The sequence below is a fragment of the Pseudomonas sp. AIG genome, from assembly GCF_977020205.1.
This window is the reverse complement of the sequence record NZ_CDROCK010000035.1, coordinates 1-57,371: the sequence shown is the minus strand read 5'-3', so window position 1 is coordinate 57,371 and position 57,371 is coordinate 1. Positions and strand designations below refer to the sequence as shown.

The 57,371-nt window shown below is 58.5% G+C and carries 47 protein-coding genes, 2 tRNA genes, 2 pseudogenes and 1 riboswitch; of the genes and pseudogenes, 28 read left to right on the top strand and 23 right to left on the bottom strand.

Annotated features, from left to right (window positions below):
• Positions 1-91: 91 nt before the first annotated feature.
• On the bottom strand, positions 92-1,705 hold the full coding sequence (locus tag ACWR1S_RS19730) for an inorganic phosphate transporter (protein ID WP_454564663.1): 1,614 nt from the start codon (positions 1,703-1,705) through the stop codon (positions 92-94).
• Between the two features lie 226 nt (positions 1,706-1,931).
• Entirely contained in the window at positions 1,932-2,954 is a 1,023-nt protein-coding gene (locus tag ACWR1S_RS19725; RefSeq protein WP_095121237.1) for a transporter, read from the bottom strand.
• A 277-nt stretch (positions 2,955-3,231) separates the two neighbouring features.
• On the opposite strand from ACWR1S_RS19725, the gene ACWR1S_RS19720 reads away from it, so the two are divergent.
• Positions 3,232-4,854: a methyl-accepting chemotaxis protein gene (locus tag ACWR1S_RS19720; RefSeq protein ID WP_454564662.1), complete on the top strand. Its 1,623-nt coding sequence runs from the start codon at positions 3,232-3,234 to the stop codon at positions 4,852-4,854.
• 109 nt (positions 4,855-4,963) lie between these two features.
• The gene (locus ACWR1S_RS19715) at positions 4,964-5,410 is read left to right on the top strand and encodes a hypothetical protein (RefSeq protein ID WP_454564661.1); all 447 of its coding nucleotides are present in this window, start codon (positions 4,964-4,966) and stop codon (positions 5,408-5,410) included.
• Positions 5,411-5,717: 307 nt separating this feature from the next.
• Here the strand turns inward: ACWR1S_RS19715 and ACWR1S_RS19710 are convergent, their stop codons facing one another.
• Together ACWR1S_RS19710 and ACWR1S_RS19705 are read right to left on the bottom strand one after the other, a co-directional pair.
• Positions 5,718-6,023 (bottom strand): PepSY domain-containing protein, encoded by a 306-nt coding sequence (locus ACWR1S_RS19710; RefSeq protein WP_007917758.1) that lies wholly within the window; start codon positions 6,021-6,023, stop codon positions 5,718-5,720.
• A 162-nt stretch (positions 6,024-6,185) separates the two neighbouring features.
• Positions 6,186-7,313 (bottom strand): glycerophosphodiester phosphodiesterase, encoded by a 1,128-nt coding sequence (locus ACWR1S_RS19705; protein ID WP_454564660.1) that lies wholly within the window; start codon positions 7,311-7,313, stop codon positions 6,186-6,188.
• A 221-nt stretch (positions 7,314-7,534) separates the two neighbouring features.
• Between ACWR1S_RS19705 and ACWR1S_RS19700 the strand changes: the two genes are divergently transcribed.
• Entirely contained in the window at positions 7,535-7,861 is a 327-nt protein-coding gene (locus ACWR1S_RS19700) for a DUF2025 family protein (protein ID WP_454564659.1), read from the top strand.
• A 125-nt stretch (positions 7,862-7,986) separates the two neighbouring features.
• Here the strand turns inward: ACWR1S_RS19700 and ACWR1S_RS19695 are convergent, their stop codons facing one another.
• The gene (locus ACWR1S_RS19695; protein ID WP_454564658.1) at positions 7,987-8,292 is read right to left on the bottom strand and encodes an antibiotic biosynthesis monooxygenase family protein; all 306 of its coding nucleotides are present in this window, start codon (positions 8,290-8,292) and stop codon (positions 7,987-7,989) included.
• A complete protein-coding gene (locus ACWR1S_RS19690) occupies positions 8,292-8,996 on the bottom strand; it encodes a CTP synthase C-terminal region-related (seleno)protein (RefSeq protein ID WP_454564657.1) in 705 nt (234 codons plus the stop codon). The genes ACWR1S_RS19695 and ACWR1S_RS19690 overlap by 1 nt, the downstream gene beginning before the upstream one ends.
• Positions 8,997-9,011: 15 nt before the next feature.
• On the opposite strand from ACWR1S_RS19690, the gene ACWR1S_RS19685 reads away from it, so the two are divergent.
• Positions 9,012-9,953, top strand: coding sequence for a LysR family transcriptional regulator (locus ACWR1S_RS19685; RefSeq protein WP_454564656.1), 942 nt, complete (start codon positions 9,012-9,014; stop codon positions 9,951-9,953).
• Here ACWR1S_RS19685 and ACWR1S_RS19680 read toward each other — a convergent pair whose 3' ends face one another.
• From ACWR1S_RS19680 to ACWR1S_RS19660, 5 genes and pseudogenes are all read right to left on the bottom strand, one after another.
• Positions 9,954-10,487, bottom strand: coding sequence for a DUF1003 domain-containing protein (locus ACWR1S_RS19680; protein ID WP_454564655.1), 534 nt, complete (start codon positions 10,485-10,487; stop codon positions 9,954-9,956).
• A 159-nt stretch (positions 10,488-10,646) separates the two neighbouring features.
• Positions 10,647-11,084 (bottom strand): annotated as a pseudogene (locus ACWR1S_RS19675) (methyl-accepting chemotaxis protein); the annotation flags it as partial.
• 108 nt (positions 11,085-11,192) lie between these two features.
• Positions 11,193-11,876, bottom strand: a pseudogene (locus ACWR1S_RS19670) (PAS domain-containing protein); the annotation flags it as partial.
• Positions 11,877-12,157: 281 nt separating this feature from the next.
• Positions 12,158-13,225, bottom strand: a complete 1,068-nt coding sequence (locus tag ACWR1S_RS19665; RefSeq protein ID WP_454564685.1) for a diguanylate cyclase — start codon at positions 13,223-13,225, stop codon at positions 12,158-12,160.
• 157 nt (positions 13,226-13,382) lie between these two features.
• Positions 13,383-13,991, bottom strand: a complete 609-nt coding sequence (locus tag ACWR1S_RS19660; RefSeq protein WP_454564654.1) for a TetR/AcrR family transcriptional regulator — start codon at positions 13,989-13,991, stop codon at positions 13,383-13,385.
• 215 nt (positions 13,992-14,206) lie between these two features.
• On the opposite strand from ACWR1S_RS19660, the gene ACWR1S_RS19655 reads away from it, so the two are divergent.
• Positions 14,207-15,262: an MBL fold metallo-hydrolase gene (locus ACWR1S_RS19655; RefSeq protein ID WP_454564653.1), complete on the top strand. Its 1,056-nt coding sequence runs from the start codon at positions 14,207-14,209 to the stop codon at positions 15,260-15,262.
• 11 nt (positions 15,263-15,273) lie between these two features.
• On the opposite strand, the gene ACWR1S_RS19650 is transcribed toward ACWR1S_RS19655, so the two are convergent.
• The 4 genes from ACWR1S_RS19650 to ACWR1S_RS19635 form a co-directional block, all read right to left on the bottom strand.
• The gene (locus ACWR1S_RS19650) at positions 15,274-15,594 is read right to left on the bottom strand and encodes a helix-turn-helix domain-containing protein (RefSeq protein WP_095048140.1); all 321 of its coding nucleotides are present in this window, start codon (positions 15,592-15,594) and stop codon (positions 15,274-15,276) included.
• Positions 15,581-15,949, bottom strand: coding sequence for a type II toxin-antitoxin system RelE/ParE family toxin (locus ACWR1S_RS19645; RefSeq protein WP_454564652.1), 369 nt, complete (start codon positions 15,947-15,949; stop codon positions 15,581-15,583). The genes ACWR1S_RS19650 and ACWR1S_RS19645 overlap by 14 nt, the downstream gene beginning before the upstream one ends.
• Before the next feature lie 42 nt (positions 15,950-15,991).
• Entirely contained in the window at positions 15,992-16,309 is a 318-nt protein-coding gene (locus tag ACWR1S_RS19640; RefSeq protein WP_454564651.1) for an XRE family transcriptional regulator, read from the bottom strand.
• Positions 16,310-16,402: 93 nt separating this feature from the next.
• Positions 16,403-17,170, bottom strand: a complete 768-nt coding sequence (locus tag ACWR1S_RS19635; protein WP_454564650.1) for an AraC family transcriptional regulator — start codon at positions 17,168-17,170, stop codon at positions 16,403-16,405.
• Positions 17,171-17,282: 112 nt separating this feature from the next.
• Between ACWR1S_RS19635 and ACWR1S_RS19630 the strand changes: the two genes are divergently transcribed.
• The 3 genes from ACWR1S_RS19630 (at position 17,283) to ACWR1S_RS19620 (ending at position 20,179) form a co-directional block, all read left to right on the top strand.
• Positions 17,283-18,098 carry a sulfite exporter TauE/SafE family protein gene (locus tag ACWR1S_RS19630; RefSeq protein WP_454564684.1) on the top strand — a complete coding sequence of 272 codons (816 nt, stop codon included), beginning with the start codon at positions 17,283-17,285 and terminating at the stop codon, positions 18,096-18,098.
• 77 nt (positions 18,099-18,175) lie between these two features.
• Positions 18,176-18,850 (top strand): DUF6933 domain-containing protein, encoded by a 675-nt coding sequence (locus ACWR1S_RS19625; protein ID WP_454564649.1) that lies wholly within the window; start codon positions 18,176-18,178, stop codon positions 18,848-18,850.
• 132 nt (positions 18,851-18,982) lie between these two features.
• Positions 18,983-20,179 carry a hypothetical protein gene (locus ACWR1S_RS19620; RefSeq protein WP_454564648.1) on the top strand — a complete coding sequence of 399 codons (1,197 nt, stop codon included), beginning with the start codon at positions 18,983-18,985 and terminating at the stop codon, positions 20,177-20,179.
• A gap of 3 nt (positions 20,180-20,182) precedes the next feature.
• On the opposite strand, the gene ACWR1S_RS19615 is transcribed toward ACWR1S_RS19620, so the two are convergent.
• The 6 genes from ACWR1S_RS19615 to ACWR1S_RS19590 all read right to left on the bottom strand — a co-directional run bounded on the left by ACWR1S_RS19615 (position 20,183) and on the right by ACWR1S_RS19590 (position 25,891).
• Positions 20,183-21,169, bottom strand: coding sequence for a hypothetical protein (locus ACWR1S_RS19615; RefSeq protein WP_454564647.1), 987 nt, complete (start codon positions 21,167-21,169; stop codon positions 20,183-20,185).
• A 250-nt stretch (positions 21,170-21,419) separates the two neighbouring features.
• The gene (locus ACWR1S_RS19610) at positions 21,420-22,133 is read right to left on the bottom strand and encodes an HNH endonuclease (protein WP_454564646.1); all 714 of its coding nucleotides are present in this window, start codon (positions 22,131-22,133) and stop codon (positions 21,420-21,422) included.
• A gap of 113 nt (positions 22,134-22,246) precedes the next feature.
• On the bottom strand, positions 22,247-22,780 hold the full coding sequence (locus ACWR1S_RS19605; RefSeq protein ID WP_454564645.1) for a BRO-N domain-containing protein: 534 nt from the start codon (positions 22,778-22,780) through the stop codon (positions 22,247-22,249).
• 308 nt (positions 22,781-23,088) lie between these two features.
• Positions 23,089-23,379: a hypothetical protein gene (locus tag ACWR1S_RS19600; protein WP_454564644.1), complete on the bottom strand. Its 291-nt coding sequence runs from the start codon at positions 23,377-23,379 to the stop codon at positions 23,089-23,091.
• A 437-nt stretch (positions 23,380-23,816) separates the two neighbouring features.
• Positions 23,817-25,067: a ribonucleotide-diphosphate reductase subunit beta gene (locus ACWR1S_RS19595; protein ID WP_008084848.1), complete on the bottom strand. Its 1,251-nt coding sequence runs from the start codon at positions 25,065-25,067 to the stop codon at positions 23,817-23,819.
• A gap of 563 nt (positions 25,068-25,630) precedes the next feature.
• Complete coding sequence (locus ACWR1S_RS19590) at positions 25,631-25,891, bottom strand: DUF2790 domain-containing protein (RefSeq protein ID WP_122589445.1); 261 nt, start codon at positions 25,889-25,891, stop codon at positions 25,631-25,633.
• A 371-nt stretch (positions 25,892-26,262) separates the two neighbouring features.
• Between ACWR1S_RS19590 and acs the strand changes: the two genes are divergently transcribed.
• The 7 genes from acs (at position 26,263) to argR (ending at position 34,354) form a co-directional block, all read left to right on the top strand.
• Positions 26,263-28,218, top strand: a complete 1,956-nt coding sequence (gene acs / locus ACWR1S_RS19585) for an acetate--CoA ligase (protein WP_454564643.1) — start codon at positions 26,263-26,265, stop codon at positions 28,216-28,218.
• Between the two features lie 742 nt (positions 28,219-28,960).
• Positions 28,961-29,734, top strand: a complete 774-nt coding sequence (locus ACWR1S_RS19580; protein ID WP_038366516.1) for an ABC transporter substrate-binding protein — start codon at positions 28,961-28,963, stop codon at positions 29,732-29,734.
• A 91-nt stretch (positions 29,735-29,825) separates the two neighbouring features.
• The gene (locus ACWR1S_RS19575) at positions 29,826-30,515 is read left to right on the top strand and encodes an ABC transporter permease (RefSeq protein ID WP_007912702.1); all 690 of its coding nucleotides are present in this window, start codon (positions 29,826-29,828) and stop codon (positions 30,513-30,515) included.
• Entirely contained in the window at positions 30,512-31,210 is a 699-nt protein-coding gene (locus tag ACWR1S_RS19570; protein ID WP_007912703.1) for an ABC transporter permease, read from the top strand. Before ACWR1S_RS19575 ends, ACWR1S_RS19570 begins: the two co-directional genes overlap by 4 nt.
• 1 nt (position 31,211) lies before the next feature.
• Complete coding sequence (locus tag ACWR1S_RS19565) at positions 31,212-32,324, top strand: M14 family metallopeptidase (RefSeq protein ID WP_454564642.1); 1,113 nt, start codon at positions 31,212-31,214, stop codon at positions 32,322-32,324.
• Between the two features lie 27 nt (positions 32,325-32,351).
• A complete protein-coding gene (locus ACWR1S_RS19560) occupies positions 32,352-33,116 on the top strand; it encodes an ABC transporter ATP-binding protein (RefSeq protein WP_003227281.1) in 765 nt (254 codons plus the stop codon).
• Positions 33,117-33,361: 245 nt separating this feature from the next.
• Complete coding sequence (gene argR, locus ACWR1S_RS19555) at positions 33,362-34,354, top strand: transcriptional regulator ArgR (RefSeq protein WP_454564641.1); 993 nt, start codon at positions 33,362-33,364, stop codon at positions 34,352-34,354.
• A 19-nt stretch (positions 34,355-34,373) separates the two neighbouring features.
• On the opposite strand, the gene ACWR1S_RS19550 is transcribed toward argR, so the two are convergent.
• Positions 34,374-42,179, bottom strand: a complete 7,806-nt coding sequence (locus ACWR1S_RS19550) for a dermonecrotic toxin domain-containing protein (protein ID WP_454564640.1) — start codon at positions 42,177-42,179, stop codon at positions 34,374-34,376.
• A gap of 304 nt (positions 42,180-42,483) precedes the next feature.
• Between ACWR1S_RS19550 and ACWR1S_RS19545 the strand changes: the two genes are divergently transcribed.
• The 7 genes from ACWR1S_RS19545 to astE all read left to right on the top strand — a co-directional run bounded on the left by ACWR1S_RS19545 (position 42,484) and on the right by astE (position 50,338).
• Positions 42,484-43,704, top strand: coding sequence for an aspartate aminotransferase family protein (locus ACWR1S_RS19545; protein WP_053122869.1), 1,221 nt, complete (start codon positions 42,484-42,486; stop codon positions 43,702-43,704).
• Between the two features lie 214 nt (positions 43,705-43,918).
• On the top strand, positions 43,919-44,938 hold the full coding sequence (gene aruF, locus ACWR1S_RS19540; RefSeq protein WP_007919353.1) for an arginine/ornithine succinyltransferase subunit alpha: 1,020 nt from the start codon (positions 43,919-43,921) through the stop codon (positions 44,936-44,938).
• Positions 44,939-44,989: 51 nt separating this feature from the next.
• Positions 44,990-46,015, top strand: coding sequence for an arginine N-succinyltransferase (astA, locus tag ACWR1S_RS19535; protein WP_454564639.1), 1,026 nt, complete (start codon positions 44,990-44,992; stop codon positions 46,013-46,015).
• A complete protein-coding gene (astD, locus tag ACWR1S_RS19530; RefSeq protein WP_454564683.1) occupies positions 46,012-47,481 on the top strand; it encodes a succinylglutamate-semialdehyde dehydrogenase in 1,470 nt (489 codons plus the stop codon). Before astA ends, astD begins: the two co-directional genes overlap by 4 nt.
• A gap of 139 nt (positions 47,482-47,620) precedes the next feature.
• Complete coding sequence (astB, locus tag ACWR1S_RS19525) at positions 47,621-48,967, top strand: N-succinylarginine dihydrolase (protein WP_141126188.1); 1,347 nt, start codon at positions 47,621-47,623, stop codon at positions 48,965-48,967.
• Between the two features lie 57 nt (positions 48,968-49,024).
• Positions 49,025-49,315 carry a hypothetical protein gene (locus ACWR1S_RS19520; RefSeq protein ID WP_007919345.1) on the top strand — a complete coding sequence of 97 codons (291 nt, stop codon included), beginning with the start codon at positions 49,025-49,027 and terminating at the stop codon, positions 49,313-49,315.
• 12 nt (positions 49,316-49,327) lie between these two features.
• Complete coding sequence (astE, locus tag ACWR1S_RS19515) at positions 49,328-50,338, top strand: succinylglutamate desuccinylase (RefSeq protein ID WP_454564638.1); 1,011 nt, start codon at positions 49,328-49,330, stop codon at positions 50,336-50,338.
• A gap of 116 nt (positions 50,339-50,454) precedes the next feature.
• On the opposite strand, the gene ACWR1S_RS19510 is transcribed toward astE, so the two are convergent.
• Positions 50,455-50,964 (bottom strand): 6,7-dimethyl-8-ribityllumazine synthase, encoded by a 510-nt coding sequence (locus ACWR1S_RS19510; RefSeq protein WP_007919335.1) that lies wholly within the window; start codon positions 50,962-50,964, stop codon positions 50,455-50,457.
• Positions 50,965-51,065: 101 nt separating this feature from the next.
• Positions 51,066-51,238: riboswitch (FMN riboswitch) on the bottom strand.
• 198 nt (positions 51,239-51,436) lie between these two features.
• Here ACWR1S_RS19510 and ltaE point away from each other — a divergent pair.
• From ltaE to ACWR1S_RS19480, 6 genes are all read left to right on the top strand, one after another.
• Entirely contained in the window at positions 51,437-52,441 is a 1,005-nt protein-coding gene (gene ltaE / locus ACWR1S_RS19505) for a low-specificity L-threonine aldolase (RefSeq protein WP_454564637.1), read from the top strand.
• A 146-nt stretch (positions 52,442-52,587) separates the two neighbouring features.
• A complete protein-coding gene (gene alaS / locus ACWR1S_RS19500; protein ID WP_454564636.1) occupies positions 52,588-55,206 on the top strand; it encodes an alanine--tRNA ligase in 2,619 nt (872 codons plus the stop codon).
• Positions 55,207-55,296: 90 nt separating this feature from the next.
• On the top strand, positions 55,297-56,538 hold the full coding sequence (locus ACWR1S_RS19495; protein WP_007919332.1) for an aspartate kinase: 1,242 nt from the start codon (positions 55,297-55,299) through the stop codon (positions 56,536-56,538).
• Between the two features lie 187 nt (positions 56,539-56,725).
• Positions 56,726-56,914: a carbon storage regulator CsrA gene (gene csrA / locus ACWR1S_RS19490; protein WP_002554426.1), complete on the top strand. Its 189-nt coding sequence runs from the start codon at positions 56,726-56,728 to the stop codon at positions 56,912-56,914.
• A gap of 62 nt (positions 56,915-56,976) precedes the next feature.
• Positions 56,977-57,067: transfer RNA gene (locus ACWR1S_RS19485), tRNA-Ser, on the top strand.
• 107 nt (positions 57,068-57,174) lie between these two features.
• Positions 57,175-57,251, top strand: a tRNA-Arg gene (locus ACWR1S_RS19480).
• The last annotated feature ends 120 nt before the right edge of the window (positions 57,252-57,371 follow it).

Sequence of the window (57,371 nt, the reverse complement as noted above, 5' to 3'; positions counted from 1 at the left end):
CTGCTCGCGATAGCGGTGTGTCAGTTTAATCAATGTTGACTGATACACCGCTATCGCGAGCAGGCTCACTCCTACAGGGGACTTTCTTCGGTCAGAAGATCTGGGTGAACAGCCAGTAAAGGCTGCCCGACAGCAGAATCGCGGCCGGCAGCGTCAGCACCCACGCCATCAACAGATTGCGGATGGTCCTCATCTGCAACCCACCACCATTGGCAACCATGGTCCCGGCCACACCCGAGGACAACACATGCGTCGTCGACACCGGCAAACCAAACATGTCCGCCGCGCCAATGGTCAGCATCGCCACGGTTTCCGCCGAGGCACCCTGGGCATACGTCAGATGGGTCTTGCCGATCTTCTCGCCGACCGTCACCACAATCCGCTTCCAGCCAACCATGGTGCCCAGACCCAGCGCAATGGCCACGGCGATCTTCACCCACAGCGGAATAAATCGCGTGGCGTTGTCGATCTGTTGCTTGAACAGTTGCAGTTTGCTGCTGGTGTCGGCGTCGAAATTGCCGACCTTGTTCTTGTCCATCAGGCGAATACTTTCGCTGGCCAGGTACATGTCGTTACGCACGTTACCCATGGCTTCGGCCGGGACTTTCGCCAGCGAACCGTAGCCTTTGACTTCTTCGCCAATGTGTCCGGTGAGGGCGGCGAGGGCGGGGATCAGTTGCGGCGTGGCGTCCTTGCTGCGCACGTAGTCGGAGAGCACTGCACGCGGATCGGCCGGCGTCGGCAGCGGTGCACTTTTCACCAGTGCTTGCTGGGTGACTTGCGCCACGGCGGCAAACTGCAGCGACTGTTCTTCCGGCATGGTGCGGTTGAGTGCGTAGGCCATCGGCAGCGTGCCGACCAGAATCAGCATGATCAGGCCCATGCCTTTCTGGCCGTCATTGGAACCGTGAGCGAAGGACACGCCGGTGCAAGTCAAAATCAGCAAACCGCGAATCCACCACGGCGGCGGCGTGTTGCCCTCCGGTGCCTTGTACAGCGAACGGTTTTTCACGAACGCGCGCAGCGCCAGCAGCAACAGCGCCGCACAGCCGAAGCCCACCAGTGGCGACAGCAGCAAGGCGTAACCGATCTTGGTCGCCTGTGCCCAGTCGACACCGCTGGTGCCGTCGCGGCCGTGCATCAAGGCATTGGCCACACCGACACCGATAATCGAACCGATCAGCGTGTGCGAAGACGACGCCGGCAAACACAGCCACCAGGTGCCGAGGTTCCACAGGATCGCCGCGATCAGCAGGGCGAAAATCATCGAGAAACCGGCAGACGAACCGACCTGCAGAATCAGCTCCACCGGCAGCAACGCGATGATGCCGAACGCCACCGCACCGCTCGAGAGCAGCACGCCGAGGAAGTTGAAGAAGCCCGACCAGACCACGGCCACATTCGGCGGCAGCGAATGGGTATAGATCACCGTTGCGACGGCGTTGGCGGTGTCATGGAAGCCGTTGACGAACTCGAAACCCAGCGCAATCAACAGCGCCACACCAAGCAACAGGAACGGCGTCCAGGTGGTCACCACCGTGCCGAGTTCGTGCATGTCGTGCATCAGGCTGTAGGCGGTGAAGAGCATCCCCATCGCCAACACGGCGAAAAAGATCACGTAGGTGAACGGGCCGGTTTTCTTGTCGAGGGCCGGCCTGCCGCTGGCGGCGGACGCGGGGCTGGCGGTCAGGGAGGGAGTAGCCATGGGAGGACAATCCTGAGCGAGGGAAGGAATGTCGCCCATGATCATTGCAGAATGTTACAGAGAGACTGCGCCATGTCAGTGTTTGGCGGATTAATCCCACCGTCGGTCTTCTGCTCGTTCCCACGCTCTGCGTGGGAACGCCGCCCGGGACGCTCCGCGTCCCTGTGACGCAGAGCGTCACTTGATGCATTCCCACGCAGAGCGTGGGAACGAGCGTGTGGAGAAGTCAATAATCCCCGCGCTTGCGAAACGCCCAACGCCCGGCAATCACGGTGAACGTCGCCACCAGCGCGACCAATATCCAGAACCCCTCCGGATCCTGCGACAACGGCACGCCACCCACATTCATCCCGAAAAAACCGGCAATGATATTGATCGGCAGCGCCAGCACCGTCACCACGGTCAGGGTGAACAGCGTGCGGTTGCTCTGTTCGTTGAGGTTGGCGGCGATCTCCTCCTGCAGCAGTTTGATCCGCTCACCGAGAGCCGTGAGGTCGTTGATGATCAGCGCAAACTCCTCGGTGGATTTGCGCAGCTCCTTGACGTCCTCCTTCTGCAACCACGGCGGCGGCCGGTTGAGCAGACGCAGCAACGAGCCCGGTTCCAGCGCCAACAACCGTTGCAATCGCACCAGCACGCGGCGGTTGGCACCGAGTTCGGCACGGTTGGTCGACAGCCGCGAGGAAAGCAATTCGTCCTCGACCTGATCGACGCTCAGGCTGGTCTTGCGCACGATCTGCGTGAGCACTTCGCCTTGGTCACGGAGCAGATGCACGAGCAGCTCCGAGGGCGAACGAAAGCGCTCGCCGGCCTTCACCGACGAGCGCAATTTGTCCACCGAATGCAGCGGTTGCAGACGCGCACTGACGATCAGTTTGCTGCGCACACAGACCCACAGCGTCGACACGTCCGAGGAGACCATGCTGCTGAGGTTGAACACCACATCGTTGACCACCGCCAGCAACGCCGAGTCGACATGCTCGATGCGCGTCGACCGTGAGCCTTCGTGCAGCGCCTCGAAAAACTCTTCGGGCAGTTGCAGATGACTTTTCATCCAGCGCTCGCACGCCGCATGCGCCAGATTGAGGTGCAGCCAAAGGAATTCACCGCTGTCGCTGTCGTCCTGCAAACAGCGCAATGCCGTGGCCGAATCGACTTCGCGGCCACGTTCGCCGGGCAGGAAGCGAAAGCCGTAGAGCAGGCCGAACAGATCAGGATCGCGATGACTGATATCGAGGCTGTGGTTCATGAAGGCTCGCTGCGAAGAGGGGGCATCGGTCGCGCAAATGGCAGGTTCACTGAGCCGCATCATCGCAATGTCACATGACGTTTATGTGACAGCAAAGTGACGTCAAATCAGCGACTTACCGACGGTCGGATTTTCTTCAAGAAGCGCTCTGGCGCGCCGATCACAGGTGCGTTAGGTTGCGCGCCATTGGCCATGAGCCAAGGCTCGCCGACATGGATGTCCGGCAAAATTTCACGCCTTACCGGGCGTGCCTCATCCTTGTCCTGAGTATCTTGCGATGCTGCAAAAATCCCTGAGAGCGCAAATTCTCGCCCTGCTGAGCGGTAGCCTGCTGGCGATGCTGTTGATCGCGCTGGCGTGTTTTCATTTCCTGTCCAACGGCGTGCAAAGCTACAGCCAGTTGATCGCCGGCCCCTTGCACACGTCGCAATTGATCGACGAAGCCAACCTGCAATTCAAGGTGCAGGTGCAGGAGTGGAAAAACGTTCTGCTGCGCGGCAAACAACCGGCGGACCTGGCCAAATACTGGAGCCAGTTCGAAGATCGCCAGCGCGATGTGCAAAACATCCTCGGCGAACTGGCCGGGCAGAAAGGCCTCGAGCCTAGCCTGAAAAACCGCATCGAACGCCTGCGCGATGAGCATCGTCAGCTCGGTTCTGCCTATCAGAAGGGCCGCGATGCCTACGTGGCGGCCGGTGGCGATCCAACGGCAGGCGACAGCGCCGTCAAAGGTGTCGATCGTGCTACCAGCGATCAGATGAGTGAACTGGTCAGCGAGTTGCGCAAGCAAGGGACAGAGCAGTCGGCGCTGATCAGTGCCGAGGCCGATCGCACGGTGTTGTTCGGTCTGCTGGTGATGCTCGCGTCGGGCCTGTTGATCGGCCTGCTCAGTCTGTGGCTGGTCAACCGCAATCTGGTCGAACCGATCCGCAAACTGATCGATTACGTCACCCAGTTGAGTCGCGGCAAACTCGCCGAACGTGTGGTCAGCGACCGTCAGGATGAGTTGGGCAATCTCGCCGCTGCGGCCAACACCCTGCGTGATTTCCTCGCCGACACCTTCACCCGTTTGCAACGCAGTGCGTCGGATCTGGACAGCGCCAGCGGTGAGTTGAACGCCATTGCCACGACCATGGCCGGCGGCACCAACGAGCAGTTCAATCGCACCGATCAGGTGGCCACGGCGATGAACGAAATGTCCGCCACCGCGCAGGAAGTGGCGCGTCACGCCGCCGACGCCGCACGTGCGGCCGACGATGCCGACCAGTCCGCCCAACAGGGTGAAAAGGTCATGCAGAGCACCATCCATTCGATCACCCAGATGCGCGGCGAGATCGCCAACACCGCTACGGTGATCCGTCGTCTGGAAGCTGACAGCGGCCGCATCGGTAAAGTACTGGAAGTGATTCGCGGCATTGCCGAACAGACCAACCTGCTGGCGCTCAACGCTGCGATCGAAGCGGCACGCGCCGGTGAAGCCGGGCGTGGTTTTGCCGTGGTCGCCGATGAAGTGCGCAATCTGGCACAACGCACCGCCGAGTCGATCATCGAGATCAACCAGATCATCCAGAGCGTGCAGACCGGCGCAGTGGACGCAGCGCAAGCCATCGACAGCGGCCAGACGCGCAGCGATGAAAGTGTCGAGCAAGTGACTCAGGCCGGGGCGATGCTGGAGCGCATCACGCACGCCGTGGAAGCGATCCGCGACATGAACCGTCAGATCGCCACCGCTGCCGAAGAGCAGACCTCGGTGGCCGAGGACATCTCGCGCAACCTCACCGAGATCACCTCGATCGCCAGCACCAACCTCGACAACGTGCAGCGCACCGAAAGCGCCAGCCAGAACCTGCATGGCCTGTCCGGGCAACTGAACGAAGTCACCGCGCGCTTGAGCGCCTGACGCATTGACCGTGTACCGGTTCGGATACCGAGTCGGTACACAGTCGATCTCAAATTGAGGCGGCCATGGTCGATGACCGGTTATCTATAACCGGCATTGGAGCCTTTCCATGGTCAGCATCACTTCTGTTTCGATCAATCAGACCGTCACGACACCCACCAGCAAAACCTCGATCAGTGACGTCGGTGACGACACGTCTACCTCAGCAACCGCCAGCACGGGCGCGACGGCCGATAGCGGTAAAGTCGCCGCCGGTGGTGGGGCCGCTCAGACGGGTGACAGCAGTTCCAGCAGCAGTGAAGAATCGGATTCGGTGAAAGAACTGCGCAAGCAGATTGCCGAACTGCAGAAGCAATTGCAGGAAGAACAGCAGGCGTTGCAAGCGGCGCAGGCGAAGCAGGAAAGTTCGGATGCCAAGGCGACTGAAGTGGCGGCGGCTCAGGCGCAGATCACCGCTACCTCGGCTTCTCTGTCCACTGCCACAGCCTCGCTGTTGCAGGCGTTGCAGGATTCCGACAGCAGCACTTCCGGTTCGCTGGTCAGCACCTCGGCCTAAGCATCACCGCATTCCCTTGTAGGAGTGAGCCTGCTCGCGATCGCGGTGAATCAGTCGACATCCCCGTTGCTGACCCACCGCGATCGCGAGCAGGCTCACTCCTACAGGGATTCTCTGTCTGCCAAGGTTCTGCAGCTAAGCCGATCCACTGTGGGAGCGAGCTTGCTCGCGAAGGCGCTTGTTCAGTCAATATCTATAGTGGCTGACGCTCCGTTTTCGCGAGCAAGCTCGCTCCCACATGGATTTACGCCAGACACAAAAAAGCCGCACGATCTCTCAATCGTGCGGCTTTTGGTTGTTTGGTAAATCAAGTGTCTTGCTTGTTGCTCAACACCTTGCCAGTGGTCGCATCAAAGTCCACATCGAACTCTTTGCCATCAGCCGTCTTCAGCTCAACTTCATACTCATAACCATTGAAGTGGTTATCCAGATCCGTGTCAGTGATGGTCGCACCCGGGTGCAGTTTCAACGCTTCGGCGTTCATCGACTCCAGCGACTTGATCTTGCCGGACTTAACCAGTTCAGGAATCTGGTCGACGCGAACATCAGCCTGGGCCAGGCCAGCGGTAAGGGTCAGGGCAGCGGCGGTAAACAGGGCAGTCAAAGTTTTCATCGGTTCGTTCCTTGGGGTGATTCGTTTAAGTGGCCTCAGGTTAACCGGCGCAACTTAACTCACCCTTAAAACCCCGCACCCAAACAAAACAGGCAAGCCATGCCCCTGCACAGAACTTGTGGGAGCGTGGCTTGCCCGCGATGAAGGCACCTCGATTTCAGATCAGAAACCGTTGTTCTTCAACACCTGGTCAACACTGGCGGCAGCCGGGCGTTTATAGAACTTCAACAGTTCGCTGGCACGGTTGGTGAAGATACCGTCGACACCAGCGGCCATGACTTTCTCGAAATCCACCGGCTCGTCGACGGTGTAGACATGACCCCGCCGGCCTTGATCGTGGGTGTATTTGTTCATCCACGGTTGCACCAGATCCGAATAGCTCTGGTCGCCACCCTTGGTCAGCTTCGCCGACGGCCCTGTGCCGATTGCACCTTGAGCCTTGGCGTAATCTACCCATTGCTTGAACTCGGCTTCGGACTTCGGCTCTTGTTTGCCGTAGAAAACGTTTTTGTCCTTCTCGCCGGACTCGGCAAACGTCACCTTGGATTTCGGCTCGATGCTGCCTTCACCAACCCACAACAGGAGAATTTTCGGCACTTGCGGCATTTCTTTTTCCAGCAGTTCGAGGCTGTTTTTCTCGAACGTTTGCAGGATCACCTTGCCTTTGCCCTGACCAACGCCCAGCGCACTTTTCGCCAGTTTCGAACCGGCCGGGCTCAGCCAGCCGCGGTCCTGCAGTTTCTCTTTCAGGTCTTTCTCTATCCCGGGAAACAGCTGCGGCTCTTTGGTTTCGATGTACAGGCCCGGCTTGTGTTGCGGGTTGGCCTGGGCGATGTCGATGATTTCATCGAGGGTCAGAATCTTCAGCCCGGCGTAAGTCGGGCGGGCGCGATCAGGGTAGGCCTTGTTGTACCAGCTACCGGCGTCGAGGCTTTTCAGTTCGGCCATGGTGAAGGCGTTGGCCGGGCTGTCCTTGCGCTCCGGGAACTTGGTCGCGACGTCGGTGGTGCGCTGCAGATTGTTGTCGTGCAGGGCGAACAGCACGCCGTCCTTGCTGCGCTGCAAGTCCATTTCCAGGTAATCGGCGCCCAGATCACGCGCCAGTTTGTAGGACGCGGCCGTGGATTCCGGTGCATCGAAGGACGCGCCACGGTGGGCAATGACTGCCGGGTGCGGGATGCCGTTGGCGGCAGCGACTGCATTCGGATCCGTCTGGCTGGCGGCGTGCGCCTGACCGAGGCCGAGCAGCAGGCTCAGGACCAGAGCGCTTTTGGTGAAAGTAGCGGGCATGTTCGAGTTCCTTTCGCAGGGCATTTTCAAAGACGTACCTTTTAACAACTGAATCGCTCGGGTGCTATCGCAGGACCGACATAAACGTATTAAAAGCGATTTTTCCTGCACTTTTGTGGCGCCGTTTGCAGTACGCTTGCCCACGGCAGACGTCCCGGCAGAGGGCGCGCCGTTCAAATGCCCTGCGTGTAAACCATCGAACACTTTTCGTGAGGTTTACCATGCGCATCACCTCCCAACTCATCTGCCAGGCCGCCGACGATCTCAAAGGATTTGTCGGCCTCAACCGCAAGACCGCTCAGTACATCGTGCGCTTCAGCGAGGACTCTTTCGGCATGGACGTCGCTGATGACGGGATTATTCCTGTGAATGAATTCGTCTGGGCGCCGGCAACAGCGCAGACCATGACGCTTAAACGCGAGTTGATTCAGCTGTTGCTGGATCAGAACATCGATGATCGGATCAACATCACCGAGCCGTTGCGCGTTTATATGAGCAAGGTTGACGTGCCGGAGATTGAGGCGGTGCGCAGTCTGCTGCGCGGCTGAAGTTTTGCTGTGAGGGTGAGGGCCTCTTCGCGAGCAGGCTCGCTCCCACATTGGATCTGCGTCGATCACAAATCCATTGTGGGAGCGAGCCTGCTCGCGAAAGCGGCCGCCAATGCGCCGCCATTTTAGTGCCCGAACCGATATTCACGCTCAACCCGACACACTCGCGTATGAAACGCCGAATACCACTCCAAACGCCCACGCTCCTGAATCACCCGATGCTCCGGGTTCTGCCGCCACGCCAGAATCGCCGCTTCGCTCTGCCAATACGACACCGTAATCCCGAAGCCATCCGCCCCTCGAACCGACTCCACACCAAGAAACCCCGGCTGTTCACGCACCAGCAAATCCATACGCTCAGCCGCCTCGGCATAGCCGTTGTCACCCTCGGTTCGAGTCGAGGTAAAAATCACCGCAAAGCAATCAGTCATCAACGCGGCTCCATGCAAGCTTCAACAAACGCGCGCACCAGCGTCGGCATCTGCCCTTTGAGCGCGGCGCGTTCTGGTTGAAACAACGTCGCGACAAAGAAGCAGTGCTCCTTGAGTTCAATCGCGCGTAGATCCCCTGACGAATCATGACCGACTGCCTGTAGCCGATCGTTCAACAGTTGCTGTTCGAACTGCGGATTCACACCGAAGCGGCAGCGATAGCCTTCACGAATCTGCGACGTTTCGTACGCCTTGGCGATCAACGAGCCGGGCAGCAGATGAATGCTGTCCACCGCTTCGACCAGCGAACAGGTCAACGGCGTGAGTACCGCGCGTTCAGAGTCGGGCGATGTTTCACCGTGTTCCGCATCCACCCAGCCCAGCACGTTGCGGGAAAACTCCAGCACGGCATGCTGAAAACCGCCGCAGGTGCCGAGGAAAGGGCGCTGCTGTTCGCGAGCAAAACGGATCGCCCAAAGTGCGCCGGCTTCACTTTTGTAAGGGCTGGCGGGTACGCACCAGAAACCGTTGAAGCGCTCGAGCGGCGTATCGGCGTGGATCTGCTCGGTGGGCAACCATTCGAATTGCACGTTGCGGTTGAGGTGTTCGGCGACCAGACCGAGGGCGACGGGAATGGCTTGGTGGGCGGTGACCTGCGGGTCGTAATCGCCAATCAGGGCGATACGGATGGCGCTGTTTTCCATGGGGGTTCCCTGCGCTTGTTGATTGATGGCACTCACTATAGATTGGCGTTCACGCACTCAATATGGGCATTTCCCCAAGTGATCAATGCAGCGGCGCACTATCAGCTCGACTACCCCGACCTGGCCCTGATTCTCGCCTTGGTACGCGGCGGCTCTCTGGCCCGGGCCTCGCACTTGTTGAAAGTCGACGTGTCGACAGTCTTCCGCGCTGTGCGCCGTCTCGAAGCTGCGCTCGGTCAGCAACTGTTCGAAAAAAGCCGCGCCGGTTACCTGCCGACAACCCTCGCGCAGACACTGGCCGAGCAAGCCGAACGCGCCGAACAGGCACTGGAAGCCGCGCGTATCGGCGTGGAGCAGGGCGGCGAAGTGGTCAGCGGCACGGTGCGACTGACCTGCACCGATTCGGTGTTGCAGAGCTTGCTGCTGCCGGCGCTGGCGCAGTTCATGCCCAATTACCCGGCGCTGACCCTTGAACTGAGCACCTCCAACGATTTCGCCAACCTCAGTCGCCGCGATGCCGACATCGCCCTGCGCTTGACGCGTACGCCACCCGAGCATCTGGTCGGACGGCAACTGGCGAAGATTTCCTACCGGGTCTGCGCCAGTTCGCGTTATCTGCAGAACGTCGATGCGTCGGATCTGGCGGCGCTGACGTGGATCGCCCCTGATGACTTTCTCCCCGATCACCCGACGATTGCGTGGCGTCGCCAACAGCTGCCCGGCGTGACACCGGGCTATCGCTGCAACAGCATGTTGTCAGTCACAGAACTGGTTCGCGCAGGCCTCGGCGTTGCAGCGTTACCGGATTTTCTGATCACCGACGGCTTACAGGCGTTGAGCGAACCGCTGCACGGTTACGACACCGCGCTGTGGCTGCTGACTCGTCCGGATTGCCGGGCCTTGCGCTCGGTGGTGACACTGTTCGATGAGTTGGGGCGGGCGCTGCGGTTGCCGTGATCAGCGCTGCGGATTCTGGCGCATGTGATCGTGCAGCTCGCTGGTCAGGTTGGCAATGCGCTCGGTGAGGTTTTTGGTCATCTCGGTCAGGCGGGTGTTCTGCTCCAGCAGTTCAAGCAGTTGCGCGGTATTCTTCGCGGCTTGCGCCTGGCGTTCGGTATTGGCCTGCGCCAACGCTTCACGGTGTAGCGCATCGGCATCGGCTTGCGCCTTGTCGCGGGCGGCCTGACGGGTTTGTGCCAGCAGAATCAGCGGCGCGGCGTAGGCCGATTGCAGGCTGAAGGCGAGGTTCAACAGGATGAACGGGTAAACGTCGAAGGTGGTCACGCCAAACACGTTGAGGCAGACCCACAACAGCACAATCAGGGTTTGTGCGCCGAGAAACATCGGCGTGCCGAAGAACCGCGCAAACGCCTCGGCGCGCAGAGCGAATTTGTCGTTGCCGAAGGTGGTGCTGAGGTGGGCGTGAGGGCGGTGGAAGCGCAGGTGATCGACGGGAGCTGTTTCAGGCGATGCGGGTTTTTCAGTGGTCATGAGGCACTCGGCAGGGCGTGGGACGTGTAGTCACTATAGCCCTGCGTTGTGGCAGCCGACCTCTTCGCGAGCAGGCTCGCTCCCACATTGGAATGCATTTCCCTGTGGGAGCGAGCCTGCTCGCGAAGGCCGCGCCTCGGTCTACTGACTCTGCATCAATTACCCTGGCACCCGCTCATTGGCAAACATGCTCACCGCATCCACCGCCTCACTGGCGCCATCGCGAATCTGCAAGATCACCGTCCCCGCCTGATTCGCCAACTCGACCCCTTCAGCCGCGCGCCCCCGGGTGCCTTCCATGCTCTTGATGGCCTGGCGGGTTTCGCTCTGGATCAAACCGATCATGCTGGAAATCTCCGCCGTCGAACCGCTGGTACGTGCCGCCAGTTGTCGCACTTCATCGGCAACCACGGCAAATCCGCGACCCTGCTCACCGGCGCGCGCAGCTTCAATCGCGGCGTTAAGGGCCAGCAGATTGGTCTGGTCGGCAATCGCGCGGATGGTGTTGACGATGGCGGTGATCTGCTCGGAGCGTTCACCCAATTGCGCAATCAACGTTGAAGATTGGGCAATGTCCTCGGCGATTTCGCGCATTTCGCTGGCGGCCTGCTGGATCACTTGCGTACCTTGCTCGGCGACTTTCCGCGTGGCCACCGAGATGTGATACGCCGCGCTGGCACTGCGTGCATCCTGCTCGTGTTGCTCGACGCGCGCGGTCACATCGGAGGCGAATTTCACCACTTTGCACAAGCGCCCGGCGGCGTCATAGACCGGGTTGTAATTGGCCTCGAGCCACACGGTTTGTCCGCGCTTATCCACGCGCTCGAACTGACCGTGGAACAGTTCGCCCTGGTTCAAGCGCCGCCAGAAATCCTGATAAGCGCTGCTGTTGACCAGTTCCGGTGTGCAGAACAATCGATGGTGTTTACCTTTCAGCTCGGCCAGGGTGTAACCCATGCGCGTCAGAAAATTCTGATTGGCCGTGAGAATACTGCCGTCGAGATTGAATTCGATAACCGCCATTGCCCGGTCAATGGCCTGCAACTTGGCGTTGGCTTCACTTTCCTGTTGCACCTTGGCCGTCACGTCCATGGCGTACTTGACCACTTTCACCACCCGTCCCGACGCATCCTTGATCGGGTTGTAACTGGCTTCGAGCCAGACCGGCTGGCCCTTGCTGTTGACCCGTTCGAACGTGCCGGACTGAAACTGGCCGTTTTTCAGGCGCGACCACAAATCCGTGTATTGGGCACTACGGCCGAACTCTGGTGTGCAAAAACGTCGATGGGGCTGGCCGATCGCTTGTTCGGCGGTGTAACCCATGGTCTTGAGAAAGTTGTCATTGGCGCGCAGCACCACGCCATCGAGGTCGAACTCGATCACCGCCATCGAGCGATTGATCGCATCGAGCAGGCCGGCTTGTTCGGTGAGGGTGCGCTGAAGGTCGTCGACGGCGGATTTGTGGCGATTGAAGAACATGCTCGCAGTACTCTGGAAGAGGGGGAGGATCGAGGATTCAGTCCCTATTTCCGCGCTGGCAGACCGAATGCGCGGACGGCATTCGGCGGTGACTGCTCAATGCCAGCATTCCTTAACTGGCAGATGGCTACTTATACAAAACTTCATAAAGTTGTACAAGAAAGTAATTATTTGTAATTTTGTATAACTTTTCAGGCGCCCGCGTTGTCCGTCGCGGTACGGCTCAAGGCCACACTTATAGTGTTGCGGCCCTTGTGTTTGGCGGTGTAGAGCGCTTTGTCGGCATCGTCCAGCCAGTCGAGGGCATCCTTGTACAAGGGCTGATACCGCGCCAGACCGATACTCAGGCCCACTCGCAACGCTGTCACCTGCGGATGACGATATTGTTGCAATGCCTCGCGCACTTGCTCCATCAGCGCTTCGGCCTTGTTCAGCGGCAGTGTCGGCAGGATCACGCAGAACTCGTCACCGCCGTAGCGTCCGGCCAACTCGTATTGATCGAGCAGGCGTTTGAGGTCGTGACTCAATTGCCGCAGCACCGCATCGCCGACGATGTGCCCGAAGCTGTCATTGATCTCCTTGAAGTGATCGATGTCGATCAACGCCAGCGTGGCTTGGGTGTTGTGTTGGCGACATTGTTGAAACTTCAGGTGCAGCAGGTCTTTCCAGGCGCCGTGGTTGAGCAGACCGGTGAGGCTGTCTGTACGGCTGAGGGTACTCAGGGTGCGTTTGTGCTGAGAGAGTTTGATCGCCAGGCGATAACAGACCATGCCCAGCGCCAGTGGATACAGGGTGAGCATCGGCAGGCAGGCCCAGACTTGCGCCTGCGTCATCGTCAGGCTGAATTTGAAACCAACGATCATCCAGCCCAGCAACACGCCGGCGACTTGCGCGAGGGCGCCGAACACGAACAACCGATAGCCACCGGCGGCGACGTTGTTCATGGTCATCATCGACAGGATGGTCACGGTGGTCAGCGGGCTGAACTGAAAGCACGCCGCCCAGAAGCCACCGCATAGCGAGTCGTACAGTAAATTGCGGCGTTCAGCCTGATACGGAAAAGTCGAACGTGTGGAGATCTGATAGGCCAGATGCGGCCAGGCGAAGCCGTTGAACAACAACAGTCCCCAGATCCAGCCGGGCATATTCAGCGGATACAACGCTGCTCCGACGCTGAAAAAACCGACCCCCAGACCAATGGACCGGGGCAGGTAAATGCGCCTGGCGAATGACAAGCCTTTGCCGCGTTGGTTTTCCATGATGCCCTGCGCGAAATTCATCCTGAAATACTTTGCGGTATTTTTCTCAGGCTAACCGTTCGTCGGTCGATTGTCGGACATTGTCATTTATTCCAACGGGAATAATCAGTGTCCTTCCGAGCCATTTAATCGATGACTCGCACAGGAAAAGGGCGATTTAGAGCTGATAGTGGGCCAAAAACATTTCCAGCGCCGATTCGGCGACGGTGTTCTGCATGTCGACATCAAGAGCGGCGCGGCCCATCGACATCTGTGGCCAGAAGGCAAAGGTCTTGAGCAAGCCTTGCACTTGATGGGCGGCGAATTCCGGGTCGACCGGTTTCAATCGGCCGTCGGCCTGCGCGGCGCGAATCCACACGGTCAGAGCTTCTTCGCGCTCGCCCATGCGCTCGATCATGTTCTGCGCGCGCTCCGGCGAATGAATGGTCGCAGCAATTGCCACCCGTGCCAGGGTCAGGAAATTCTCGTCAGCCATCAACTGCACCTTGGCCTGCAGCATCTGCCGTAATTGCTCGCGCAACGGCTGATCGCGGTTGTAGGTCACCGCTTGCTCGGCACTGATGCGTGCCCACAACTGATTGAGAATTTCGGCGAACAGCTCTTCTTTGCTGGGGAAATGGTTGTACACCGTACGCTTCGACACACCGGCGGTGGCCGCGATTTTGTCCATGCTGGTGATCTCGAAACCGTTGGCACGGAATTCGGCAATCGCCGCCTGAATAATGGCTTCGCGTTTACGGTCGGTGAGTCGCAGTGGAACTGTCATAAGTACGCTTCGGCAGAGAAAAGATGAAATTACACTTGGCAGTTTACTTGTCATCCGCTTTGATGCAACCTAGAAACTACACCGATCAGTGTAATGTTGCGTTAATCCTCGCAGCCTAAAAACAGACCGTTCGGCCTATGCGTGCAGCTTTGGCCATTTATCGTCCCACCGTGGAAAAACCGCGAATTGCGCGGTTTTTCTGGAGTCATTCAGTCATGGCCAATCCAGTTTCGCTCCCGGATAACACATCCACGCCTGAAGCCTCGCGGCAGAATCAGGGGCTGTTTCGCAACCACGCACCCGTGCAACGCGAAGGCCTGCGCAAAATGCTGCGGATCATGTGGAACATGATTTTCCACAAACCGCGCAACACCCGGCCCGCCGCGCCGATCCCGGTGCAGGCGTTGACTCGAGAAGAGCTGCTGGCAGCGCCCAATCACAGCGTCTATCGCCTCGGTCACTCGACCTTGCTGTTGAAGCTGCGCGACAAATTCTTCATCACCGACCCGGTCTTCGCCGAGCGCGCATCGCCGGTGCAGTGGGCCGGACCGAAACGCTTCCACCAGCCACCGATCAGCATCGACCAGTTGCCGCCGATCGAAGCGGTGATCCTGTCGCACAACCATTACGACCACCTCGATTACCAGGCCGTGCTCAGACTGGCCGCCAAGACCAACCTGTTCCTCACGCCACTGGGCGTCGGCGACACGCTGATCAAATGGGGTATCGATGCCAGTAAAGTCCGTCAGTACGATTGGTGGCAGGGCGCAGAGATTGCCGGCATCCGTTTCGTCGCCACACCGTCACAGCACTTTTCCGGCCGTGGCCTGTTCGATGGCAACAGCTCACTGTGGGCGTCATGGGTAATGATCGACGGCGACACGCGAATCTTCTTCAGTGGCGACAGCGGCTACTTCGATGGCTTCAAACGCATCGGCGAACAGTTCGGCCCCTTCGACCTGACCCTGATGGAAACCGGCGCCTACAACGTCGAATGGCCGCACGTGCACATGCAGCCCGAAGAAACCCTGCAAGCGCACATCGACCTCAAGGGCCGCTGGCTCTTCCCGATCCACAACGGCACTTTCGACCTGGCGATGCACGCCTGGCACGAACCGTTCGACCGGATTCTGGCACTGGCGTGGGAACGCAGTGTTTCGATTACCACGCCGCAAATGGGTGAGGCGTTTAACATCGCTCAACCGCAACGCGGGGAGGCGTGGTGGTTGGCGGTTGAAGGGGAGAGTGAGGGTGTGGTGCAGAGCGCTTAATGAGTTTCAGGTTAAGCAAACACCACTTCAATTCGGCCTTCTTTTCGTGATCGGGGGGCCGATTTCACTACGATTTGCACATCTCGCCCAAGATGAGAAAGACATTCCATCATTTTGGCTTCACTGATCCCTCGAAATTTCCCCCGTAGCATTTCGGAAAGTTTTGGTTGGGATAATCCAAGGATTTCAGACGCCTGAATCTGAGTGAGATGGCGAGCCTTGATGATCTCGCCGATCTTCGCCGCGAGCTGCGACTTAACCTGCATTTCACTGGCATTGGGCAGTTCGAGGTCTTGGTAGACGTTCCCGCTACCTTTTTCAATTTCTATCATTTTCTGATCCTTTCGCGTGATCCTGAGCGGCTCGAAGACGGTTTCGTATCAGATCAATGTCGGACTGAGCCGTTTTGATTCCGGTAGTCGACTTCTTTTGAAAGCACTGCAATACATAAATGGCACTGCCGAAACGAACCGTGTAAATGGCGCGGTAGGTGTTGGTATCGAAGTCTTCGATCAGCTCCAGCACACCTGCGCCTCCAAACCCTTTCAGGGGTTTTGCATCCGGATGCTTCAAACCACTCTGGGCCAAATCCAGTGCATAACCAAAAACATCCTGTACGTCTGTGGGCATCTGCTTGAGATCTTTCTTGCTACTGCAGACCCACAAGAGCGGCTTCCTTGCACTCATGCGAAAATATATCTATTTAGGAATAAAGATCAACTCGTTCTCTCAATCAGCCATCGCAAAATCCCCACGGCCCACCGCTTCCGACGAAACGCTCTGAAAACTCGCACTACGCCCCGGCGCAAACCCGGGAAAGAACACCAGCCCCTGCGCCTCGAACCGGTAAGCCAGCGCCAGCCGAGCCGCATCCGCAACATCCTGCTGCGCTTCAAACCGATGAATGTCTTCAACCGAAACCTCAGCCTCCCGCGAGAGCTGTTCCGCGCTCCAGCCCAGCATCGCTCGGGCCTGGACGCAGTGCGTCGGGGTGAACTGGAAAAGGGCAATGCGTTCGAGGATGTGGTTCATCGCAAGAGAGGCCATGGTGTGCTCCGGGCTCAAGAGTGCTGATTGAAAATGTACTGTGTTTTTGTACAGTTGTTTTCGGCCGGGATCAAACGCATTTTTTGATTTGCGCTAATTCGCCGCCTCCAACCAGACGGACGGTGCCTGCCCGAGGATCCGCCGGAACATCGTCGAGAACGCCGCCGGGCTTTCATAACCAAAGTCCAGTGCGATGCGCGTCACCGCTTCACCCGAGGCTAAACGTGCCAGCGCCAGGACCACGCAAGCCTGCTGCCGCCATTGTCTGAAGCTCAGCCCGGTTTGTTGGCGAAACAGTCTGTTGAAGGTACGCAAGCTTATGTGTAATTGGTCAGCCCACTGCTGTGGTGATTGGTGGGCGTACGGCTGATGCAGAAAGTTCTGACACAGAGACAGGAGCTTTCCGTCAGTCGGCAGCGGAATGTGCAACGGCAGCGGCGCACTGCGCGTCAATTCATGCAGCAACAGATCAATCAACACGCCATCGCGTCCGCCCAAGTCATAGGTCAGCGGTAACTCCACGGCCTCCATCAGCAAATGCCGCATCAACAGCGACACACTGATCACCTGGCAGCGCTCACCCAAATCCACCGCATCGGGTTCGATATACAAGCTGCGAGTGCTTACCCCAAGCATCAACACCTCGTGCGCCACCCCCGGCGGAATCCACACCGCGCGCTGCGGCGGCACGACCCAATTGCCGTCATGGGTACTGACCTGCATCACCCCGGTCGCGCCATACAACAATTGCGCCCGTCGATGCGTGTGAAAAGGCAGCAAGTGACCGTGGGAATAATCCGTACCGATCGCCACCACCGCACGCGGCGTGTCATCCAGCAGATTGATCGAAACATTGCGCATCAGGCGTTTCCCGGTGGTTGGCGTAAACGCAAACATTATTGGCTGACTTGCTGAAGCAGGCCAAGCGATGCCGTTCTATCGTCGACCGCTCTCCCACCACGGACGCCTCGACATGTTGTATTTATTGCTGACCCTCTTCGGCTGCCTGACCGGCATCACCGCCGTGCTGTTCGGCTTCGGCGGCGGCTTCGTCGTGGTGCCGCTGCTGTATCGCCTGCTCACCGCCAGCCACGGCGTCGACGACCCGATCGGCCAATCGGCGATGCACATCGCCGTCGCCACCTCGACCTGCGTAATGATCGTCAACGCCCTGATCGCCACCGACAAACACCGTCGCGCCGGCAACCTCATCCGTCATTACCTGTGGCCGTTGGGAGGGTTTATCGGAATGGGTGCGGTCGTGGGTGCAATAGCCGCGATTTGGGTCAGCGGCGAAGTGATTCGCTACGCATTCATCGGCTACCTCGGCGTGACCATCGTCGACTGCCTGCTCAGACGAGGATTTCTCACTCAGAACCCACACGTCATCCCACGCCGACTTGGCGCTACGGAAACTTCCGCAGGTGGTGTAGGCATCGGCGCCATCGCGACGTTTCTCGGTGTAGGAGGCAGCGTCATGACCGTGCCGATGTTGCGCCGTTGTGGATTGAGCATGTCGCAAGCGACGTCCATGGCCAATCCGTTGAGCGTGCCGGTGGCAGTGGCCGGCACGCTGACGTACATGGCGTTGGCCGGGTTCAGTCAGGCTGAATTGGGCGCGTGGTTTGTCGGGTATGTGGATTTGCTGGCGTTTGCGGTGCTGACGGTGGGGTCGCTCATCGGGATACGATTGGCCGCGCCATGGATTGGACGGATACCAGATCGGGTGCATGCCTGGGTCTATATCGGGTTGCTGATTATTGTGCTGCTGTGCATTTCGCTTAAATGAACCATTGCCAGGCTACAGCGGAAGAAATCAAAATCGGTAATCGAGCGCCGTCCTCCAGCAACTACCAGAGAACCCGGATGTTGATCTTCAATTGCACCGAAGCCGCCAGTAAGTTTTTCAGCCGTGTTCACAAAGGCAAAAAGATTACGCCAGTGGACAACAAACCGCCGTCGCCCGCCATCGAAGATGACGAAGCCTCCAGTTCCGTAGAGCAGTGGCTAGTCCATGCGATCACGGTGCAACGCAAGCATGTTTTGTTGGTTATCCATGTGAAAACCCGTTACTGCATGGTCTTCGCCGATGCGAAAAAGGCTGACACAGAAGGTTTCGTTGCCTGGTTTGCTGATCGTTGGCGTGAAGGATTGATCCGCGATGCGATCAATCACGGCCTTATGGATTGGGTCGACGCCGGCATCATGCCGCAGCGTATGGATCAAGTCTGTCGCGACTACAAGTTTTATCGGCGCAGCCATCGCAGTGCACAAAAACATATTGATGAAATCGCTTGGTATTTTGAGGGGAATGCAGCCGAGTGGGGCTGTTTACCACAGAGTGAGCGTGCAGAGATTGGTTTCGATGCCGCAATGAATGACACGCCCAGAAGCAGCAAAGGTCAGAAAGATACCTACTGGCCGAATGTCGAAATGGTCGCTCACTGGTTGCGTGAATATTGCGTTGTTGATGAGGCGGGTATCGAGAGTGCTTTGAAGCGACGTCTGGAGGCGTGGCGAGAAATCAGGGCTTTTCATTAAGCGCCCATGTGCAGCCGAAATGTACGGTTGCACTCGATTCTCTGGCTTGGCCTCGCCATAATCCGCCCCGACTTTCTCCTCGCCGGCGTGCAAACCCCAGGCGCGGCCTTCTCCTCTTTCAAGGATCGATCAATGCTCAAGGGACTGATGCGCCTGGCAACCCGCGCCGCTGTGCTGTTCTCGCTGCTATCCACCGCGCACGCCGAAGATAACCGGATGGTATTCACCGGTACGTTGGGCAAAATGCCGATCGTGTTCGAAGTCGACACCAGTGACCCGGAGCAAGTCACCGGTCGCTACTTCTATGAGAAATTTCACCGCGATCTAGAGCTTAACGGCACTTATAAAAATGACGTCTTGCTGCTCACAGAGGGCAGTGATCGTATGGAGCCGGGCAAGCCGTTACCCACGCTGAAACTGCAACAGATTGATGGCGGCTGGAAGGGCGAATGGCAAAACCCGAAGGGCAAAAAGTTGCCCGTACTGGTCACCGATACGCCACTTCCCGAAGTGCCGGCGAATGCATTGCCCTACATCGCCAAGTTGCCCAAGAGCGAGCCCTACGAATATCTACGGCTTCAGGGACTGAAACTCAAACCCGGTAAAAAGCAGGACTTCATGGGCTACTCCCTGCAATGGTGGGAAGAGCCTGATACCAAGATGTCCATGTTCAGCATTGAATCCGGGATGCCAAAAGAAGATCTGCAACGGGTTAACCAGCAGTTGCTCGGGCGCTTGTGGGACGAGGCCATCAGTTACTACGGTTGCCAATTGCGAGGTCGCGGTTACGCCGAATTCCTTCAGGACGTCACCCCGACATTTATCTCGCCCAGCGTCATCAGCCTGAACATTTCCACCAGCTACGACTGCGGCGGTGCGCACCCGGACTTCGGCGATTCACCACTTAACATCGATGTGAAAACCGGCCATCCGTTGTCGCTCGAAGACGTGCTCTGGGTGGGCGAGGGTCAGCCAGTCCTTCACGCTGATCGTTACCGAGGCGGTGACAAACCTCTGACCGAAGCCGAAGACGCGGCGCGCTCAAAGTACCAAAGCGAAGTCTTCAAGCCGTGGCTGATCAAACAACTCACCGCGCTGTACCCGGATGAAATGAAGAAACCGGCAGGCGGAGATGAAGACAGTTGCGACTTCACCAATGAAGACAACTGGAGCTATTCCAACTGGCACTTCACCGAAAAAGGTTTGTACATCGGAGCGTACTTCGCCCGCATAGAACGAGCCTGCGATTCACCCGACTGGTCGATCCTGCCGTACTCACTCGTCAAACAACACCCCGGCGCCGTCAATCTGCAACTGCCCCAGGGCTAACTGTCATTCCAGACCCGGCGCTTCACGAATAATGAAGTGGTCCAGGTTCTCGATATTGGCATTGAAGACCTCGAAAGGCTTTTCGGGGTTCTTCTTGCCGGGCACCTGCTTCAACTCCGGCGTCACCCCATAGAAGAAACAGAACAACGCCTTGTCGCTATCCACCGCATGCTTGATCTCTTCCAGAAACGCCTTGCGCTTGCGGTAATTGTCGATCAGCTTCTTGTTCAGATAAACGCTGACCGGATACGGCTTCTTCTTGTTGTCCTCGGGCTTCTTGAACCAGACCTTGTCCTCGAAATCGATACGAAAACTGGCACTGTGGAAGTCCTCGATCTTCTTGATCCGCCCCCAGTAAATCAGCCCCTTGTTGTCCGTCAGATACTCAATCTTCTTGAAGAACGAACTGTACGGCGCCGCATGCTCACCGACCTTCAACGGCATCCGCTTGAGCAACTCCTTGTCCGCGAAGTTCGAAACAAAACACTCCACCGGATGCGCAAACACACTGGTCTTGTCCGGCGCCGACTCACGATTCGCCGACTCTTTACCACTCTCCGCCGCCACCCGCACCGGATCATCGCGCAACACATCCGCCGCCCCCGCTGGCGCGGCAGGCTTGCGCACATACTCACGCCGGGTCAGCAACAACTCCGATGGGAAGTGCTCCTCACGCCCGTCATCCACCTCGCCATCCGCCGTCTCAACGCCTAACGCCGAAGCCTTCAAACTCACATACGGACAACCCGCCACATGCTGCGTGGTAGGCAGATTCTTGAAGTGCGGCGTGCGCACGTAATTCACATTCTTGGCGTTGAACGTGCCCAACTCGTTGGAAGCCTCGAACGCCGAACGACAGGCATCGTTGGGGCACTGGAAGTGTTCCTTCGCGGAATCGAACGCCACCGTCTCATCGAAATTGAGATCGCGAACATCATAGATCGACAACTTGTCGTCGAGGCTGAGGCAGTAGGCGAGATCGAATTTCATGGTGGGGCTCGGATCCTTGAGTGGGGGAGGGGTATTAATAGCGGGAGGCGGGGTGGGTTGCACTGATTGTTTTCAGGATGATTCGGAATCTGTTGAAGCTAGCCTGCTGGCGATCACTGGCATCAGCCAGATTTCAATACTCACACCGCCATTGCAGGCCACGCATCATCCTGTGGCGAGGGAGCTTGCTCCCGCTGGGCTGCGAAGCAGTCCCTAGAACAGCAAATACGGTTGGTCAAACAAACCGCGATTATTCCTTTTCGAGTCTTCCAACGTTGTCATACAGCCAAGCAGTGAAAGCCTCTTTGTCGTCCGAATGGTGGCAACGTTGGTGACAGTTGGGGCACAACGCCACAACATTCGTCTCAAGGTCCGAACCCTTTTGCGACATGTGCTTGACGTGATGCACTTCTAAAAACGGTTTCCCATCCTTTTCAAATGGCGCTGCTTTGCCACAACCTTCGCACTTTCCATCGGCTTGCTGACGAATCCAGCCCCTCAATTCAGGATCGCGAAAGTAAACCTTTCTAGTCGAAGTCGTTTGGATAGGTGTTTTTATCCCTTTGGGGACGTAATCAAATTGCTTTTGCTCAAATTTAGCCGCGCGTTGCTCGAGCAATTCTTCGTCCGCCGTTGGCTCAGAATCTTCAAGTGTCAGAACGGTAGAAGCGTCAAGTGCCTTACGGATGCTACGCGTCACATTCGCACCAACATTCTTGGCAGGTTTGTAGCCTTCAATACGCTTTCTATCCATTTCGACCAACACGGTAGAAATGTTCTGCATCCGGAACTCGACAGAGCCTTTAGTCCGACCGGCTAACGGGCCTTCACGCAGGATTCGATTTTCCTCAGTCTTGACGAATTTCTGGCCGCTCTGCTCGCGTGCAAGCATCTTGAGATAGGCATCGACTGCCGCCTGAATCTCGACCTCACTCCAATCGCTGTTACTTTTATCCGTGTCCATACAATCGCCGAGGGTTGAAAACCCTCGGACGATACTTAGTGGCCATCACCTCTGTCTACGAAAAATCCTACAGAAAAAAGCGACAGATCCTGCGCGATCCTACAAACCCATCCCTAGCCCATCGAGTGCTTCGAGGACTGAAACACCTGCGCAACCCGTCGCCACCAGGGTTTCTCTAGAGAAGCTCGTCGTGGCTTCTGATCGTTCAACAGGTAAGGCATATCCCTTAGCCGAATCCAGCCCTCATCCTGCCAATGCAGCAAACTCAAAGACATCTCCGGCCAATCCAACAAGCTCAACATTGGCCGATTCGAATCTCCTGAATCTGCAGCATCCCGCAAGGTTGGCACTACCCCATTGGTCAACCACTCACGCAACAACCGATTCCCCGGAACGTAGTGATAGACCAGCAGCGCATACACCCCGGATTCACTGAGCATCAGATGCTGTTCTGGTTCTCGAAAGTACTCAATCCACATAATGCGGCGTTGATCGCTATCTAGCTTATTGACCACCCGATCATTCAGATGGAAACCAATCAAGCGGCCGACATCGCGGGCGGAAAACCAAGGCTGGTTTTCCCATAGAAGGGCATGTAAAAAAAGATTGTGGCGAGAGAAGACGGTTACCGAGCATGGATCAGACATATCTATGACCTCTACGTTATGGATTTTGGGAGGGCCTGACCCCAACGTAGAGCGGACTTAAGAAATCCCAACGAGCAGAGCAGATGCCACCGACGAATTACGCGTCTGTGTCACTGACCAAGCTTTCTACGTTGGGCGTTTCTTAGGCACCTGCGACAGAGCTTAGTAGTGCTCGTGGCAGGCTTCAATGGGAAGAGGCTGTAAGTGCTGTAGGAGATTTAGAGCGCTGATGTAGGGATGTGATTATTTTTCAGGGAATTTAAAAGCCCTGATCAGATCAGGGCTTTTTTCTTTTACTTATTAAAACGTCAGAGCTCCGCGAAAATATGAGCCATGTGGCTATCCCCCCGACGATAACCTGGTCGAGGAGTATGAAACGTAGCGCCAGATATTTTCAGGTCAGATATTTTATTGAGCTCGCACAGGTCCCATTCGTGGCCTGGAGTCACATGGCCGCCATGGGTTTGAAAGCAACGGATTACTTCTTTTCCAGTGCGAGAAAGACCAACGGCATGCGGTTCAACTACCCGTGGAATACCGCTGTATGTGAACGTTAAAACTTGATAGTTACTGATTGCATCAATAATTGTCTGCTTCATAGGAATTACTCTGTACGTGATTATAGGACGGGACAGTTGCCTGTCCCGCACGGTTAGGCTTTCACAAAAAAACAGAAAGGACGCCCGTCTTTGCGAAAGACGTCTTTTCCACTGCGCCAGTGCTTAAAGCTCATACAGAAAACAGCTCTGTATCCTGGCGGTGCCACCGGATAATCGTTCATGACGAATTCTCCGACGTGAGGCCGTTGTAACCGTCCGAAAGACGTCTATAATCACGTCGCGCATTTTCCCAATGCATCGTGATCTGAGTTCTTCCAGTCACGGCCCGCACCCTCGGGCTTCTGTTCAATGGTGCGGTCAAGACCCGCAGCAATCGTTGGCGCGATTGCTGCGGGTTTCTTGTTTCTGCCTTCAGAATAACAATCTTTTGATATTTTTATGGCCCTGCTGCAATTGGAGCAGCAGGGCCATATCAATCAATCCCAGCTCAACGCACCACCAGTCTGATACTCAATAACCCGCGTCTCAAAGAAATTCTTCTCTTTCTTCAAGTCCATAATCTCGCTCATCCAAGGGAACGGGTTAGTTGTCCCTGGATACTCTTCCTTCAAACCAATCTGGCTCAAACGACGGTTAGCGATGAACTTCAGGTAGTCCTCCATCATCGCCGCGTTCATACCCAACACCCCGCGAGGCATGGTGTCACGTGCGTATTCGATCTCCAGCTGCGTACCCTGCAGAATCATCTGGGTCGCTTCTTCTTTCATCTCAGCATCCCACAAATGCGGGTTCTCGATTTTGATCTGGTTGATCACGTCGATGCCGAAGTTCAGGTGCATGGATTCGTCGCGCAGGATGTATTGGAACTGCTCGGCGACGCCGGTCATTTTGTTGCGGCGGCCCATGGAGAGGATTTGGGTGAAGCCGCAGTAGAAGAAGATGCCTTCCAGAACGCAGTAGTAGGCGATCAGGTTGCGCAGCAACTCTTTGTCGGTGTCCGGGGTGCCGGTTTCGAACTTCGGATCGGAGATCGAGCGGGTGTACTTCAGGCCCCAGGCGGCTTTTTTCGCGACCGATGGGATCTCGTGGTACATGTTGAAGATCTCGCCTTCATCCATGGCCAGCGATTCGATGCAGTACTGGTAGGCGTGGGTGTGGATCGCTTCTTCGAAAGCCTGACGCAGGATGTACTGGCGGCATTCCGGGTTGGTGATCAGGCGGTACACGGCCAGTACCAGGTTGTTGGCAACCAGCGAGTCGGCGGTGGAGAAGAAGCCGAGGTTGCGCATGACGATGCGGCGCTCGTCGTCGGTCAGGCCTTCCGGGTCTTTCCAGAGGGCGATGTCGGCGGTCATGTTGACTTCTTGCGGCATCCAGTGGTTTGCGCAACCGTCCAGGTACTTCTGCCAGGCCCAGTCGTACTTGAATGGCACGAGTTGGTTGAGGTCGGCGCGGCAGTTGATCATGCGCTTTTCGTCAACGGCGACACGGGCGGAGGCGCCTTCGAGTTCGGCGAGGCCTTCGGCGACGTCGAGGGAGTTCAGTGCAGCCTTGGCGCGGGCGACAGCGGCCGAGTCGTCGGCGGTCACGGCGCGAGCTTCGATCGCGGCGGCACCGCCAGCGTTGTCGAGGCGGTCCATGTTGGCTTCAGTAGCGTGGCCGGCGTTGGCGCCTTTCACGGTTGCTACTTCACTGTCTTCTTTGTCGAATTCGTCCCAGCTCAGCATGACGTGTCGTCTCCTGCGTGAGGGCCTGTCGCCCGTGTGAAACCTGATTGGTTGGTTTTTCACACGGTCGTACAGACCGCGTTGGATCTTAAGGAATCGTTTTTTGCAGCAGCTAAGGCAGGCAATAAAACAGAATTTTGTACGGGTTTCCGAGAGCCTCTGACGGGCGCAGATCACGTTGAACGCGACTGCGGGGCTTCAGAATGGCTTTTGATCCCTGTAAGGGAATATTGCTGACCCGATTAGGGCGGCATTATAGGGAAAAAAACACGCGCGTGGGGGAGGCGAATCAGCACAGGGCGGTCGATCAGGAGGGGTATTTCAGTCGGAGCGAGGGTTTACAGGGCTTTCGCGGATGTTGGCTCGTGAGATTTTTTTTTGATTAATTTTTTCGCCGGGCTTTGGTTGCTCAAGAAATGAGCAAAAAGCCGCGTTTTTCACTATATCTTGTGTTTTGCAACCCTTTTCAACGACTCCAGACACAACTGAGCCCGACCGAAGTCGGGCTGGAATAGACCCTCAATGAAGCGCTGAGAGATCCAATTCGGTGCAGTCTCGAATCATCAATTGGTGCAACCGTTGCCCATCACGCTGTAGCGCAGGATGTGACGCTGACCTTTAGAGTCGTCGTACTCCATTTTCGCTGGCACTACTTCGCAGACATTCGGAATTTCACTCATCGATACAACGTTGGCGATGTCCAGGTGAGTGGAGTAAGTGTATTCCTCGATCACTGGTTGTTGCTGTGCGACATCAGTCGGGGCCTCGTTTGCCATGGCGGTTGCGCACAGACTGCTGAGGGCCAGAACCAATAAAGCTTTCATTTCAGATTTACCTTTTTGAGGTCGAGTGGGGTCACGCAACCTTTTTGGGGTTGCGTGTGTAACTTCATCATTTGCAGTTATTACTTGAGAGCTGGATTAACGGCCTTCGTGGGGGCTGTAACGTTGTTAATCGCGGTTGCCTTGTTGGCGAGGTGAATTTTAGGGAGAAGGGGCGGGGGTAAACAGAGCGGGTTTTGATAAACACCTTTGGCAGATTTGGTAACAATCCCCCAAATCACCCCAATCCTCATTCATGTAGGAGCTGTGTGGGTGGGCGAGGGCTTGTTACTACCATCGTCGAATGGTTCTATGGCCCCCGCCCCGTTACAACAGGGTCATACAAAAACAACTATTACACCGAGGTAGGAAAGATGAGTGCGGCTTCTCTGTATCCCGTTCGTCCCGAGGTTCTGGCTAACACGCTGACTGACGAGGCGACCTACAAAGCCATGTACCAGCAGTCGGTCGTCAACCCTGACGGCTTCTGGCGCGAGCAAGCCAAGCGTCTCGACTGGATCAAGCCTTTCACCACGGTGAAACAGACGTCGTTCGACGATCACCATGTCGACATCAAGTGGTTTGCCGACGGCACCCTGAACGTTTCCTACAACTGCCTCGACCGTCATCTGGCCGAGCGCGGCGATCAAGTCGCGATCATCTGGGAAGGCGACGATCCTTCCGAGAGCCGCAACATCACCTACCGCGAACTGCACGAACAAGTGTGCAAACTGGCCAACGCCCTGCGTGGTCAGGACGTGCACCGCGGCGACGTGGTGACCATTTACATGCCGATGATTCCCGAAGCCGTGGTCGCCATGCTGGCCTGCACCCGGATCGGCGCGATTCACTCGGTGGTGTTCGGCGGTTTCTCGCCGGAAGCGCTGGCCGGTCGCATCATCGACTGCAAATCGAAAGTGGTGATCACCGCTGACGAGGGTATTCGCGCTGGCAAGAAGATTTCCCTCAAGGCCAACGTCGACGACGCGCTGACCAACCCGGAAACCAGCAGCATTCAGAAAGTCATCGTCTGCAAGCGCACCGGTGGCGACATCAAGTGGAACCAGCATCGCGACATCTGGTACGAAGACCTGATGAAAGTGGCGGGCACCGTTTGCGCGCCGAAAGAGATGGGCGCCGAAGAAGCGTTGTTCATCCTTTATACCTCCGGCTCGACCGGCAAGCCGAAGGGCGTGCAGCACACCACCGGCGGTTATCTGCTGTATGCGGCGATGACCCACGAGCGCGTGTTCGACTACCGTCCGGGCGAAGTCTACTGGTGCACCGCCGACGTCGGCTGGGTCACCGGCCACAGCTACATTGTCTACGGCCCGCTGGCCAACGGCGCGACCACGCTGCTGTTTGAAGGCGTGCCGAACTATCCGGACATCACCCGGGTGGCGAAGATCGTCGACAAGCACAAGGTCAACATCCTCTACACCGCACCGACCGCGATCCGCGCGATGATGGCCTCGGGTCAGGCTGCGGTTGAAGGCGCCGATGGCAGCAGCCTGCGTCTGCTCGGTTCCGTGGGCGAGCCGATCAACCCGGAAGCCTGGGACTGGTATTACAAGAATGTCGGCAAGTCGCGTTGCCCGATCGTCGATACCTGGTGGCAGACCGAAACCGGCGGCAACATGATGAGCCCGTTGCCGGGCGCTCACGCGCTCAAGCCGGGTTCGGCGGCGCGTCCGTTCTTCGGTGTGGTGCCGGCGCTGGTCGACAACCTCGGTAACATCATCGAGGGCGAGGCTGAAGGCAATCTGGTGATTCTCGATTCGTGGCCAGGTCAGGCGCGCACGCTGTATGGCGACCATGATCGTTTCGTCGATACCTACTTCAAGACTTTCCGTGGCATGTACTTCACCGGTGACGGCGCGCGCCGTGACGCCGATGGTTATTACTGGATCACCGGGCGTGTCGATGACGTGCTCAACGTGTCCGGTCACCGCATGGGCACGGCCGAGATCGAGAGCGCAATGGTTGCTCACCCTAAAGTCGCTGAAGCGGCGGTGGGGGGGGTGCCGCATGACATCAAGGGGCAGGGCATTTATGTCTACGTCACCTTGAAGAATGGCGAGGAGCCGACCGAGCAGTTGCGTCTGGAGTTGAAAAACTGGGTGCGTAAAGAGATCGGCCCGATTGCTTCGCCGGACGTGATCCAGTGGGCACCGGGGCTGCCGAAGACGCGTTCGGGCAAGATCATGCGCCGCATTCTGCGCAAGATTGCCACGGCGGAATATGACGGGTTGGGGGATATCTCGACCCTGGCGGATCCGGGTGTGGTGCAGCATTTGATTGATACGCATAAGACGATGAATGTGGCTTAAGCGTTAGAAGCATAGAAGCCCTGTCCGGTGAATGCCGGGTAGGGCTTTTTTGTGTCTGGAAGGTTTTGTGGTGGCTGGGCTGGCCCCTTCGCGAGCAGGCTCGCTCCCACAGTTTGACCGAGTATCTTCTGATCGTTCCCACGCTCTGCGTGGGAATGCCTCCCTCGGCGCTCTGCGTCGGCTCCGGGGACGCGGAGCGTCCCTTGCTGCATTCCCACGCAGAGCGTGGGAACGATCGGGGGGTCAATAATTATCGATCTCCCCCGTAAGACATTTCCCGCTGTTACCCAACACCTTCCACGTAACCGAATGTGTAACCGCCCGCCCCGCGACGGGGCAAAGGGAAACGCATCGCCCCGTTTTAGAGCCTCGAAACCCCCAGTGAAAAATAAGACACAACGCTGCGCTTGCCGGATTAGAAGGGTTTGCGAATAATAGGCCCGCAATTTGCAGCATAGATCGGTTCACTGTCTTTCGCTCTTGCATGAAATTGCAGGGCTGTCAATGTGCCAAAGTCGCTTTCTCTGTGCATCTGTAATTAGTTGTCGCATTGAAGAAATATCGGCTTCCGGCCTGTCGTTAGAATGCCGATCACTCGCTCATCGTGGCTGACGTTGAAACCTCCTTCGGTTTCAATGGGAAATTTCCCACCGATGCAGCAACCGATTTCCCGATTCACCCATTCGCATATTGGGCTGTCGCTCACTCTGCCGTTTTTGCCCTTTACCGATGGAGTCCCAAGATGAAGAAACTTGTGCTGCTTGGCGCCCTGGCACTGTCCGTGCTGTCGATGAACGCCTTCGCTGACGAAAAACCTCTGAAGATCGGTATCGAAGCGGCTTACCCTCCGTTCGCCTCGAAGGCACCGGATGGCAGCATCGTCGGTTTCGACTACGACATCGGCAACGCTCTGTGCGAGCAGATGCAGGTCAAGTGTGTATGGGTCGAGCAAGAGTTCGACGGTCTGATCCCGGCACTGAAAGTGCGCAAGATCGACGCGATCCTGTCGTCCATGTCGATCACTGAAGATCGCAAGAAGTCGGTCGACTTCACCAACAAGTACTACAACACCCCGGCACGTCTGGTCATGAAGGCCGGTACTCAGGTCAGCGAAGGTCTGGCTGAACTGAAGGGCAAGAACATCGGCGTACAACGTGGTTCGATCCACGAGCGTTTCGCCCGCGAAGTCCTGGCACCACTGGGTGCCGAGATCAAGCCGTACGGCTCGCAGAACGAAATCTACCTCGACGTGGCTGCCGGTCGCCTCGACGGTACCGTGGCTGACGCTACCCTGCTGCAGGACGGCTTCCTCAACACCGACGCCGGCAAAGGCTTCGCGTTTGCAGGTCCAGCGTTCACCGACGTCAAATACTTCGGCGACGGCGTAGGCATCGCAGTGCGTAAGGGCGACGCCCTGAAAGACAAGATCAACGCGGCCATCGCGGCCATCCGCGAAAACGGCAAATACAAAGCAATCCAGGACAAGTACTTCGCCTTCGATATCTACGGCAAGTAACACGTCTCTGCGACAAGTCCGAAATGGCGCAAGCAACAGGATCTCTGCGGTTTGCGCCATTTTTTCATCCCAACTTTCGAGGACCTGAATCATGTTGAAAGGCTACGGGGCTGTCATCCTCGATGGCGCATGGCTGACGCTTCAGCTCGCCTTGTCGTCCATGGCTCTGGCCATCGTTCTCGGGCTGATCGGTGTCGCGTTGCGCCTGTCGCCAGTGCGCTGGCTGGCCTGGCTGGGCGATCTGTATTCCACGGTGATCCGCGGAATTCCCGATCTGGTGCTGATCCTGCTGATCTTCTACGGCGGTCAGGACTTGCTCAACCGCGTCGCACCGATGCTCGGCTATGACGATTACATCGATCTGAATCCGCTGGCCGCCGGTATCGGCACCCTCGGTTTCATTTTCGGTGCGTACCTGTCGGAAACCTTCCGTGGCGCGTTCATGGCCATTCCCAAAGGTCAGGCTGAAGCGGGCATGGCGTACGGCATGAGCAGTTTTCAGGTGTTCTTCCGGGTGATGGTGCCGCAGATGATTCGTCTGGCGATTCCGGGCTTCACCAACAACTGGCTGGTACTGACCAAGGCGACCGCGCTGATTTCCGTGGTCGGTCTGCAAGACATGATGTTCAAGGCCAAGCAGGCGGCAGATGCCACCCGCGAGCCTTTCACCTTCTTCCTCGCAGTGGCGGCGATGTACCTGGTGATCACCAGTGTTTCGTTGCTGATCCTGCGTCAACTTGAGAAGCGCTACTCGGTAGGCGTAAGGGCGGCTGATCTATGATCTTCGACTACAACGTCATTTGGGAGGCCATGCCGCTGTACCTCGGCGGCCTGCTGACCACCCTCAAACTGCTCGCGCTGTCGCTGTTTTTCGGTCTGCTCGCGGCCCTGCCTCTGGGGCTGATGCGCGTCTCGAAGAACCCGGTCGTCAACGGCGCCGCGTGGCTGTACACCTACGTGATCCGTGGCACGCCGATGCTGGTTCAGTTGTTCCTGATCTACTACGGTCTGGCGCAGTTCGAAGCTGTACGCGAAAGCTTCTTGTGGCCGTGGCTGTCCAGCGCAACGTTCTGCGCGTGCCTGGCCTTTGCGGTCAACACCAGCGCCTACACCGCTGAGATCATTGCCGGCAGCCTCAAGGCCACGCCGAACGGTGAGATCGAAGCGGCCAAGGCCATGGGCATGTCGCGCTTCAAACTGTACAAGCGCATCCTGCTGCCATCGGCCCTGCGCCGGGCACTGCCGCAGTACAGCAACGAAGTGATCATGATGCTGCAGACCACCAGTCTGGCCTCCATCGTGACCTTGATCGACATCACCGGCGCGGCACGTACCGTCAACGCGCAGTTCTATCTGCCGTTCGAGGCGTACATCACCGCTGGCGTGTTCTACCTGTGCCTGACGTTCATTCTGGTCAAGCTGTTCAAACTGGCCGAGCGTCGCTGGTTGAGCTACCTGGCCCCGCGGAAGCACTGATATGGAACGCATCGACCACGTATTGCCGTGGAGCCATCTGGGCAGCGAGCGCAAGATTTCGGTCTTTCGCTTCGGCCATGGCGAGCGCAAGGCCTACATTCAGGCCAGCCTCCATGCTGACGAATTGCCGGGCATGCGCACCGCTTGGGAGCTGAAAAAGCGCCTCGGCGAACTCGAAGCCAAAGGCTTGCTCAACGGCGTCATCGAGCTGGTGCCGGTCGCCAACCCATTGGGTCTTGGTCAGTTGCTGCAAGGCAATCACCAGGGCCGTTTCGAGGCCGGCAGCGGCAAGAATTTCAACCGTGATTTCGTTGAGCTGAGCGCGCCGGTTGCGGCGGCATTGGCTGAGAGCCTCGGTGACGATCCGCACGCCAATGTGCGCCTGATCCGTCAGGCCATGGCTGATCACTTGGCGGCATTGCCGGAAGCGAGCAGCCAGTTGCAAGGCATGCAACGTGTGTTGCTCAGCCACGCTTGCAGCGCTGATGTGGTGCTCGATCTGCATTGCGATGCCGAAGCCGCGCTGCACATGTATGCGTTGCCGCAGCACTGGCCGCAGTGGCGTTCGCTGGCGGCGCACCTGAATGTGAAGGTCGGATTGCTCGCGGAAGATTCCGGCGGCAGTTCATTTGACGAAGCTTGCTCGTTGCCGTGGCTGCGCCTGTCGCGGCAGTTCCCTGATGCGCAGATTCCGCTGGCGTGTCTGGCGACCACCATTGAGCTGGGCGGTCAGGCCGACACTGGTCGCGCCGAAGCCTGCGCGTATGCTGAAGGCATTCTCGCGTTCCTCGCCGAGCAAGGTTTGATCACGGGAGACTGGCCGAACCCGGCGCACGAAGCCTGTGAAGGCATGCCGTTCGAAGGCACCGAGTTGCTGTTCGCGCCGCATCCGGGCGTGGTGAGTTTTCTGCGCAAGCCCGGCGAATGGGTCGAGGCGGGCGATGAGATTTTTGAAGTGATTGATCCTCTGTTCGATCGGGTCAGCACGGGATGTGCTGGTACCTCCGGGGTGCTGTTTGCCATTGAACGGCTGCGTTATGCCCAACCCGGTTTCTGGCTGGCCAAGGTGGCGGGGCGCGAAGCGCTGCGTCACGGGCGCTTGCTCAACGACTGACTGACTGTTTTTGTGAGAACCGACCGCATGTACAAACTTGAAGTCCAAGACCTGCATAAACGCTATGGCAGTCACGAAGTGCTCAAGGGCGTGTCCCTGAAAGCGGCAGCCGGCGATGTGATCAGCATCATCGGCTCCAGTGGCTCCGGCAAAAGTACTTTCCTGCGCTGCATCAACCTGCTCGAGCAGCCGCACGCGGGCAAGATTCTGCTCAACAACGAAGAGCTGAAACTGGTAGCGAACAAGGACGGCGCGCTGAAAGCCGCTGATCCGAAGCAGTTGCAACGCATGCGTTCGCGCCTGTCGATGGTGTTCCAGCATTTCAACTTGTGGTCGCACATGACCGCGCTGGAAAACATCATGGAAGCGCCGGTGCATGTACTCGGCGTCTCCAAGGCTGAAGCTCGCGAGAAAGCCGAGCACTACCTGAACAAGGTCGGCGTGGCCCATCGTAAAGACGCGTTCCCGGGACACATGTCCGGTGGCGAGCAGCAGCGCGTGGCAATTGCCCGTGCGCTGGCGATGGAGCCTGAGGTGATGCTGTTCGACGAGCCAACCTCGGCCCTCGACCCGGAACTGGTGGGCGACGTACTGAAGGTCATGCAAGCGCTGGCGCAGGAAGGTCGCACCATGGTTGTGGTCACCCACGAAATGGGCTTCGCCCGTGAAGTGTCGAACCAGTTGGTGTTCCTGCACAAAGGTGTTGTTGAAGAGAGCGGCAACCCGCGCGAAGTGCTGGTGAATCCGCAATCGGAACGTCTGCAACAATTCCTCTCGGGCAGCCTCAAGTAATCGCTGCCGTTATGCACCAAATTAGGTCATGCTTCGCGACCTGGAGACTGACCAAAATCCCCTGTGGGAGCGAGCTTGCTCGCGAAAGCGGTAGTTCGGATAGCAACGATGTTGACTGATACACCGCCTTCGCGAGCAAGCTCGCTCCCACAATGGATCTCGGTTGGTTTCAAGATTTGTGTTCATTTACGGGCTAGCATTGGCCCATGCCTTCATCACTGTTCTTCGCTTCGGATTGCCCGCCCATGACTGCCCATCGAATTGGTTTCCTGATTTGGCCCAGCACTAAAGCGTTGACGCTGGCGCTGGCGGAGGAAGCCTTGCGTGTTGCTCAGCGGGTGCACCCGGACGTGGTTTACGAACTGTCGTTCCTGCAAGCCGAAGCCGTTACAGGAGCCGGGGTCGAAGGCGCCTGGCAATTGCCCGGCGAGGCATGGACTGGCAAGCTCGAAAACTTCCAGAAACTGTTCCTGCTTGCTGACGAGCCACCGACCACGTTGGCCCCGGCGCTCAGCAGTGCGCTCAAGCAGTTGGTGCGTGCGGGCACGGTCATCGGCGGTCTGTCCGCCGGTGTGTACCCGTTGGCGCAACTCGGTTTGCTCGACGGTTATCGCGCCGCCGTGCACTGGCGCTGGCAGGACGATTTCGCCGAGCGTTTCCCGAAAGTCATCGCCACCAGTCATCTGTTCGACTGGGATCGTGATCGCCTGACCGCATGCGGTGGCATGTCCGTGCTCGATCTGTTGCTGGCGGTGCTGGCCCGTGATCACGGTGCGGAATTGGCCGGTGCTGTCTCGGAAGAATTGGTGGTCGAACGCATCCGCGAAGGTGGCGAGCGTCAGCGCATCCCGTTGCAGAACCGTCTCGGTTCCAGTCATCCGAAGCTCACGCAAGCGGTGTTGCTGATGGAAGCCAACATCGAAGAACCGCTGACCACCGACGAAATCGCCCAGCACGTGTGCGTGTCCCGTCGCCAGTTGGAGCGGATCTTCAAGCAATACCTCAACCGTGTGCCGAGCCAGTACTACCTGGAATTGCGCCTGAACAAGGCCCGGCAGATGTTGATGCAAACCAGCAAGTCGATCATCCAGATCGGCTTGTCGTGTGGCTTCTCCTCGGGGCCGCATTTCTCCAGCGCCTATCGCAATTTCTTCGGTGCCACGCCGCGGGAAGATCGTAACCAGCGGCGCAGCAGCAGCCCGTTCGAATTGTCGTCAGTGCCGCCCGAGCGCGGTTAGACCGCGTCGAGCGCCAGGGTCAATCGGAAAACGAGATAGCCCTGAAGTTGTCCAGCGGATCGGCCTCGTTCCTGCGCCTTTCGTACTCCTCGAGCAAGTGGGCTTTTACCGCCTCGCTATACGTCGTCAGGCGTTGCTGGCTCTGTGCGCTTAAAGGGTTGCCAGTGAACTCGTAGGTCGTCGTTGTGCCTTCAGTCGGTGAGGGCAGCGGGTCAGGAAGTTCGGTAATGGCGTTGCCGGACAGATCGGCGTAAGTCAAACGTGGCAGTTCGAAAAGCCCACGCGGCAGTTCGGTCAGCCCCGTATTTTCCAGATGCAACGAGTAGCACATGTGCAGGTTTCGCAGGTCCGGCGTCAGCCCTAGCGGATTGTGGCTCAAGTCCAGTTTTTCCAGGTTCTCCATACGCGCCAGTGCGCTCGCGGTTTGCGCGTTCAGGACGATCCGGCAGTAGGGCAGTTCCAGGTCGGTCAACTTGCTCATGCGGAACACCGCCGGCGGAATCTCGTTGAGCTGATAGGCCCGGATATCCAGGTTCTCAAGATTCGGAAACAGTTCGAGCAGGCGGTCAACCCGGGGCGGGACGCGGGCGGTGCTCGTCAGTGTCAGTTCGGTGATCTGTTCGAAACGCCCGCTCAGTGCCGGCAGCTCGCCGATGAACGCCAGATCACAGGTAAAGTCCGTGGACGCAAGGCCTACTGGGGCAACGCGCAGACTGCGCTCCAGCCCATCCTTGAACCAGGTTCTTCTGGCATTTTCCTGCTGCAGTACTTCGCCCTCCAGCGGGATGCCTGTTACCGGGTCGAACGGAGCCTCCGTCGCCCACCTCCCAAGCTCATTGAGCAATGTCGAAAGGTCGCTCTGTCGGCGCAGCAATTCGACATGTCCTTCGGCGAGGGTGCCAGGCAAGCTGTAAATCAGACGGTTCGCATCGATTTCGCTGATGCTCGGGTACAGAGCTTGCGTCAGGGTAATATCCGCTTCGTCGGCCAAAACGCCCAGTTGCTGACGAGTGATCTGGTATTGGGCTTTGATCCGGTCTCTGGCGGCAACGGACAGCGGATTGGCCCGCAGGTCGACACCGTTGGCAGCGTAGCCAGTCATGTCTCGCGGCAAATCGACAATGGCGTTTTCACTCAGCAATGCATAGCGCAGCCGTGGCAGTTGTCCTACGCCGACAGGAATCTGGCTGATACCCGTACGCGTCAGATCGAGTGTCTTCAGCGCTCGCAATGAGCTGACATCCGGTGCAGTGCCCAGTGGGTTGTTATACAGGTCCAGCGCCTTCAGGCGGTTGAGTCCGGACAGTGCAGTCTGGCCTACGCTATCGAACACAATGCCGCAACTGCTCATGGTCAGTGTTTCCATGGCCGGCATCAGCGACAGCGCTCGAGGCACCCGACCCAAGGCGAAACTGCGCAGTTCCAGTACCCGCAAACCGCTGAAGCAGGAGAGGAAACCGGTGGGCGCATTGAGCCCTTCATTGCCGCTGATGGACAAGCGGATGACGTGACCAAAATCGGCAGTCAGCGGCGGTAACTCACCGGCGAAGGCTGCGTCGAACTCCAGCGAGTTCAGCCTGAGTTCGGTTTTGTCCGGGTTTCTGCCACGCCAGAACGCTTCCAGTTTTCGACTGAATTCTTTTCGTTGGCTCTGTTCAATCGCTCTCTGGGTGGCCCCCCAGTGTTCGCCGGTCACGGGGTTGCGTACCGGCACGCGGTCGGACCAGGCGCTCAGGTCACTGATCATCTGGCTGAGTTCCGCTTCCCAGCGCATCAATTGCGCCGTACCGGCCTGCAACGTGCCGGGCAAGTGATAGATCAAGTGACTGGCATCGTCGACATCCATCAAGGGGTACAGGCGTTGCGCACTGGCCAGGTCGCTGACGTCCGGCATCACATCAAAGTGACGACCGTGCTCGACATAGTAGGTTTTGATACGTTCGCGAGAGGGCAGGGACAGTGGGTTGTTACCCAGATTGAGCCCATCGGCGAGGTCCAGGTCGAGGCTGAAAAAGCTTTCCGGCAGTTCGGTGATGCGGTTGCCGTTCAGCAAAGCGTTTTTCAGGCTCGGGTGTCCGGCGATGCCATCGGGCAGGGCGGGAATGCCGGTATTGGTCAGCAGAATGTCGCGCATGTTCGGCAAGGGTTGAAGGTCAGGTGCCGTCGCCAGAGGATTGTGGCTCAGGTCCAGCAATTCAAGATTGCGCAGCGTTATAAGGGCGCTGTGGTCGACTGCGTCGAGGGTGATGCCGCAACGGTTCAGGCTAAGTTCCTTGAGCTTCGACAGGTGAGTCACGGCCTGGGGGATTTTATTCAGTGCAAACTGATGCAGTTCCAGCTCCCGCGCATTGACGAACAAATCGATGAACGTCTCGGGTGAGCCGATGGCGGTGTTGCCTTTTAGCTTCACACCCGTTACATGGCTGAAGTCTGCAGTCAGTTGCGGGAATTCACCAAAGAACCGCAGGTCAGCCTCGAAGAAGTCGGCGCGCATACCCGACTCGCCATAGCGGTGGCGCCAGAACCGTTCCAGCTGTTGGCCGAACTCGGATCGGGCGGCGTACTGATCGAACAACTCGATGGCCGTGAGGATTTCGCCGGTGACGGGGTGGGTGCTCGGCACTTGGGGCGCCCACAGGGTCAGATCGGTGGTCAACTGATTGATTTCGGCGCGCCATTGCACGAGTTGAGTCCGGCCATCCGCCAAGGTGCCAGGCAAGTCATAGAACACATCGCTGGCCTCCTGCTCGTCCAGAGACGGGAACAGTTGACGCATGAGGGCAATGTCGCCTTCATCGGCGCGCACGTCGAAGTCGAGTCCGGTGCGTCGGTAGTAGGTCTTTATCTTGTTGCGCGTTGCACTGGTCAGCGGATTGTCGGAGAAATCCAGGCCATCGGTCTGATTGGCCGACAGTTCAAAAACGGCGTCGGGTATTTCACTGATACGGTTGCCGCTGAGGATAGCGGTACGCAGGTTCGGGTGGCTGGTCAGTCCATCGGGCACTACATTGATGCTGGAGTTGGACAGATCGAGGTAGGTGAGTTCGGGCAACAGATTCAGGTCGGGGAATGTCCCCAGCGGGTTGTTGCTCAAGTCCAGCGAATGCAAATTGTTGAGTGAGACCAGTGTCGCCTGATTTTCAGGTGTCAGCACCACGCCGCAATCGTTGAGCTCCAGCACATTGAGCTGCGGCATTCTGATCGATGACAGCGCAACCGGCTCGAGGTCAAAGGCATGCAACTCCAGCGTGTTCAGGTGCTTGAAGCGCTGCAGGAACGGCATTAGCGCCGAGACGTTTTTGTTGCCCGTGAGCCTCAACCGGGAAACATGGTCGAAGTTGGCGCTGAGGGTTGGCATGTCGCCCATGAAGTCCAGAGGTGCTACCAACTCGCTTTGCCGCACAGAGGCCGATCTGTTGCGCCAGAACTGCTCGAGTGTTTGCCGGAAGGCGTTCCTGGCACTGCGTTCCACGGTTTGCTCGTCGAGGGTCAGCGGTCGTATGAATATAGGATCCAGCGCAGGGATCTGCTCGACCCAGGCGTCGAGCTCAGTGTTCAGGTTGCTGAGCTCGACCTCCCAGCGGGCCAACTGGAATCGGCCTTCAGCCAGGCTGCCGGGCAATCGATAGAGCAGATCACTGGCCTGATCAGTGTTCAGCGCCGGAAACAGCGCCACTGTACGTTCAAGGTCCGCTGGCTCTGGCCGTACCCCGAAATGTTTTCCGGTGTGGTTATAGAACGTCTTGACCTTCTCTCGCGTTGCCATGTTGAGCGGATTGTCGGCGAACCCGAAGCCATCACTGAGCGAGCTGGCCAGATTGAAAAAGGGCCGTGGTATTTCCGTGATCCGATTGCCCTCGAAACTGGCAGTGATCAGGCGCGGGTGATCAAGCAGGTTGTCCGGCACTGTAGTCAGGCCCGTTTTCGACAGATTAAGGTGACGCAGCGATGGCAGCGCGCCGATGTCGGGAAGCGCGCCCAAGGCATTGCCGCGCAGATCCAGCAGCGAGAGGTTGGGGAGTGCCGCCAGCACTGCCTGGTTGGCTGCCGAATGGCTGATGCCACAGTTGCGCAGGATCAACTGGCGCAGATTGGGCATGTTGGCCAAGGCCTGAGGCAGGGTCGGCAAGTTGAGATTTTGCGCATCCAGATACAGCATCCCCGGGAAGCGTTGCAAAAAAACATCCACGGCTGCGGTGCTGGCGCTGCCGTTGATGGAAAGCATCGACACGTGGCCAAAATTCGCCTCCAGGACGGGCAAGTCACCGAGGATCGGTTGAGCGATCTGCAGCATGTAGCCGGCGGGGCCACGGGTCTGTCTGCGCCAGCAACGCAAAAGCGCTTCTCTGAACTGGGCACGATTGTGCAGGGCTGCCCGGCGCTCGATGTAGGTCAATGGCAGACCGCTGAGCGGATCGTTGGCCGGGACATCGGTTTCCCAGCGACGCAGGTCATCGCTGAGCCTGAAGTGTTCGTCGCGACGCCTGGCCAGTTCAATGTTGAGCGTTGTCGGATCATTCTGAAAGGTCGCGACGTAATTGCGTGCTTCCTCGGCGGAGAAGCCTCGAAAAACTTCCTGCACACGCTCTTCGGGGCTGACGATGCGCTGGCCGGTCGTCATCAGGTTGTCCTGATGTTCGATGCCGATCACGCCAAGCTCACCCGCTTCAAAAAAATCGGCCTCTTCGAGGCGCCGGGGTGTGTTCTGCCGCTGATTGCCGAAGCCCTCCAGACGCAGCGTGTCCACGGCAGGTTGAAGGATTGGCGTCTCGAACATCACGCTGCGCAGTTCGTTGCGTTCCAGTGTTCGCTCACGGATCGCCGACTGCAGCAGGTCACTCTGACCGGTCTGCATATTCAGGCTTCGGCGTTCTCCATCGGGTAGCGCGTACAGAACGCTGGAGTAGAAATCCGTGACCGAATGCAGTTCCTGACCGCGTTCGTCAAAGGGCTGATAACGACCGTCCGATTGGCGCACCAGCACTTTCTGTGCGGGCGCGTCTTCGCGTCCGATGCTGTCGAGTACGCGGCCTTCATAGTGCCCCTCGCGGATTTCAATGCGCACATCGCCACTCCAGCCCGGCAAAAGCTTGAGGCTGTGCAACGCCAGAGAGTCGGAATCGGGGTTGTTCACTGACTTCAACTCCAACCCTTCGTAAGCGCGAGTAAGGCGGACTTCCTGTCGGGCCAGTTGCGTGAGCTCCTGCTGACGCGGTGGCAGTTCTCCCTCGTGGATCTGGATCAGTTCGCTGCCATTGGCGGTGTCGAGCAGTTCGCGGCTAACGCTGGACGGCAGCGTCGGGGCATGGCTGGCAAGTGGCTGGGCCAGCGGGTCGTCAATGTGCTGCAGAGCCTGGTAGCGCGATTCGAACATCGAGCTGCGATGGCGTCGTGCGAGAAGGGCCAGTTGTCGGCGCAAGGTCTGACTGCGGACATCGAGCGAAGGCATTGGCCCGCCGAAGGATTCTGCGAGCAGGGCTTTGGTTTGTTGCTCGTTGATGGACGCAAGCAGGGTCTTGAGCAGATCGCCATCGATCAGGCTGTCCTGGCGAAGCTCGGTCAGAGGCAAGGATTCGTCCGCCGAAGATTGCCAGAGCAGTTCGCCCTGTTGATTAGCCAGACGCAGGCGCTGGCTGCTCGGCCAGCGACCGTGTTCCGTCAGCAGTTGCAGCTGCGTCACCGGATCGGCGCGCCCGTATTGTTCGGCCACGCTGCTGTCGAGCTGATCGATAAAGCGTTGCAGCTGTTGATCGATCCTGAACCGCTGAATGCTGTCGGCCAGTAGCGGTGGCGGCGTTTGCTGATCGACATGCATCTTGCGTACGGCATCTTCATTGACGCCACTGACACGAAGAATTGTTTCGCGCTCTGTCGGCGAGAATGTCTCGATGGAAGGACCGATTCGTCGTAGCGCCGTGTCGGTGTCCCACGCCAGTGGTTGTTCCAGTTCGGTGTGCCATGCACCGGCGCCGTTGTGCCGCACCGTCGGTTGGTAGGCGTCGGGTCGAGTCGGGTGTTCGATGACGTATTGGCCGGGAATCGCACTTTCGCTCACGGCAAAATGGGCGTCTTCCAGTGGCAGCAGTTGTTTGCCTTGATGCGGGTGCAGACCCAGTTCGTTGGGCATTGAGCCGACATCGGGCACCGCTGTGTGTTGGTAGCGGGTCAGATCGGGATCCCAGTAGCGGGTTGCGCCGCTGGTCAATTTCACGGGTTTGAAGCGGTCGATGAACGCGACGACCTCGGCGGGCAGGACTTTGCGAAACTCACCGGCGCCAATCGCACCGCCCATGCCGAAAATGCCCAGTTGAATCATCGACTCCACGGTGCCCATCAGGTGTTCGAAGGCTTCGGTCGTGCGTCCCTGGCCCCATTCGATAATGCCCTCAAAGGCTTCATCGAGCATTTGATACGCCATGTACGCCATCATGGCTTCACCCAGCACCGGCACGAATGGCGCGACGATCAGCGCAGCGGTCTGCACGATGCTTGAGATGATGTTGCTCACCGAATCCCAGAAGGCCCAGCGCGCTTTTTGATCTACCACGGCGGTGGGCACGGCGATCACTCGAGCGTCATTGAAGATCTTGTTCAGTTTCGATTGATAAAGGTGTTGCCACAGACCGTGATGGAAAGGTGTCAGCGTGGTCTGCAGATCGGGTCGCTCGACGGGCGTTTCGCGCCACGCGGGCAGTGAGCTGCCGGACTCTGGCGGATGCCAGGCGATGCGCGTCAAGCGGCTGTTGAGGGTGCTGAAGAAAAAGCCGCGATGTTCGTGGTTCACGAAGCGGCTGAAAAACTGCTGGTAGTCTTTCGAACGCAACTGGCGCGTCAGCTCGACCATCAGCTCATAGGCCGAGGCGTATTCCTTGAAGGGATGCTCGGGGTCATCCGGAACGTAAGCCACCACCCGTGCAGCGTTTTGTGAGTCATGCAGGTCGGGGGCGAACACGACGATCCCGGTCAAAGGTGCGCACAGCATCTCCATGTCATGACACAACACAGGTGCGCCGTTGACGTACAGGCCTTTCATGCCGTCGAGCACCGCGTCGATCAAGCGAAAATAACTTTCCGATACATCGCGGTTCATTCGCGCCCATTGCAGGGCCGCTTTCATGGCAGCTTTCTGGCTGTCGTCCAGTTTGCTGCGTAGTACGGACGCCACCATCGAATCGCTATAGCCGAGGTTGTCTTCGAGATGGGTTTTGTACTGGGCACCGAGATCCAGCCTTCGGCACAGCTGGGTGAAGGCGGCAATGCTCAGTTTGGCCTTGATCGACGGCAGCGTCATGAACTGGCCGGTGGTGGAGGGCCGGGTGACGAAGGTCGAGTCAACGTCGAAGGCGTCGTCACGGGTTTCCGACTCCTCGAAATTGTGCAGCGCAGCGTCGAGTAACGAAACGGTCCAGGCGCGGGTACCGGTCTTGATCGGGAACCACGGTGTGGTGGCGGGGATGTACAGACGCACAAAGGTTTCGCGCACATCCAGATCCAGGCCAAAGCAATCCTTCAGTTCCTGTTTGAGCAGGGGTTCGGCAAAGGCGCTGGCGTCCTGCAGGTGTTCCAGGCTCTGGTCGACCTTGCTTTGTGCGGTCCAGTGCGCGGCGTTGAGAGCCTTCATCTGTTGATGTTGCTCGACGGGCGCTGCTTGAAGGGACGCTGACATCTGCGGCGGGATGTCCTTGAGTCGCTGGCGCCGGCTCGATGAAGCGTCGCCGAGCCAGTCGGGCAGAGCGTTTTTCAGCGGCAGATAATGATCGTCGTGAAACTGCGCGTCACTCGTGGCGGTCGAGGTCGCCGCCGGGTGTCGTTGAGTCAGGTGCATGGGCCAATCCTTGGCGTTGAGAAGAACGCGCAGCAAATCAGGAAGTGGCCAGCCTCGTGCGGTACATATTTATATCTTGGTCGCGGGGTTGAGTTGGTATTCTCAGCAGCCTGCCGCAAATCGGTGGCACCCGGTAAACTGCGCCTTTGCGACGCTATATGTCGCATTGCCGTAAACCCGGGAAAATCCGGGGTTTGCGCTATAAGAAGTTGTCGCTTGGCGACAAGGCCGGGCAGAAAACTGTCCTTACAATCCCCCCATCGCTCGCCAGTTTCAGGCGAGTGTTCCTCATCAGGAGACTCCGATGTCCGTTGAGCACGCTGCGGTACAACGCGCCGATTTCGACCAGGTAATGGTTCCCAACTACGCGCCTGCCGCTTTCATTCCGGTGCGTGGCGCCGGTTCCCGTGTCTGGGATCAGGCCGGCCGCGAGCTGATCGACTTCGCCGGCGGGATTGCCGTTAACGTATTGGGCCACGCGCACCCGGCGCTGGTCGGTGCACTGACCGAGCAAGCGAACAAGCTGTGGCACGTGTCCAACGTGTTCACCAACGAGCCAGCCCTGCGCCTGGCGCACAAGCTGATCGACGCCACATTCGCCGAGCGCGTGTTCTTCTGCAACTCGGGCGCTGAAGCCAACGAGGCCGCGTTCAAGCTGGCCCGTCGCGTCGCGTTCGACCGTTTCGGCACTGAGAAGTACGAAATCATCGCCGCGCTGAACAGCTTCCACGGCCGTACCCTGTTCACCGTCAACGTCGGTGGCCAGTCGAAGTACTCCGACGGTTTCGGCCCGAAAATCACCGGCATTACCCATGTGCCTTATAACGATCTGGCCGCGCTGAAAGCGGCGGTTTCCGACAAGACCTGCGCGGTCGTGCTGGAGCCGATCCAGGGCGAGGGCGGCGTGCTGCCGGCTGAACTGGCTTACCTGCAAGGTGCCCGCGAACTGTGCGACGCGAACAACGCGCTGCTGGTGTTCGACGAAGTGCAGACCGGCATGGGCCGCAGCGGCAAGCTGTTTGCCTACCAGCATTACGGCGTGACCCCGGACATCCTCACCAGCGCCAAGAGCCTGGGCGGCGGTTTCCCGATCGCGGCAATGCTGACCACCGAAGCGCTGGCCAAACATCTGGTCGTCGGCACTCACGGCACCACGTACGGCGGCAACCCGCTGGCGTGCGCAGTCGCTGAAGCGGTGATCGACGTAATCAACACCCCTGAAGTGCTGAACGGCGTGAACGCCAAGCACGACAAGTTCAAGGCGCGCCTTGAGCAGATCGGCGAGAAATACGGCCTGTTCACCCAGGTGCGTGGCCTCGGTCTGCTGATCGGTTGTGTATTGAGCGAAGCCTGGAAAGGCAAGGCCAAAGACATCTTCAACGCCGCTGAAAAAGAAGGCCTGATGATTCTGCAAGCCGGCCCGGACGTGATCCGTTTCGCCCCGAGCCTGGTGGTGGAAGACGCCGATATCGATGCCGGTCTCGACCGTTTCGAACGCGCTGCCGCCGCACTGACGCAAGCCTGATAGACCCTTCGGCGCCTGGAGTTTTCAGGCGTCGATCAAAATTTTATGCCGGACCCGATCAACTGTAGGAGTGAGCCTGCTCGCGATTGCGGTATGTCAGTCGACTCATTGGTTTCTGACAGACCGCAATCGCGAGCAGGCTCACTCCTACATTGATCTCCATGTAGGCCCGGTTATTTCTTCTGTGAATTGATAAGAGAAAAGGAGTGACACCATGCTGGTGATGCGCCCCGCGCAAATGGCTGATCTGGGCGAGGTACAGCGTCTGGCTGCGGACAGTCCGATTGGTGTCACTTCCTTGCCGGATGACGTGGAACGTCTGAGCGACAAGATCGCCGCGAGCGAAGCGTCGTTTGCCGCCGAAGTGAGCTTCAACGGCGAAGAGAGTTACTTCTTCGTTCTCGAAGATTCGACTACTGGCAAGCTGGTCGGCTGCTCGGCAATTGTCGCCTCGGCCGGCTACTCGGAACCGTTCTACAGCTTCCGCAACGAAACCTTTGTGCATGCTTCGCGCGAGCTGAAGATCCACAACAAGATCCACGTGCTCTCGCAGTGCCACGACCTGACCGGCAACAGCTTGCTGACCAGTTTTTACGTGCAGCGTGAGTTGGTCGGTTCGCCGTGGTCGGAACTCAATTCCCGTGGTCGTCTGTTGTTCGTCGCCAGCCATCCGGAGCGTTTCGCTGATTCGGTGGTGACCGAGATCGTTGGTTACAGCGATGAGAACGGCGACTCGCCATTCTGGGATGCGATCGGTCGTAACTTCTTCGACCTCAACTACGCCGAAGCCGAGCGTCTGTGCGGGCTGAAAAGCCGTACGTTCCTCGCCGAGTTGATGCCGCATTACCCGATCTACGTACCGCTGCTGCCGGACTCCGCCCAAGAGGCGATGGGCCAGGTGCACCCGCGTGCGCAGATCACCTTTGACATCCTGATGCGCGAAGGCTTCGAGACCGATCATTACATCGACATTTTCGACGGCGGCCCGACCCTGCATGCGCGTGTTTCGGGGATCCGTTCGATCGCCCAGAGCCGTGTGGTGCCGGTGAAAATCGGCGAGCCGGTGAAAGGTGCCGGGCGCCAGTATCTGGTGGCCAACGCGCAGTTGCAGGATTACCGCGCGGTGCTGCTGGAGCTGGATTACGCGCCGGGCAAACCGGTGACTCTGGATCTGGAAGCGGCCGAAGCCCTGGGCGTCGGTGAAGGTGCCAGCGTGCGCCTGGTGGCGGTTTAACGCCTTAGCGAGTTTCACGGGTGGCGAAGGCGGCCCGTTTGAGGAGATAGCATGATTGTTCGTCCCGTACGCAGCAGCGATTTAGCCGCTCTGATCGACCTGGCCCGCAGCACCGGCACCGGCCTGACCACATTGCCGGCCAACGAAGAACGTCTGGCCCACCGGGTCGGCTGGGCCGAGAAGACCTTTCGCGGCGAAGCCGGCCGGGGCGATGCGGACTACCTGTTCGTGCTCGAAGACGATGACGGCCGCGTGGTGGGGATTTCCGCCATCGCTGGCGCTGTCGGCATGCGAGAACCTTGGTACAACTTCCGTGTCGGTCTGACGGTCAGCGCTTCGCAAGAGCTGAACATCTATCGCGAGATTCCGACGCTGTTCCTGGCCAACGACCTGACCGGTAATTCCGAGCTGTGCTCGTTGTTTCTGCACGCCGATTACCGCAGCGGTCTCAACGGCCGCATGCTGTCGAAGGCGCGGATGCTGTTCATCGCCGAATTCCCTGAACTGTTCGGCAACAAGATCATTGCCGAAATGCGCGGTGTCTCCGATGACGCCGGCCGTTCGCCGTTCTGGGAAAGCCTGGGACGTCACTTCTTCAAAATGGAATTCAGTCAGGCCGATTACCTGACCGGTGTTGGCAACAAGGCTTTCATTGCCGAGCTGATGCCGAAATTCCCGCTGTACACCTGCTTCCTGTCCGAGGGCGCACGTAACGTCATCGGTCAGGTGCACCCGGACACCGAGCCAGCCCTGGCCATGCTCAAGGGTGAAGGGTTCAGCTATCAGGGTTACGTCGACATCTTCGACGCCGGCCCGGCCATCGAATGCGAAACCGGCAAGATCCGCGCGGTGCGTGACAGTGAAGCACTGGTGCTGGCCATTGGCACGCCGGGCGACGACGCCACGCCGTTCATCATCCATAACCGCAAACGCGAAGACTGCCGCATCACCGCTGCGCCGGCGCGTCTCGCTGCCGGCACGCTGGTGGTTGATCCGCAGACCGCCAAACGTCTTCAACTCAACGCTGGCGACCAAGTGCGCGCCGTGGCGTTGTCTGCTGCAAGGGAGTCGAAATAATGAATTCGCTATACATCGCAGGTGAGTGGCTGGCCGGTCAAGGCGAAGCTTTTCAATCGCTGAACCCGGTGACCCAGCAAGTGCTGTGGTCGGGGGAGGGCGCGACCACCGCTCAGGTTGAATCGGCGGTGCAGGCTGCGCGTCAGGCATTCCCGGGGTGGGCGCGTCGTTCGCTGGATGAACGCATCACTGTGCTGGAGGCGTTCGCCGCCGCGCTGAAAACCCACGCTGACGAGCTGGCTCGCACCATCGGTGAAGAGACCGGCAAGCCGTTGTGGGAAGCCGCGACCGAAGTCACCAGCATGGTCAACAAGATTGCGATCTCGGTGCAGAGCTACCGCGAGCGTACCGGCGAGAAGAGCGGCCCTTTGGGCGACGCCACTGCCGTGTTGCGCCACAAACCACACGGCGTGGTCGCGGTGTTCGGCCCTTACAACTTCCCCGGCCACTTGCCGAACGGCCATATCGTGCCGGCGTTGCTGGCCGGTAACAGCGTGCTGTTCAAGCCAAGCGAACTGACCCCGAAAGTGGCCGAGCTGACAGTCAAGTGCTGGATTGAAGCCGGTCTGCCGGCCGGTGTTCTGAACCTGCTGCAAGGCGCTCGCGAAACCGGCATCGCACTGGCGGCGAACCCGGGCATCGACGGTCTGTTCTTCACCGGTTCGAGCCGCACCGGCAATCACCTGCATCAGCAATTTGCCGGTCGACCGGACAAGATTCTGGCGCTGGAAATGGGCGGCAACAATCCGCTGGTGGTTGATCAGGTCGCGGATCTGGATGCGGCGGTTTACACGATCATTCAGTCGGCGTTCATTTCTGCCGGTCAGCGTTGCACCTGTGCCCGCCGTTTGTTGGTGCCGCAAGGCGCGTGGGGCGACAGCCTGCTCAAGCGTCTGGTTGAAGTGAGTTCGACCATCGAAGTCGGCGCGTTCGATCAGCAACCGGCGCCGTTCATGGGCTCGGTGATTTCCCTCGGCGCGGCGAAAGCGCTGATGGATGCTCAAGAACATCTGCTGGCCAATGGCGCCGTGTCGTTGCTGGCGATGACTCAGCCGCAGGCGCAAGCCGCGTTGCTGACGCCGGGCATTGTTGACGTGACGGCGGTTGCCGAGCGCCCGGACGAAGAACTGTTCGGCCCGTTGCTGCAAGTGATCCGTTACGTCGATTTCGAAGCGGCGATCGCTGAGGCGAATGACACCGCTTACGGCTTGGCCGCCGGTCTGTTGTCGGATTCCGAAGCGCGTTATCAGCAGTTCTGGCTGGAAAGCCGCGCCGGCATCGTCAACTGGAACAAACAGCTGACCGGTGCTGCGAGCAGCGCGCCGTTTGGCGGTGTCGGTGCCTCGGGCAACCATCGCGCCAGCGCCTATTACGCAGCGGATTATTGCGCGTACCCGGTGGCGTCGCTGGAAACACCGAGCCTGGTGTTGCCTGCCGCCCTGACGCCTGGCGTGAAAATGGCGTAACGGCCATCGCGAGCAAGCTCACTCCTACAAGAGCGATGAAAATCCCTGTAGGAGTGAGCCTGCTCGCGATAGCCGCGACGCGGTCTGACTGAATTGTTACCTGAAGCCTATAACAACAGATTCTCGTGGAGCCTCGCTGATGAAATCCTATGAAGTCAATTTTGACGGTCTAGTGGGGCCGACCCATAACTACGGTGGTCTGTCCTACGGCAACGTTGCCTCCCAGAGCAACAGCCAGCAATCTTCGAACCCGAAGGAAGCGGCGCTGCAAGGTCTGGCGAAGATGAAAGCGCTGATGGAAATGGGCTTTCAGCAAGGCGTGCTGGCGCCACAGGAACGTCCGGACGTGGCCGCTCTGCGCCGCCTGGGTTTCAGCGGCACCGACGCGCAAGTGATCGAGCGCGCCGCCAAAGAAGCCATGCCGCTGCTGGTCGCCAGTTGCTCGGCGTCGAGCATGTGGGTGGCCAACGCCGCCACGGTCAGCCCGAGTGCCGACACCGCAGACGGCCGCGTGCATTTCACCGCCGCCAACCTCAACTGCAAATACCACCGCAGCATCGAGCACCCGACCACCAGCCGTGTGCTCGGTGCGATGTTCGCCAATCAGCAACACTTCGCCCATCACGCCGCGTTGCCGGCAGTGGCACAGTTCGGCGATGAAGGCGCGGCCAACCACACACGTTTCTGCCGTGACTATGGCGAGGCGGGCGTCGAGTTTTTCGTGTTCGGCCGCAGTGCGTTCGACAACCGTTTCCCGGCGCCGCAGAAATATCCTGCCCGCCAGACCCTCGAAGCCTCGCAAGCGGTTGCGCGTCTGCACGGTCTGCGTGATGAAGGCGTGGTCTACGCCCAGCAGAACCCGAACGTGATCGATCAGGGCGTGTTCCACAACGACGTCATCGCCGTGGGCAATGGCGAGGTGCTGTTCTATCACGAGGATGCGTTCCTCGACACCGAATCGATGCTGGCTGAACTGCAAAGCAAACTCGCCAAAGCGGGTGGTAACTTCCAGTCCGTGTGTGTGCCGCGTTCGGCGGTCACCGTGGATGACGCGGTGCGCTCCTACCTGTTCAACAGCCAGTTGCTCTCGCGTCCTGATGGCTCGATGTTGTTGATCGTGCCGCAAGAGTGCCAGGCCAATGAGCGCGTCTGGGCGTACCTGCAAAGTCTGACCAGCTCCGGCGGTCTGATCCGCGAAGTAAAAGTCTTCGACCTCAAGCAAAGCATGCAGAACGGCGGTGGTCCGGCGTGCCTGCGACTGCGCGTCGCGCTTAACGAAACCGAACTGGCGGCGGTCAACCCAGGCGTTATCATGACGCCACCGTTGTACGGTTCGTTGACCGCATGGGTTGAAAAGCACTACCGCGACCGCCTGAGCGAAACCGATCTGGCGGATCCGCAATTGCTGCTTGAATGCCGGACGGCACTGGATGAACTGACGCAAATCCTTAAACTGGGCGCGGTTTATCCATTCCAGATCAATTGATGGCCGGCGCGTTGCCTGAACGCGGCGCGCGGCTTGTCTCACCAAGAGAGTAAAAACATGAGCGATTCCCTGCAGCTGATCCTTGAAGACACCGACGGCACGCAACTGGAGACCTCCTGCACCCGCGTCGCGGTCATGTGGCAAGGCAAAGAGCTGTGGATCCAGCAGGACGGCCGTGGCCAACTGCTGATCGGTGTGGACGTTGAAGAAGGTGACGCTGAGTACGCCAACCTGCTGCTGCGCCCATTGGCGACTAATCTGGTAAGTCTGCAACTGGAAATGGAACCGGCCGACGTCGGCGACGACGAAGACCACGTGCACGGCCCGGATTGCAACCACGACCACTAAGGAAACCGCTCTATGCTCGCCCTCGGCAAACTGCTTGAACTGACCCTCGCCGGCCGCGAACCGGCGGAGAAGACTCAACTGACTGTCGAAGGCGTGCGCATGCGCTGGTTGAGCGAAGGTGCGCTGGAAGTCCGGCCACCGCAAGCGCGCGACAATGGCCTGGACCTGCTGCTGTCGGCAGGCATCCACGGCAACGAAACAGCGCCGATCGAGTTGCTTGATCGGCTGCTGCACGACATCGCTCGCGGCGATCTGAAGCCGCGCGCACGCATTCTGTTCCTGTTCGGCAATCCCGAGGCGATTCGCAAAGGCGAGCGCTTCGTCGAACAGGACGTCAATCGGCTGTTCAACGGCCGTCATGAACAAAGCAGTGGCTCGGAAGCGCTGCGTGCCTGTGAGCTGGAACGTTTGGCGGCGAGCTTCTTCAGCCTGCCGGATCGCCAGCGTCTGCACTACGACCTGCACACAGCGATTCGCGGCTCGAAGATCGAGCAGTTTGCCCTGTACCCGTGGAAGGAAGGTCGTCAGCATTCACGCCTTGAGCTGGCGCGCCTGCGCGCTGCCGGGATGGAAGCGGTGCTGTTGCAGAACAAACCGTCGATCGTGTTCAGCTCGTACACCTACGACAAGCTCGGTGCCGAGGCTTTCACGCTGGAATTGGGCAAGGCGCGGCCGTTCGGGCAGAACGACGGGGTTAACGTCTCGCTGCTGGAAACCCGTCTGAAGCAGATCATCGAAGGTACTGAGCCGGAGATGGCGCAAGAAGGGCTGGATGGTTTGCAACTGTTCAGCGTCGCGCGGGAAATCATCAAGCACAGCGATGCGTTCCGCCTGAACCTGCCGCAGGACATCGAAAACTTTTCAGAGTTGGAGATGGGTTATGTGCTGGCCGAGGATCTGGCCAATACCCGCTGGATCATTGAGGAAGAGGGCGCGAGGATCATTTTCCCCAATCCGAAGGTCAAGAACGGCTTGCGCGCGGGCATCCTGATCGTCCCGACCACCGACGAAAACCTCGCCTGATGATCGTTCCCACGCTCCGCGTGGGAATGCAGCCCGGGACGCTCCGCGTCCCCAAGCGGACGCAGAGCGTCCATTGAGGCATTCCCACGCAGAGCGTGGGAACGATCACTCGAGGCTTAGACCGCTACAGCATGCGGCTCGGTGCGGCGCAGGGCGCGAACCTTGCGCAGCGTATCCGCGCAAGTCCGCGCCGCTTCCTGACCCTTGTGCACAAAGTGCTCAAAGAAGAACTTCTGATGCTCGTCGCCAGCATGGAAGTGGTGCGGCGTCAGGGACACCGAGAACACCGGCACTTCGGTTTCCAGTTGCACCTGCATCAGGCCGCTGACCACTGACTGGGCGACGAACTCGTGACGGTAGATGCCGCCGTCGACAACCAGGGCTGCCGCAACGATGCCGGCATAACGACCGGTCTTGGCCAGCAACTTGGCGTGCAGGGGCATTTCAAAGGCGCCGCCGACTTCGAAGATGTCGATGTCCGATTCCTGATAACCCAGGGCAATCATTTCGGCGACGAAGCCTTTACGGCTCTGGTCGACGATTTCCTTGTGCCAGCAGGCCTGGATGAACGCGACGCGCTCGCCATGAGGGTGTTTGCTTTTGCTGTCGATAGCGGTGGGTTGCATGTTCTGACTCCTGTTTGTGTGAAAAACAGGGCGTTATGAATCGAAAGGGATTCAAGGGTGCGCACACGCACAACATCGCGCGGACGGCCCTTTGGCGTTAATCCCGTTCTCTCTTCATCCGGACTATGACCGTCGGCCCCGGAATCACACCGGGTCTGCTGACCTTGCCGTCGATCACCGCTTAATGCCGTGTCCGTCGCCAAGCGCTCGCGGGCTATGCGCGTTGCGCGCAATTACCGCCGGTGGGGAATTGCACCCCGCCCTGAGAACGTTTTTGCCGCCCTTTCTCGGGCGGCGCAGCGTTTTTAACACAGATTGTGTGTCTGTGCATTGCGCCTTTCTGATGATTGCCATCGAATTTTCTGGCGGTTCGAAACGACTTTTCCTTGCGCAAGGGTTGATTAATCCACGCGATGACCGCAGTAATCCCACTTCGTAAAGGGATTTCCCCTGCTGATTAGAGGCCAGGTTCATGAGCGTTATCGATCTTCGCAGCGACACCGTTACCCAACCGACTCCCGCCATGCTCGACGCAATGACTGCGGCGGACACCGGCGATGACGTGTACGGCGAAGATCCGACGGTCAATCGTCTGGAGGCGGAACTGGCCAAGCGATTGGGTTTTGCTGCAGCGTTGTTCGTACCGACCGGCACCATGAGCAACCTGCTGGGCTTGATGGCGCACTGCGAACGCGGTGACGAATACGTCGTTGGCCAGCAGGCGCACACCTACAAGTACGAAGGCGGCGGCGCGGCGGTGCTCGGTTCGATCCAGCCGCAGCCGCTGGAAGTGCAGGCCGACGGTTCGCTGGATCTGGATCAGGTCGCGGCGGCGATCAAGCCTGACGACTTCCATTTCGCCCGGACTCGTTTGCTGGCGCTGGAAAACACCATGCAGGGCAAAGTGCTGCCGATGGAGTATCTGGCCCGCGCCCGTCGCTTCACTCAGGACCAAGGCTTGCAACTGCACCTCGACGGCGCGCGGCTTTACAACGCGGCGGTCAAGCTGGGTGTCGATGCGCGGGAAATCACTCAGTACTTTGATTCGGTGTCGGTGTGCCTTTCCAAAGGTCTCGGTGCGCCGGTCGGCTCGGTGTTGTGCGGTTCTGAGCAACTGATCGGCAAGGCTCGCCGTCTGCGCAAAATGGTCGGTGGCGGCATGCGCCAGGCCGGACTGCTGGCAGCGGCGGGGCTGTATGCGCTCGATCACAACGTCGAGCGTCTGGCCGACGATCACGCCAACGCGCAATTGCTCGCCGATGGCTTGCGTGAAGCAGGTTTCATCGTCGAACCGGTGCAAACCAACATGGTTTATGTGCAAATGGGTGACAAGGCTGAAGCGATCAAGGCGTTTGCCGCCGAACGAGGCATCAAGTTGAGCGCCGCTGCGCGTCTGCGCATGGTCACGCACATGGACGTCAATCGCTCGCAAATCGAGCAAGTGATCGCGACATTCGTCGACTTTTCGCGCAAGTGACAGCGTTAGCCGTCCAATTGACCGTTTCTATCGTATAAACACGCTGTACCCCGCGCGCAGGGCCGATATAATGCGGCCCTTTGCCGTCGCTTCGTCTGTTGACGTTTCGAACAGGCCTTTGGCCGCAGCCTCCGTGGAAGAACCTAATGAAAAGCGCAGAAATCCGTGAAGCCTTCCTTCGCTTCTTCGAAGAGCAAGGCCACACCCGTGTAGCCTCCAGCTCTTTGATTCCGGGCAACGACCCAACCCTGCTGTTCACTAACGCGGGGATGAACCAGTTCAAGGACTGCTTCCTGGGCCAGGAAAAACGTGCGTACACCCGTGCAACCAGCAGCCAGAAATGCGTGCGTGCCGGTGGCAAGAACAGCGACCTGGAAAACGTCGGTTATACCGCTCGTCACCACACGTTCTTCGAAATGCTCGGTAACTTCAGCTTCGGTGACTACTTCAAGAAGGACGCGATTACCTACGCGTGGACCTTCCTGACCGGCGTTCTGCAACTGCCGAAGGAAAAACTCTGGGTCACCGTCTACGCCTCCGACGACGAAGCGTATGACATCTGGACCAAAGAAATCGGTGTGCCAGTCGAGCGCATGATTCGCATCGGCGACAACAAAGGCGCGCCGTACGCCTCCGACAACTTCTGGACCATGGGCGATACCGGCCCATGCGGCCCGTGCACCGAGATTTTCTACGATCACGGCGACCACATCTGGGGCGGCCCACCAGGCTCGCCGGAAGAAGACGGCGACCGTTACATCGAAATCTGGAACAACGTGTTCATGCAGTTCAACCGCACCGCCGATGGCGTGTTGCATCCGTTGCCAGCGCCGTCGGTCGACACCGGCATGGGCCTGGAGCGGATCAGTGCGGTGATGCAGCACGTCAATTCCAACTACGACATCGATCTGTTCAAGAACCTGCTGAAGGCCTCGGCTGAAGCCATCGGTTGCGAAAATGGCGATCAGTCGTCGCTCAAGGTTGTTTCCGACCATATCCGTTCGTGCGGCTTCCTGATTGCTGACGGCGTGCTGCCATCCAACGAAGGTCGTGGTTATGTACTGCGCCGGATCATCCGTCGCGCCTGCCGTCACGGTAACAAACTGGGCGCCACCGGCAGCTTCTTCTACAAGATCGTTGCTGCACTGGTTGCCGAGATGGGCGAAGCCTTCCCGGAACTGAAGAAGCAGCAGAGCAACATCGAGCGCGTGCTCAAGGCTGAAGAAGAGCAGTTCTCCAAGACGCTGGAGCACGGCCTGAAGATCCTCGAGCAGGATCTGCTGGAGCTCAAAGGCACCGTGGTGCCGGGCGACGTAGTCTTCAAACTCTACGACACCTACGGTTTCCCGATGGACCTGACCGCTGATATCGCGCGCGAACGCAGCCTGACGGTCGACGAAGCCGGTTTTGAGCGTGAGATGGAAGCCCAACGTGTTCGTGCGCGTTCGGCCAGCTCGTTCGGTCTGGACTACAACACCTTGGTCAAGGTTGATGTGGCCACCGAGTTCACCGGCTACACCGACACCCGCGGTTCGGCAAAAATCGTCGCTATCTATAAAGATGGCCAGTCGGTCGACGTCTTGAATGAAGGCGAAGAGGCGGTGATCGTTCTGAACCAGACGCCGTTCTACGCTGAATCCGGCGGCCAGATCGGCGACTGCGGTTATCTGCAGGCCGGCAGCGCGCGTTTCGACGTACGTGACACCACCAAGACCGGCGGCGCCTTCCTGCACCACGGCGTGCTGGATTCGGGCAGCCTGACCATCGGCGCGCCAGTGGAAACCCACGTCGACGCCGAAGTGCGTCACGCGACGTCGTTGAACCACTCGGCCACGCACTTGCTGCACGCTGCTTTGCGTCAGGTGCTGGGCGAGCACGTTCAGCAGAAAGGTTCGTTGGTGGATAGCCAGCGCCTGCGTTTCGACTTCAGCCACTTTGAAGCGATCAAACCTGAACAGATCAAAGCGCTGGAAGACATCGTCAACGCCGAGATCCGCAAGAACTCTGCGGTTGAAACCGAAGAAACCGACATCGAAACCGCGAAGAACAAAGGCGCCATGGCGCTGTTCGGCGAGAAGTACGGCGACAACGTGCGCGTGCTGAGCATGGGCGGTGATTTCTCCGTCGAACTGTGCGGCGGTATCCATGCCAACCGCACCGGTGACATTGGCCTGCTGAAAATCATCAGCGAAGGCGGTGTGGCATCGGGCGTGCGTCGTATCGAGGCAGTTACCGGTGCTGCGGCGCTGGCCTACTTGAACGCTGCAGAAGAACAACTCAAGGAAGCGGCCAGCCTGGTCAAGGGCAGTCGCGACAACCTGATCGACAAGCTGTCGGCTGTGCTGGAGCGCAATCGCCAACTGGAGAAGCAGCTGGAGCAGTTGCAAGCCAAGGCGGCCAGCGCTGCGGGCGACGATCTGTCGTCCTCGGCTCTGGACGTCAAGGGCGTGAAGGTTCTGGCCGCACGTCTGGATGGTCAGGACGCCAAGGCGCTGCTGGCGCTGGTTGATCAGTTGAAGAACAAACTCGGCCGCGCAGTGATCCTGCTCGGCAGTGTCCATGAGGAAAAGGTCGTTCTGGTTGCAGGTGTAACCAAAGACCTGACTGGCCAACTCAAAGCCGGTGATTTGATGAAGCAGGCTGCTGCGGCAGTGGGCGGGAAGGGCGGTGGTCGTCCGGACATGGCGCAGGGCGGCGGTGTTGATGCTGGCGCACTGGATGGCGCACTGGCGCTGACCGTTCCATTCGTCGAGCAGGGTTTATAAGGCAGTCCGTCCGGCCCGCAGTCTAGTGGCGGGCCGGGCGGCTGTTCGAGTGATTATTGGGCGCCCTTCATGGGCAGAGGCGGCTTTGAAATGGCTTTGATCGTACAGAAATTTGGAGGCACCTCGGTCGGTACTGTCGAGAGAATCGAGCAGGTCGCCGACAAGGTTAAGAAATTCCGCGATGCCGGCGATGACCTGGTGGTTGTGCTGTCTGCAATGAGCGGCGAAACCAACCGTCTGATCGATCTGGCCAAGCAAATCAGTGGCGACACGCAACCGGTTCCGCGGGAACTGGACGTGATCGTTTCCACCGGTGAGCAGGTGACGATTGCCCTGTTGGCCATGGCGCTGATCAAGCGCGGTGTGCCGGCGGTGTCGTACACCGGTAATCAGGTGCGGATCCTGACCGACAGTGCGCACAATAAAGCGCGTATCTTGCAGATTGATGACCAGAAGATTCGCGGTGATCTGAAAGCAGGGCGCGTGGTGGTTGTCGCCGGTTTCCAGGGCGTCGACGAGCACGGCAACATTACCACCCTCGGTCGTGGCGGTTCCGACACCACGGGCGTGGCACTGGCGGCTGCATTGAAGGCTGATGAGTGCCAGATCTACACCGACGTTGATGGCGTTTACACCACTGACCCGCGCGTTGTGCCGGTCGCTCAGCGTCTGGACAAGATCACCTTCGAAGAGATGCTGGAAATGGCCAGCCTCGGTTCCAAGGTGTTGCAGATCCGTGCGGTGGAATTCGCCGGCAAGTACAACGTTCCGCTGCGCGTACTGCACAGCTTCAAGGAGGGTCCGGGCACCCTCATTACTATTGATGAAGAGGAAACCATGGAACAGCCGATCATTTCCGGCATCGCTTTCAACCGCGATGAAGCCAAGCTGACTATCCGTGGCGTGCCAGACACCCCGGGCGTGGCGTTCAAGATTCTCGGCCCGATCAGTGCCGCGAACATCGAAGTCGACATGATCGTGCAGAACGTTGCGCACGATAACACCACCGACTTCACTTTCACCGTGCACCGCAACGACTACCAGGCCGCACAGACCGTGCTGGAAAACACCGCTCGTGAGATCGGTGCCCGTGAAGTGGTTGGCGACACCAAGATTGCCAAGGTCTCGATCGTCGGCGTCGGCATGCGTTCCCACGCAGGCGTGGCCAGTCGCATGTTCGAATCCCTGGCAAAAGAAAGCATCAACATCCAGATGATCTCGACCTCGGAAATCAAGGTTTCCGTGGTGATTGAAGAGAAGTATCTGGAACTGGCCGTGCGCGCCCTGCACACGGCTTTCGAACTGGATGCTCCTGCCCGTCAAGGCGAGTAATTCCATTTCTTGAAGGGCGCGGTCTGACCGCGCCCTTTATTTTTTGAATGGCGCGAGCCCTGAACTGTTCTTTTGCTCGCGCTGGTCAATACTCAGGCATGTAGGGCTACGATCGCTCCGGTTGTAGGTCGGGTGCCTTTTTTTTGCAGACTGTTGTCCCTGAACTGAATTGCGTGAGGAGAAAGGTATGCTGATTCTGACTCGTCGGTGCGCAGAAAGCCTGATTATCGGTGATGGCGAAATCACCGTGACCGTGCTCGGCGTTAAAGGAAACCAAGTGCGTATCGGCGTCAACGCCCCGAAAGAGGTTGCCGTGCACCGTGAGGAAATTTACCTGCGTATAAAGAAAGAGAAGGACGAAGAACCAAGCCATTAATTTTTATCGATTTTTATGTTTGCAAACGGGGAAAAGGTTGGTTAAGATACGCCCCGTGTTGCGGAGAGCTGGCCGAGTGGCCGAAGGCGCTCCCCTGCTAAGGGAGTACACCTCATAAGGGTGTCGGGGGTTCGAATCCCCCGTTCTCCGCCATTATTTGCTTAGTACGTCGTAATCTGGCTTTTTCTGTAAGTTGTTGAAATTAATAGAAAAAGTGGTTGGAATAGAGATTAGACGGGCTATAATGCGGCGCAACAAATGCACTCGTAGCTCAGCTGGATAGAGTACTCGGCTACGAACCGAGCGGTCACAGGTTCGAATCCTGTCGAGTGCACCATTTAAGAGTCAGTTACAGCAATGTAAATGACTTGGCTTCAACCAGATGTGATCTGGTCTAAAAACACAAATGCACTCGTAGCTCAGCTGGATAGAGTACTCGGCTACGAACCGAGCGGTC

Bases quoted from the DNA above. Each gene is read 5' to 3' on its own strand.
- ACWR1S_RS19730 (WP_454564663.1), bottom strand. From the start codon at position 1,705: ATGGCTACTCCCTCCCTGACCGCCAGCCCCGCGTCCGCCGCCAGCGGC.
- ACWR1S_RS19725 (WP_095121237.1), bottom strand. From the start codon at position 2,954: ATGAACCACAGCCTCGATATCAGTCATCGCGATCCTGATCTGTTCGGC.
- ACWR1S_RS19720 (WP_454564662.1), top strand. From the start codon at position 3,232: ATGCTGCAAAAATCCCTGAGAGCGCAAATTCTCGCCCTGCTGAGCGGT.
- ACWR1S_RS19715 (WP_454564661.1), top strand. From the start codon at position 4,964: ATGGTCAGCATCACTTCTGTTTCGATCAATCAGACCGTCACGACACCC.
- ACWR1S_RS19710 (WP_007917758.1), bottom strand. From the start codon at position 6,023: ATGAAAACTTTGACTGCCCTGTTTACCGCCGCTGCCCTGACCCTTACC.
- ACWR1S_RS19705 (WP_454564660.1), bottom strand. From the start codon at position 7,313: ATGCCCGCTACTTTCACCAAAAGCGCTCTGGTCCTGAGCCTGCTGCTC.
- ACWR1S_RS19700 (WP_454564659.1), top strand. From the start codon at position 7,535: ATGCGCATCACCTCCCAACTCATCTGCCAGGCCGCCGACGATCTCAAA.
- ACWR1S_RS19695 (WP_454564658.1), bottom strand. From the start codon at position 8,292: ATGACTGATTGCTTTGCGGTGATTTTTACCTCGACTCGAACCGAGGGT.
- ACWR1S_RS19690 (WP_454564657.1), bottom strand. From the start codon at position 8,996: ATGGAAAACAGCGCCATCCGTATCGCCCTGATTGGCGATTACGACCCG.
- ACWR1S_RS19680 (WP_454564655.1), bottom strand. From the start codon at position 10,487: ATGACCACTGAAAAACCCGCATCGCCTGAAACAGCTCCCGTCGATCAC.
- ACWR1S_RS19665 (WP_454564685.1), bottom strand. From the start codon at position 13,225: ATGGAAAACCAACGCGGCAAAGGCTTGTCATTCGCCAGGCGCATTTAC.
- ACWR1S_RS19660 (WP_454564654.1), bottom strand. From the start codon at position 13,991: ATGACAGTTCCACTGCGACTCACCGACCGTAAACGCGAAGCCATTATT.
- ACWR1S_RS19655 (WP_454564653.1), top strand. From the start codon at position 14,207: ATGGCCAATCCAGTTTCGCTCCCGGATAACACATCCACGCCTGAAGCC.
- ACWR1S_RS19650 (WP_095048140.1), bottom strand. From the start codon at position 15,594: ATGATAGAAATTGAAAAAGGTAGCGGGAACGTCTACCAAGACCTCGAA.
- ACWR1S_RS19645 (WP_454564652.1), bottom strand. From the start codon at position 15,949: ATGAGTGCAAGGAAGCCGCTCTTGTGGGTCTGCAGTAGCAAGAAAGAT.
- ACWR1S_RS19640 (WP_454564651.1), bottom strand. From the start codon at position 16,309: ATGGCCTCTCTTGCGATGAACCACATCCTCGAACGCATTGCCCTTTTC.
- ACWR1S_RS19635 (WP_454564650.1), bottom strand. From the start codon at position 17,170: ATGCGCAATGTTTCGATCAATCTGCTGGATGACACGCCGCGTGCGGTG.
- ACWR1S_RS19630 (WP_454564684.1), top strand. From the start codon at position 17,283: ATGTTGTATTTATTGCTGACCCTCTTCGGCTGCCTGACCGGCATCACC.
- ACWR1S_RS19625 (WP_454564649.1), top strand. From the start codon at position 18,176: ATGTTGATCTTCAATTGCACCGAAGCCGCCAGTAAGTTTTTCAGCCGT.
- ACWR1S_RS19620 (WP_454564648.1), top strand. From the start codon at position 18,983: ATGCTCAAGGGACTGATGCGCCTGGCAACCCGCGCCGCTGTGCTGTTC.
- ACWR1S_RS19615 (WP_454564647.1), bottom strand. From the start codon at position 21,169: ATGAAATTCGATCTCGCCTACTGCCTCAGCCTCGACGACAAGTTGTCG.
- ACWR1S_RS19610 (WP_454564646.1), bottom strand. From the start codon at position 22,133: ATGGACACGGATAAAAGTAACAGCGATTGGAGTGAGGTCGAGATTCAG.
- ACWR1S_RS19605 (WP_454564645.1), bottom strand. From the start codon at position 22,780: ATGTCTGATCCATGCTCGGTAACCGTCTTCTCTCGCCACAATCTTTTT.
- ACWR1S_RS19600 (WP_454564644.1), bottom strand. From the start codon at position 23,379: ATGAAGCAGACAATTATTGATGCAATCAGTAACTATCAAGTTTTAACG.
- ACWR1S_RS19595 (WP_008084848.1), bottom strand. From the start codon at position 25,067: ATGCTGAGCTGGGACGAATTCGACAAAGAAGACAGTGAAGTAGCAACC.
- ACWR1S_RS19590 (WP_122589445.1), bottom strand. From the start codon at position 25,891: ATGAAAGCTTTATTGGTTCTGGCCCTCAGCAGTCTGTGCGCAACCGCC.
- acs (WP_454564643.1), top strand. From the start codon at position 26,263: ATGAGTGCGGCTTCTCTGTATCCCGTTCGTCCCGAGGTTCTGGCTAAC.
- ACWR1S_RS19580 (WP_038366516.1), top strand. From the start codon at position 28,961: ATGAAGAAACTTGTGCTGCTTGGCGCCCTGGCACTGTCCGTGCTGTCG.
- ACWR1S_RS19575 (WP_007912702.1), top strand. From the start codon at position 29,826: ATGTTGAAAGGCTACGGGGCTGTCATCCTCGATGGCGCATGGCTGACG.
- ACWR1S_RS19570 (WP_007912703.1), top strand. From the start codon at position 30,512: ATGATCTTCGACTACAACGTCATTTGGGAGGCCATGCCGCTGTACCTC.
- ACWR1S_RS19565 (WP_454564642.1), top strand. From the start codon at position 31,212: ATGGAACGCATCGACCACGTATTGCCGTGGAGCCATCTGGGCAGCGAG.
- ACWR1S_RS19560 (WP_003227281.1), top strand. From the start codon at position 32,352: ATGTACAAACTTGAAGTCCAAGACCTGCATAAACGCTATGGCAGTCAC.
- argR (WP_454564641.1), top strand. From the start codon at position 33,362: ATGACTGCCCATCGAATTGGTTTCCTGATTTGGCCCAGCACTAAAGCG.
- ACWR1S_RS19550 (WP_454564640.1), bottom strand. From the start codon at position 42,179: ATGCACCTGACTCAACGACACCCGGCGGCGACCTCGACCGCCACGAGT.
- ACWR1S_RS19545 (WP_053122869.1), top strand. From the start codon at position 42,484: ATGTCCGTTGAGCACGCTGCGGTACAACGCGCCGATTTCGACCAGGTA.
- aruF (WP_007919353.1), top strand. From the start codon at position 43,919: ATGCTGGTGATGCGCCCCGCGCAAATGGCTGATCTGGGCGAGGTACAG.
- astA (WP_454564639.1), top strand. From the start codon at position 44,990: ATGATTGTTCGTCCCGTACGCAGCAGCGATTTAGCCGCTCTGATCGAC.
- astB (WP_141126188.1), top strand. From the start codon at position 47,621: ATGAAATCCTATGAAGTCAATTTTGACGGTCTAGTGGGGCCGACCCAT.
- ACWR1S_RS19520 (WP_007919345.1), top strand. From the start codon at position 49,025: ATGAGCGATTCCCTGCAGCTGATCCTTGAAGACACCGACGGCACGCAA.
- astE (WP_454564638.1), top strand. From the start codon at position 49,328: ATGCTCGCCCTCGGCAAACTGCTTGAACTGACCCTCGCCGGCCGCGAA.
- ACWR1S_RS19510 (WP_007919335.1), bottom strand. From the start codon at position 50,964: ATGCAACCCACCGCTATCGACAGCAAAAGCAAACACCCTCATGGCGAG.
- ltaE (WP_454564637.1), top strand. From the start codon at position 51,437: ATGAGCGTTATCGATCTTCGCAGCGACACCGTTACCCAACCGACTCCC.
- alaS (WP_454564636.1), top strand. From the start codon at position 52,588: ATGAAAAGCGCAGAAATCCGTGAAGCCTTCCTTCGCTTCTTCGAAGAG.
- ACWR1S_RS19495 (WP_007919332.1), top strand. From the start codon at position 55,297: ATGGCTTTGATCGTACAGAAATTTGGAGGCACCTCGGTCGGTACTGTC.
- csrA (WP_002554426.1), top strand. From the start codon at position 56,726: ATGCTGATTCTGACTCGTCGGTGCGCAGAAAGCCTGATTATCGGTGAT.